The sequence below is a fragment of the Brucella intermedia LMG 3301 genome (genome assembly GCF_000182645.1).
Taxonomy (GTDB): Bacteria; Pseudomonadota; Alphaproteobacteria; order Rhizobiales; family Rhizobiaceae; genus Brucella; species Brucella intermedia.
On record NZ_ACQA01000001.1, the window covers coordinates 1,945,272 to 2,001,263 of the forward strand.

Below are 55,992 nucleotides of genomic sequence, written 5' to 3' on the forward strand. Positions count from 1 at the left end.
CGGAATGCGCACGGACGGATAACGCTTGTAGACATTGCGGAAATTTTCAAAAATCTCCGGCCCCTTGAACATCTGGGCATATTGATAGACGGCCCAGGTTTCATGGATTTTCTTCCAGAAGACCGCCGTGCCGACACCGGCAACAACAACCAATGCGACCAGAACGTATAAAGTATAACGATACAATCGTTTCATTAGCCTCCCCTCAAACAACAAGATTGAGCCGAATATATTTTCTATAAGCACATGAATGAATACTTATATTCACTCCTCCAATCTATTATGAGCATGATAGCTCCCCGGAAGAATATCCCTATTATTCAGATTTATTCAGATTTATGTGTACTATAAATGAACCGCTGCAATGCACTGCGGAGAATACCGGGTAAAGCGCTTTTGCAGCGCAGCCCTCACCTTGCAAGGCACGCGCCCGAACGGTTCAAGTGGGGCGACTGGCGGGGGCGATCTGGCGGGGCGTTTAAGCCTGAAAGATTCAGCCCGAACGATCAGGCGGAATCGCAGCCGCTTCATTTCCTGTTTTCTGAAGTGTTCCGCCTGAAAGGCGGCAATGGGCAAGCCCGCTCAGGCGACGGTTCGCCCACCATCGCGGCGCGCTGCGGCCTTCGCGGTCATGGCGCTGATTGCCTCCATCGGCACCGGCATGCCGAGCAGATAGCCCTGGACGAGATCGGCGCCCGCCGCCACGCGGATCAGCGCAAGCTGTTCCTCGGTTTCGACACCTTCGACCGTCACGCCGAGCCCCAGCTCGTGCGAAAGCTGGGTGACGCCGCGAAGCAGCATCAGCGACCGCCGGTCGGTGGTGATGTCGCGCACGAAGGAGCGGTCGACCTTCACCTTGGTCAGGGGCAATGTATTGAGATAGCTGAGACTGGAATAGCCGGTTCCGAAATCGTCGAGCGCGATATTGATCCCGGCATTCTTGAGCCGCTGCAACACCATCGACGTCTTGTTGCGGTCCGAAATGATGGCGCTTTCCGTCACTTCCACCTCGAGCCGATGCGCCGGAAGCCCGGATTTCTGCAAGGCATTGGCGATATCGCGGGCAATGTCGTTGCTTTTCAGGTCGATGGCCGACAGGTTGACGGAAACGCCGATGCGGTCGCCCCATGACAGGCAGTCGGCGCAGGCCTGCTCCAGCATGAAGCGGGTTATGTCGGTGATGATGCCCATTTCCTCGGCAAGCGGAATGAATTCGGCAGGCGGCACGAAGCCAAGCTCCGGGTGCTCCCACCGCGCCAGCGCCTCACATGCGACAACGCGCAGGGACTGCGCGCTGACGATGGGCTGGTAGACGACCTTGATCTCGCCGTGATTGATGGCGAGCCGCAGATCCGCCTTGAGTTTCTGGCGTCCGCGATATTTGGTGTCCATCGCATCGACGAAGACCGACCAGGATTTTTCTTCCGTGCTCTTGGCTTCGTAAAGCGCCAGGTCGGCATTGATATGCATGCTGCCGACATCGGACCTTTCGACATTTTCTATCGCCACGCCCGCGCTGATATCGATCTGGACCTGATCGCCGTCGAGATCGTAAACCCCGGTCGCCACCGCCATGATGTGGTCCATCACCCCGGCAATATCGGCCTCGCCGCGCAGGTTGAAGACAAACACCACGAACTCGTCGCCGCCGAAGCGCGATGCAACGAAGCGCTGCGGATCGAGCGAGTTCAGCCTTTCGGCGAACAGGCGCAACAGCACATCGCCCGTATGATGCCCCAGCGTGTCGTTGACATGCTTGAAATGGTTGATGTCGATGACGATGAGCGCAACCTGCGTTCCCTTCTTCTGATGGGGACGCAGCGACCGCACCATGGTCTCGAAATAATTGCGGTTCGGCAGGCCGGTCAGGCCGTCATAGCGCGCCATATGCTGGATGCGCGCTTCCGCTTCCACGCGCTGCGTCACATCCTCGAACATCAGGACCGCCCCTTCATTGAGGGTCTGGTTGCCGATGCATTCGATATAACGCTGGTTTGAAAGCTGGAAAATGTCGCGGGCGCGCTTGCCGATCAGGAGGTCCTGCATGCGCACATGCACGCTTTTCAGGTCGGTCTGCGGAAACAGCCCCTTCTTGGCGCAATAGCGCAGAAGGACATCGAGCTTGCGGCCATGCAGCTTGGTATGCTCGGCAATCTGCAGCATCGCCTTGGCCTTGTTGTTGATGACGGCGATGCGCTGCTGGCTGTCGAACATCAAGAGGCCCTGCGGCATGTTGTTGAGCGCCGCATCGAAACGCCCGGCCACGATGGACAGGCGGCGCTTGCCCATGACCGCCGCGAAGAGAAATTCGCGCAACCCGTTGGCCATCTGGATGTTGGACAGGAAATACGGGATCAGCAGCAGGCCGATGATGACGTGAAACGGCGTCCCCGCCAGAATGAGTCCGGCCAGAACGGGAAGGAGCGTGCAGGCCGACATCAGGATGACGGCCTTTGCCGAAGCATAGTTGCGGCCCACGATGGAAACGACCGAGGCAAGCAGCACGGTCAGGCTGGCAAGTTCGGCGAAGGAATCCCGCAGCACGAAGCTTGAGAAGAAACATAACATGCCGAGCGTCAGGCACACGGCGGATGCGCCGATCAGATAGCGCGTCTCCCACCGGTCGAGATCGGCATGGGAAAGCGGCTGCTGCCTTGCCTGATCGAACTTGTGCATGTCGAAGATGCGGCCGACCGCCACGATGGCGAAGACGCCGGCAAACATCAGATAGCGCCAGTCGTCGGTTTTCACATAGATGACGACACAGGCTACAACGTGCGCGAGCAAGCCGAACCAGAGCGTCGTACGATTACCATACAGCGCTCTGAGAAAAGATAGCCGCACATCTGCAGGTATCTCAGGTTTACGGCTTTGCCACATTCGATGCATTTAATCCCTTGTATGGGGCAGCAATATCGCACCAATGACTTAAAAATATCTTTCGGGATATTAAACCACAAGCTGTCATGCCGACCACCATAAGATGTATTCAGATGTTTTTTAAGGAAAACCATAGACGCACAACCCCCGTCCGGCAATTACAACCAGAGGCATGTATTGTTTTAGTTGTCCTAATATTACTGAAACAGCCATAATTGGAGAACAGCGCAGGTTAGTTGTCGCGTTGCGGAGAATTAATCCAGATTAGTCACGATGGATATTCTGCCGCCAGAGTCCCGCCTTTTAGAGAAAAATCCTGCCATCCAAGGTCTCGCGGCGGGAAATAACCGCAAGAAGCTTCCCAACTCTGTCAGAGTTGGTGCCCCCCATCGACGGTGATGATCGAACCGGTCATATAGCGGCTGGCGTCGGAGGCCAGCATCAGCACAACCCCGTCCAGATCCTGCGGCTCGCCAAGGCGCCGCATCGGGTTTCGCCCTTTGAAGTAGCCCCCTGCCGGTCCCTGCAACTGTTCTTCATTGATTCGCGTTGGAAACCAGCCCGGCGAAATCGCGTTGACGCGAATATCGTGCGCGGCCCATTCCAGCGCCAGCGCCCGCGTCATCTGCGTCACGCAGGCCTTGGACATGGAATAGGCGGCAGCGCCCTTCTGCGGACGCTCGCCCAGAATGCTGGTCGTGTTGACGATGGAGCCGCCCTCGCCATGCCGGATCATGCGGCGCGCCGCTTCCTGCGCCACGAAAAAGGCACCGGCGACATTCACCTCGAAAATATGTTCGAGCATGTCGCGCGTCGTATCGAGCGCGCGCGCCATATGCGCAACGCCGGCATTGTTGAAAAGCGCCGTAATCGGTCCGAAACGCGCTTCCGCTTCATCGAAAGCACGGACGATTTCATCCGGATGGGTCACATCCGCCATGATTTCCAGCACTTCGCCGCCCGACGGGCAAATACTTTCCCCTGCATGGGTGCGCGAGATCGAAATCACATGCGCACCGTGCCCTGCCAGCACATGGACCATCCTGAGGCCCAACCCTGAAGAACCACCCGTCACGGCAATGACCTTGCCCCTGACGGAGAAAAGCTGATCGTCAGTCATTCATCCCCTCAACTGCCAATCCGTCTTTATTCATTCCTAGATTATCGGAAGCAGCATTTGAACCATCTTCGACCGTAAAAATCAGTCCAAATCAACACAATACACAGAAGGCACAATCAAAAGACCTATCGTAGAGCCGCAGGACGACACCTGTTCGTGATTGCGCGCGCCATTGCGGAGAAGTAAGGAACAGAGCAAACAGGGCATTTCCAGTTCGAGCTGGACCGCTGGGAATGCCCTTTATCTTTGTTTCTAGGCATTACCTCACGCAAAGCCGCTTCATATTCCGAATGGTGGAAACGAACCCTATGCCCAAGACTTCTCGCCCTCTCGTCGCCGTACCGACTGATGTGAAGCCATTTGAAAACTACACCTGGCACGCCGCGCCGGAACAATATCTGGCAGCCGCCATCGATGTTGCGGGTGTGACCCCGCTTCTGGTGCCGAGCTTCGGCGACCGGATGGACCTCGACGCCATTCTGGATGCGGTGGACGGCCTTCTCGTCACCGGTTCCAAATCGAACGTTCACCCTGCCCTTTACGGCGTGGAGCCGAATCCGGCCTTCGAGCCTTATGACAATGCCCGCGACGCGACATCGCTGCCGCTGATCCGCGCCGCCATTGAAAAGGGCGTTCCGGTTCTGGCCATCTGCCGCGGCATACAGGAACTGAACGTCGCGCTGGGCGGCACGCTCGCCACCGAAATCCAGGAGCTGGAAGGCCGGATGGACCACCGCGCGCCGGAATCGGAAAGCCAGGCGGAGCGTTTCGCCATCCAGCATCCGATCAAGCTGAACCCCAACTCATGCCTCGCGGAAATCCTGAAGGAAGACAGCGTGCGGGTGAACTCCGTCCACCGGCAGGCGATCGACAGGCTTGCGCCGCAGCTTGAGGTCGAAGCCGTTGCGGAAGACGGAACCATCGAAGCCGTCTCGGTAAAGAATGCGAAGGGATTTGTGGTCGGCGTCCAGTGGCACCCGGAATACTGGGTGCATTCCGATGCCCCTTCCCGCAAGATCTTCGAGGCGTTCGGCGATGCAGTGCGCCGACGCAGATTAGGGGAATAGGGGAATAGGGGAATAGGGGAATAGGGGAATAGGGGAATAGGGGAATAGGCTAGTCAGGCTGAAACGTCTGTTCAAGTGCCTCCTTTACCTACTCCCCTACTGCCTTACTCCCTTACTCCCTTAACGTGACCCGTCTCCGGCACGGGCGTCAGCGCCTCACCAGTGTCGAACCACGCGATGAGATTGTCGATCACCAGATTGGCCATGTCGCGGCGGGTCCGGACCGAGGCGGAGCCGATATGCGGCAGGAGAACCGTGTTCGGCGCATCGAGCAATGCCTGCGGCACATGCGGCTCGTTTGCGAAGACGTCGAGACCGGCAGCGGCAATCGTTCCGTTCTGCAGCGCTTCGGCAAGCGCTTCTTCATCCACCACCGAACCGCGTCCGATATTGACGAGCACGCCTTCCGGTCCGAGCGCCTTCAGCACGTCCGCATTGACGGCCTTGGCCGTTTCCGCGCCGCCCGGCGCTACCAGAATGAGCGTGTCGACGGCTTCGGCCAGTTCCTTGAGGCTCGGATGATATTCGTAGGCGACATCCGGCGACTTGCGGCGATTGTGATAGGCAACCGGCAGGCCGAATGCCTCGATGCGCCGGGCGACCGCCTTGCCGATGCGGCCAAGGCCGAAAATGCCGACCTTGCGCCCACGCAGCGAAAGCCGGGACAGCGGATAGCGGCCTTCCTTCACCCAGTTGCCGGCGCGCAGGAATTCCTGCGACTTCGACAATTCGCGCACCGTGTCGATCAGGAGGCCGATGGTCGTATCCGCCACTTCCTCGGTCAGCACGTCCGGCGTGTTGGTGACCATGACATTGTTCGCACCGGCATGTTTCGCATCCACCGCGTCATAGCCGACGCCGAAATTGCCGATGATTTCGAGATTGGGCAAGGCGTCGATCAGCGCCGCATCGACGGTCGACATGCTGGCGATGCCCTTCACGTCTTTCGCCCAGGCGGCATCGAGAAGCGCCGTGTCGCCGCGCGCGATACGCTGGACATTGAACTCGCCCGAAAGCCTCTGCACGGCATAGTCGTCGAAATTGCCGAGCACCAGAATTGTCGCGTCGCGTTTTGTCATGGCATTCCTCATGCGTAGAGCATTTCCAGCAAAAGTGCGCTGCGGTTTTGCTTAGGATAATGCGTAAAGAAAACCGACCCCTGAAAGACAGCCGGTGCGGGGGAAATCAGCCGTGTTTCGGCTTGGACGTCGATTGCCGGATATGCAGTTCCGGCTTGATGAGTTCCTGCATCGAGGACACCTCGACGCCGTTCAACTGGTCGAGCAGCGCGCGCGCCGCACGGCGCCCCACCTCACGCTGGCCGTTCCAGACGGTCGTCAGCGCTGGCGTCGCAATGGCGGCTTCCTCCAGATCGTCATAGCCGGTCACGGAAATGTCCTCGCCCGGCACCAGCCCGGCGCGGGCAATGCCGTTCATCAGGCCGATGGCCGTCAGGTCGTTCCAGCAGACCGCCGCCGTCGGCTTGTCCTTCAGCGCCAGAAATTGCGGCGCGACCTCAAAGCCGCCCTGCTTCGTGCGCGGCCCGGCGATGCGCCAGTCGGGACGAACCTCAAGCCCGGCCTTTTCCATGGCCTGCACATAGCCGCGATAGCGGTCGCGGCCCGTCGAGGTCTGGTCGGTGCCGCCGATCATGGCGATGCGCGTGTGCCCGAGCGAAATCAGGTGATTGGTGGCAAGGCCGATGCCATAGGCGTCGTCGCCCCGGAAAACCGGCGCATGAACACCCTCGACGCTGCGCGCGATCAGCACGACCGGCAGGCCGTTATCTTCGGCAAGCTGGATATCTTCCGGCGGGGTGCCGATGGCGGGCGACATGATGACCCCGTCCGCGCCGAGCTGCAAAAGCGTATCCATGAAGGTGCGCTGCTTTTCCAGCTGGTCGTAATGGTTGGACAGGATGAAGGTCTGCCGCGACCGGTCCAGTTCCGTTTCGATGGATTTGAGGATTTCCGCGAAGAACGGGTTCATGATGTCATGCACCACGACGCCGACAATGCCGGAACGCGAGGTGCGCAGGCTCGCAGCGCGACGGTTATAGATATAACCGATGGCGCGGGCATGTTCCTTGATCTTCTCGCGGGTCTGGTCGGCAACGAGGGGGCTGTCGCGCAAAGCGAGCGAAACTGTGGCTGTCGAAACACCAAGCGCGTCAGCGATGGTCGATAGCTTTATTTTCTGGGCCAAGTCGCCTCCCCCAATTGGTCCGTGCCGCAGTCGGAGACGCAGCCGCAACCTGACAAGGCAGGACGCGACCGTTCGTCCTGCGAACGGTTATGCCATTGCCATCCTTGAATTGGAAGCATTTTCGATAGCACGCAACCTGAAAAGTGTTTCACGGTTTCCCGCCAAGATGCGCGTCAAAACAAATAGTTAGAGCTGGAGAAAGGGCGGACTTATTCCACCTCGTCCTCTTCCAGCGCTTCCGTTTCCGCTTCTTCCGCAAGGCGCACGACGCCACGAAGCGCAAGATTGCTCTCCATCCGGCTCAGCATCTTGAGGAAGGTCTTGCGATCCTTCTTGTCGAGGCCTTTCAGCATGTCCTTCTCGGTCTTGCGAATGGACTTCTCGATTGCCTTGATGGTCTCCAGACCAGCCTGCGTGAGATAGATATGCGACTGGCGCTGATCGGTTTCCGAGGCGCGCTTGGCGACGAAACCCTGGCTTTGCAGGCGTGCGATGGTTTTGGTGATGGTGGGCGGACGCACACCCAGGCGCTGCGCCAGAACGCCGGGCGTCAGCCCGTCCTCGGCCGCCAGTTGCAGCATGACCGCATCCTGCCCCGCATAGAGACCCTGCTCCAGAAGCCGCGTGGCCAGCACCGTCCGCGACAGCCTTGCCACGGATTGCAGCCGGTAAAGTACAACCGCCTTATTGTCCTTGCTCATCGCCACCTCGCCCTTGTTTCTTTGGAGCACATCCCCGAAAAGCGAAACGGTTTCGGACGAGGTGCCTGTTCAAAATAAACTATTTCCTGTCGCCTGATCGATAGTCCCGTCCATTCATATATCGTAAAATATTGTCCGACTTATGAAACAACAAGGCCCGGTTGCTGTCATGGCTAACGAGCGTTAGGGTCTCAGGCTCGAAGAAAAGAATAAAGCGAGGAAAACATGACCGATCTGCGCGAGCAAAACAGCGACATGATTGTCGTCCTGCCCCTTGGCGCTCACGAACAGCATGGGCCTCACCTGCCGTTTGAAACGGATACGATCATCGCCGAAGGCATTGTCGCGCGCGTCAGCGATGCGCTGCCCGCCGACCTCAACGTCAATTTCCTGCCCGCCCAGCCGGTCGGCTATTCCATCGAGCACATGGACACGGAAGGAACCCAGAGCCTCGCCTATGCCGAGGCCGTGAACCAGTGGATCGGCATCGGTGAAAACCTTCACGCGGGCGGCATCCGCAAACTGGTCATGCTGAACGCGCATGGCGGAAATTCGCCCCTGATGACGATTGTCGCCACAGAGCTGCGCACACGGCTCGACATGCTTGCCGTTGCCACGAGCTGGACCCGCTTCGGCCTGCCGGAAGGCCTGATCACGCCAGAGGAGAAAGCGCTCGACATTCACGGCGGCTTCATCGAGACATCGGTGATGCTGGCCCTGCGCCCCGATCTGGTGGACATGTCGAAGGCGCGCAATTTCTCCAATGCCCAGTCACGCTATGCCGAGGAGTTCAGGTTCCTGCGCGCCTATGGCCCGCATGCCTTCGGCTGGAAGATGCACGATCTCAACCCGGAAGGCGTTGCCGGCAACGCCGCCGCCGCAACCGCGGAAGCCGGGGAAAAGCTGATCGCCAACGCGGTCGCCGGTTTCATCGACCTGCTGCGCGATGTCGACAGGTTCGATCTCGCCCGGTTCAAATCGCAACGTCTCGCCAGTCAGGCGAGCTGAGCCCGGATATATCGGGATGGGCACGCTCGTCGCACGAAGAGAACATGCCGAGGCATGGGCGCAATTGCGCCATGCGCTCTGGCCCGATACCAGCCTTGAGCAGCATCTGCAGGAGATTTACGAGACGCTCGATCAGGATGACCCCGATGCCGTAACATTCATCGCGGAAAGCGCTGGCGGTCAGATCGCAGGCTTCGCGGAGGCAGCGTTGCGGCGCGACTATGTCAACGGCTGCGAGACATCGCCTGTCCTGTTCCTCGAGGGAATCTACGTGTCTCCCGAATATCGCCAGCGTGGCACCGCGCGCTTGCTTTGCGAGGCAATCGCAAACTGGGGCCGGGAGAAAGGCTGCACCGAATTTGCCTCCGACGTTCTGCTTGAAAACCGGGACAGCCAGAGCTTTCACACGGCGCTGGGTTTTGATGAAACGGAGCGGGTGATCTTCTATCGGAAACTTCTTTAAAGGGGTGAGATCTGACGTCTGCATACGGCAAGCTTCGGGAAAAGCCACTGCCATCATCGTGAACGACGAGAATGTAATATTATAGCATTGCATATGGCATTCACGCCGCCCTTCCCTTATATGAATTGTCCTATCCGGGGTTTTGGTGCCGTGCCGCTTCGCGCTGGCTGCCCTTGACCCCGACTTCACAAGGCCACAACTTCAAGAGGCATGACCATGAGCCAGGCTGAAGCCCAAACCGAAGCTCCGTCTGAAACCAAGACGACCACTGAAGCTGGCCGCATCCCCGTGACCGTCCTGACGGGTTATCTGGGTTCGGGCAAGACCACCCTTCTCAACCGCATCCTGACCGAGAACCACGGCAAGCGTTATGCCGTCATCGTCAATGAATTCGGCGAGATCGGCATCGACAACGACCTGATCGTCGAGTCGGACGAAGAAATCTACGAAATGAACAATGGCTGCATCTGCTGCACCGTGCGCGGCGACCTGATCCGCGTGGTGGAAGGCCTGATGCGCCGCCCGGGCCGTTTCGACGCCATCATCGTCGAAACCACCGGCCTTGCCGACCCGGTTCCGGTCGCGCAAACCTTCTTCATGGATGACGACGTGCGCGCCAAGACCGGCCTTGATGCGGTTGTCGCCCTTGTCGATGCCAAGCACCTGCCGCTGCGCCTGAAGGACAGCCGCGAGGCGGAAGACCAGATCGCCTTTGCCGACGTGGTGCTCATCAACAAGACCGACCTTGTCACGCCGCAGGAACTGGCCGCCATCGAGGCGACCGTGCGCGCCATCAACCCGCACGCCATCATCCACCGCACCGAGCGCGCCTCCATCCCGCTCGACCGGGTGCTGGATCGCGGCGCATTCGACCTCAAGCGCGTTCTGGACAACGATCCGCATTTCCTCGACCACGACCATCCCGACCACGTATGCGGGCCCGACTGCGATCACGATCACCATGATCATGACCATCATGGACACCATCACCATGCGCATGATCACGACCATGATCATCACCACGACCACGACCATGTATGCGGCCCTGATTGCGATCATGACCATCATCACCACCACGATCACGCCTCGCCGATCCATGATGTGACGGTGAAGTCGGTATCGCTGAGGGCGGGTGAAATCGACCCGGCGAAATTCTTCCCGTGGATACAGAATATCACCCAGACGCAGGGACCGAACATCCTGCGCCTCAAGGGCATCATCGCTTTCAAGGACGACCCGGACCGCTATGTGGTGCAGGGCGTGCACATGATCATCGAAGGCGATCACCAGCGCGCCTGGAAGGAAGACGAAAAGCGTGAAAGCCGCCTCGTCTTCATCGGACGCGAACTCGACCCCGCCGCCCTGAAGGCCGGTTTCGAGAACAGCCAGGCGAAATAAGCCTCCGGTTCGGACCGAACCGGGAGCGCCTCCTGTTTCATCTTGCGCATTTCCAGTAACCGCTCCAAAGCTTTGCTGGAAATGCCCTCATCAATAAACAATACCGGAAGCCGATGCCTACAGTAGCTCCGCTCGACCTTGAAGGTCATTGTCTTTATGCGCGCTTTGTCGGCGGCATTCCCTTCTTCGCCATGGCCGATGGCGCGATCCATCAGCTCAACAATGGAAGCAGGACCTCTGCCGCCCATGACGGACTGTTGAGCGCGACCGTTTCCGTTGATGGAAAGTCGCTCATCACCGGCGGCGAAGACGGTCGCGTGTGCCGTACCGACGTCGATGGAACGGTGAGCGAACTTGCAAAGGTTCCGCGCAAATGGATGACCGCTGTCGCAGCAGGCCCCGGCGGAACTGTCGGTTTTGCGTCCGGCCGCACAGCGTGGGTGCGCACGTCCGACGGCAAGGTGCAGGAATTTGCGCAGGAACGCAGCGTCGAAGCCATCGCCTTTGCGCCGAAGGGCCAGCGGCTGGCGATTGCACGCTATAACGGCGCAACGCTGATCTGGACCGGCACGGCGGCAAAGCCCGTCGAACTGGAATGGAAAGGCGCGCATATCGGCGTGATCTTCTCGCCCGATGGCCGCTTCCTCATCACCTCGATGCAGGAAAATGCGCTGCATGGCTGGCGTCTCGAAGATACCAAGCACATGCGCATGACCGGCTATCCGGCCAAGGTGAAGGACTGGTCGTGGAGCGCCAAGGCCAAGTGGCTCGCCACTTCCGGCGCGCCTGCGGCAATCGTCTGGCCTTTTGCGGGCAAGGACGGCCCGATGGGCAAGGCTCCGCTGGAGCTTGGCCTTCGCGGCGACAGCATGGTGACATCGGTTGCCTGCCACCCGGTCGAGGACATTGTGGCCATTGGCTATAATGACGGCATGATCCTGATCGCACGTTTCGCCGACAGCAAGGAAGTCCTCCTGCGCCGCCCCGGCAAGGGCGCAATCACCAGCATGGGCTGGGACGAGCACGGCCACCGCCTCGTCTTCGGCTCGGAGGCCGGGGATTGCGGTGTGGTTTCGATAGCCGATTAGGGCAGTAGGGCAGTAGGGCAGTAGGGCAGTAGGGCAGTAGGGCAGTAGGGCAGTAGGGCAGTAGGGCAGTAGGGCAGTAGGGCAGTAGGGCAGAGAAGGCTATGTGCGTTGCGGTCGTCCGCAAGCCAAACATACTCCCCTACTCCCTTATTCCCCTACTCCCTTAACATACTGCCTTATTGCCCTACTGCCTTTTCATGGAGACCGCCGGTGCGCCATCCGGTCCGAGCGACGCGACCCATTGGCTGATGGCCGCGACATCCTTTTCGCCCAGCATATGATCCGCATCGATGGTGCGGGCGTCGACGCGCGCGCCGCCGGAGCGCAGAAGCGCTGAAAGCGCCGGCGCGAAGGGCGAATAGAGCTTGTCATCCTCGCCCGTAATGGTGAGAACGCGCGCCTTGCTCAGATTGGCGGCGGGCGCATTGTCTAGAACCGGCATCGAGCGCATGAGGACAGCGCGTTTCACCAGATCGGGGTGGAGCATCATCGTCGCCGCCAGAAGATTGGCGCCGTTCGAATAGCCCACGAAAGTTGCGTGGGTAAGGTCGAGTTCCTTGTCGTCGGCCAGTCGCGTGAGGAAGGTCACGAAGGCATTGGCTTCGAGCTTGATGTCCTTCTGGTCGAATTTTACGGGCGTGATGCGCTTGTACCAGCGCGTGCCGCCATCCTGCATCACGCGGCCACGAATGCCGAGCAGCGTGGCCCGCGGCCAGATTTTGGATGCCATCGGCACGAGGCTGGTTTCGTTTCCGCCCGAACCGTGCAGCAGGATCACCAGTTCACTGGAGGCGTTTTCCGGCTTGTAGAAGCGATGGATGAACTGCCTGCTGCGCGAAAAATTCTGTTCCGGCGTCGTTTCCGTGTCCATCTTCTTCTCGCGCATTGTCACGCCTTCACCCAGCTTGGGAGCGCCCTGCTCTTCTTTCATCGATGCGGCGATGGCGCTCAGGGCCTTGCCCTGACCATTGGTCGAAACGGGCTGTCCCTCAGCCAGAGCCGAGCCAGCCGCCACCGTGAATGCAGCTGCCGCCAAAGCGGCCATAAACATCTTCTTTACCATGATCTCAACATAGCCAATGAGACGTTAACGAAGGTTTGAAGGCAGCTCTTCCCGGGTGCGTCCCCACCCCTGCCGGCGATAGCGAATTTAGTCCGAAGTCGCTCGTTCGGTTGCGCTAATGTAATGCGGTTAACAGCAGAGTTTTAGCGAGAATATGGCAGAACGCACGAAAAGTTACATCGTGTTACAATTCTGTTACGCACTCACGCGGCTTCAACAATGCGTGACCACCGCGCTGGCCGCAGATTATCCATGCTTTTGACGCCTTTACGTGGAATCATGTCTGCAACTTGAGGGTCAATCATTTTGGAAGTGGGAACGACAATGAGCAGCTTCAAACCGGGGCGTTTTTCATCCGCCCGCCTCACTTATGATGCGGTGACGCCCAAAAGCCTCTATCTCAACCGCCGCGCCTTCATGGTCGGCGCCGGTGCTCTCGCTGCCGCTGGCATTGCCTCTTCGGCTTTTGCCGAACCGCTGAAGGCCAAGGCTTCCACCTATAAGGTGGACGAGAAGCTGACGCCGCAGGATGCCGTAACGACCTACAATAATTTCTACGAGTTCGGCACGGACAAGAGCGACCCTTCCGCCAATTCCGGCAATTACAAGCCGCTGCCCTGGAAGCTCACCGTCGACGGTCTTGTCAAGCAGCCGAAGGAATTCGACATTCAGGACCTGATTGCCCGGATGCCGCTTGAAGAGCGCATCTATCGGATGCGCTGCGTCGAGGCCTGGTCGATGGTCATTCCGTGGATCGGATTTCCGCTCGCAAGCCTGCTGGCGCAGGTGGAACCCCTCGGTTCGGCCAAGTACATCGCCTTTACCGGCCTCGTGCGACCGGAGGAAATGCCGGGCCAAACCGGTCTCTTTCAGGTGCTCGACTGGCCCTATATCGAGGGCCTGCGTCTCGATGAGGCCATGCATCCGCTGACCATCCTCTCGGTCGGCCTTTACGGCGAGACATTGCCCAATGCGAACGGCGCGCCGATCCGGCTCGTGGTGCCGTGGAAATACGGCTTCAAGGGGATCAAGGCGATCACCAAAATCAGCTTCGTCGAAAAGCAGCCGCCAACCTCGTGGCAGCAGCAGGCCGCCAACGAGTATGGTTTCTACGCCAACGTGAACCCGGAGGTCGACCATCCGCGCTGGAGCCAGGCGACCGAACGGCGCATCGGCGAAGGCGGCTTTCTGGGCTCGGGCCGACGCCCGACATTGCCGTTCAACGGCTATGGCGAGGAAGTCGCATCGCTTTATGCGGGCATGGACCTGAAGGTGAATTACTGACATGGCGGCAGCGACCCGGACAGAGCGGAAGAAAACAACCCGGCCCGGTGAATGGAAAATCTGGCTGCTTTACGCGGTCGGTTTCGTCCCGGCTGTCTGGACCTTCTATCTGGGCGCAAGCGGCAATCTCGGCGCCGATCCGGTCAAGACTTTTGAACACACGCTCGGCCTGTGGGCGCTGCGCTTCCTCATTCTCACCCTCATGGTCACGCCGATCCGCGACCTGACCGGCATTGCGCTGCTGCGCTACCGCCGGGCGCTCGGTCTCCTCGCCTTCTATTATGCGCTGATGCACTTCGCCACCTACATGCTGCTGGATCAGGGCCTGAACATCTCCGCCATCGTCACCGATATCGTGCGGCGGCCCTTCATCACCATCGGCATGATCAGCCTTGTGCTGCTGGTGCCGCTGGCGCTGACTTCCAACAACTGGTCGATCCGCAAGCTCGGGCGGCGCTGGAACAGCCTCCATAAGCTGGTCTATGTGGCAATCGCAGGCGGCGCGATCCATTTCATCATGTCGGTGAAAAGCTGGCCCGCCGAACCGGTCATCTATGCCGGGATCGTCGGCGCGCTGCTGCTGTGGCGTCTGGTGCGTCCGCACGCCCCGAAACCGCAAGCCTGTTTCCCGCCCGCGTGGCGAAGCAATCGCGGCAAAGAAATAAGCCGCCAGCGAGAGCCTTTTTGCAAGAATTCTAATATAGAATCTAAATTTCGTGTTCCCACACTTACCCCCATGACATGACGATGCAAATCATGTCAGTATCGCCGCGATTTCCGCACACGGAATAGTTCCCGGCGGCGGCAACTGACGAATACGGAATGCATATGTCTTCTCTCCTGAAATCGGCTCCCGTCCGCATCGCAGGCAAATTCGTCTTCATTCTATTCACCCTTGTCTTTGCGATCTGGGCCAGCTTCGCCATGTGGTTCCAGCTGCCCTTCGGCGATGCCGTGCGCGGCTCCGTCATCGCCATCTGGCTACTGATCGCCCTTGCGGTGATTATAGGCGAAAGACATTACAGCTGTTGGCGCAGGCGGCTCTTCTTCTGCCTTCTTGCGCTGGCGATGCTGGCGGCCTGGTCCACGGTGCGCCCGTCCCTCAATCGCATCTGGGCGCCCGATGTTGCCCGCACGGTGACCGGGCAGGTCAATGGCGATCTCGTCACCCTATCCAATGTCCGCGATTTCATCTGGCGGACGACGGAGGATTTCACGCCCAACTGGAAGGAAGAAACCTACGATCTCAGCAAGATCACATCGGTCGACGTCTTTCTTTCCTACTGGTCGAGCCCGGCTATCGCCCACACACTTCTGTCGTTCGGCTTCGAGGATGGCCGTCATGTGGTGTTTTCAGGCGAAATCCGCCGCGAGCATCACGAGGTCTTTTCCGCCATTGCCGGGTTCTTCCGCCAGTTCGAGCTGGCGATGATCGCGGCGGAAGAACGCGACATCATTTATCTGCGCACCAATGTCCGCAAGGAAAACGTCTATCGCTATCGCGTCAACCTGCCGCCCGCAGGCGCGCGCGAACTCTTCCTCTCCTATGTCACGCTGGGCAATCAACTGGCCGAGCAGCCGAAATTCTACAATACGCTGACCGCGAACTGCACCACGATCATCTTCCACATGGCGCGGGTGCTGGACCCGAACTTCCCCTTCGATTACCGCATTCTTCTGTCAGGCTTCCTGCCCGGCTATCTGTACGATCACGGCTGGCTGGAGAATGGCGGCACGCTGGAGGAACTGCGCCAGCGCGCATCGATCGATGCAAGGGCGCTCGCAGGCGGACGCGACGGCTTTTCGGAGCGCATACGCGAATAAGGCATTTCCGGCAAAAGTGCGAAGGGTCTGGGCGGCACTGCCGACGGGAACCGCTCATGAAAAACCCCGCCGAAGCCGCAACTTCGACGGGGTAATCTTTTATGGGCCAGATTACACCGCGGCGGTGATGATGATCTCGACCTTGTAGTCAGGCGTTGCCAGCGCTGCCTCGCCGGTGGCGCGTGCAGGCGTGTGAGCCGGATCGACCCATGCATCCCAGACGGCGTTCATTTCGGCAAAGTCCTTCATGTCGGCGAGCCAGATGATGGCCTGAAGGATCTTGGTCTTGTCGGAGCCCGCTTCCTTGAGAAGACGGTCCACCTCGGCCAGAACGGCCTTGGTCTGGTCTGTGACGCTGGCGCCAGGATTTCCCACCTGACCGGCGAGATAAACGGTGTTGCCGTGAATGACGGCCTGGCTCATGCGCGGGCCGACTCCGATGCGACGGATGCTCATGGTGGACTCCTCTCGATACTGCTCTTCCGCGGGCATGGCCCGCATGTGAAAATGTTGCGTATCCTTATTAAAGCCCTGATCCGCTTTGGCAATGCCAATGCCAGCCTGAATGATGCTATTTCAGTGAAAACAGCATTTCCCGCAAAAGCATGGAGCGTCCACGCGGGGAAATCCGTTCACTGGACTGATTTCTATCCGGCTGCGATGCGCATTATAATGCGACGAAACAAATAGCCGGCGCGGCTCCGGCAAGCTCGTTCTGGCCGAACCGCTCTCCAGGAGGAGGAAAGCATGGCGCAACCGCTCGCCGAGATTTACCGCGACTATATCGCATGCCTGAACCGGCAGGACTGGGACGACCTCGGACTTTATGTGCATGAAGAGGCCGTGCACAATGGCAGGGCATTGGGCCTTGATGGCTATCGCAGGATGCTGGAACAGGATTTCGAGGCCATCCCCGACCTGCGCTTCAACATAGAGCTTCTTGTCAGCGAGCCGCCCCGCATCGCCAGCCGCCTGCAATTCGACTGCACGCCGAAGGCGATGCTGTTCGGGTTGCCGGTCAACGGCAGGCGGGTGCGGTTCGCCGAAAATGTTTTCTACGAGTTCGAGACTACGCTGATAAGACGGGTCTGGTCGGTCATCGACAAGGCGGCGATTGAAGCGCAGCTGTGATCATGTGGCGATGGCGGCCGATGGCAGCCCATGACAGCCCATGACAGCCCATGATGACGGCCCATGATGACGGCCCATGATGACGGCATTGACTCTTTCCCGCCCTCACCCTATAAGCCGCGTCACGTTCGCCCGCGCGGTTTTACGGATGGTTTTGTGCTGTCCATCGCAAGGGAAAGAACCAGCTCCTGTTCAATAGAGCATGACCCCGAAAGTGAATAACGGTTTCGGACAAGGTCATGTTCAACGGAAAAACAGAATCAAGAAGGGCCGCACACCGCGGTATTAAATAAATGAAGCGCACTTACCAGCCATCCAAGATCGTCCGCAAGCGTCGTCACGGTTTCCGTGCACGCATGGCAACCACCGGCGGCCGCAAGGTTCTCGCCGCTCGCCGTTCGCGCGGCCGTAAGCGGCTTTCCGCTTAATCTTTTCCCGCGCTGTCGCGCGGTGACTAAAGAAATGAACAAGCCGAAACAAATACTCCGCCTTCGCAAGAGAGCGGAGTTTTTGGCTTTGAGGAATGGTGAAAAGCGACGTGGTCCCCTGTTTCTTCTTGAAGTCCGGGAACGGACCGAAGAGGAATCGCAAGCCGCCAGGATCGGCGACAAACCCCGTGCAGGTTTCACCGTAACGAAGAAGAACGGCAACGCCGTGATACGAAACCGCATCCGCCGCAGGCTCAGAGAAGCGGTTCGTTGTCACGCAGGGCGTGACATGGCGCCTTCGACCGACTATGTGATCGTAGCGCGCGAGCAAGCCCTCACTGCGCCCTTTTCGCGACTGACCGAAGAACTCTCCCGCCGCATCAAGGCGAAGGGTGAACGGCGGGGCGATGGGAAACGCCGAACGGAAAGACCGGAATCAGGACCCGTCAATGGAAAATAATCGTAATTTCTTCATCACCATTGCCCTGTCCATCCTCGTGCTGACGCTGTGGCAAGTGTTTTATCTGGGTCCGAAATCGGAAGCCCAGCGGGAGCAGGCACGCATTGAGGAGCAGCAGCAGCAAAAACAACAGGCGACGCAGCAGCAGGCGCAAGGTAGCCAGAACGGCGACACGCCGCAGATGCCCGCCGCCTCCGGGAACGTTCCCGGTCACAGCGATGTTGCAGCCGGCGGCGGCACGCTGACCCGCGAGGCAGCCGTTGCCCAGACGCAGCGCATCGAAATCGACACGCCTTCGCTGCGCGGTTCGATCAACCTGACCGGCGCCCGCCTCGATGACATCTTCCTGAAGAACTATCACGAGACCGTCGACAACAATTCGCCGAACATCGAACTGCTCGCGCCGTCGCCGCTGCAGCAGGGCTATTTTGTCGAACTGGGCTTCACCGGCAACGAGACCACCGGCCCCGTTCCCGGACCGAACACGGTCTGGACCGTGGAAGGCAACAACAGGCTGACGCAGACCGCGCCCGTTACGCTGACCTATACCAACGAGAAGAACATCACCTTCAAGCGCATCATCTCGGTCGACGAATCCTACATGTTCTCGGTCGAGGACACGATCGTGAACAATTCCGGTGCGCCGATCTCGCTTGCCTCCTATGGCCGCGTGACCCGCTTCAACCAGCCCGAACATGCCAGCGCCACCTATGTGCTGCATGAAGGCCTGATCGGCGTCATGGGTCAGGACGGCCTGCAGGAAATCAAATATTCCAAGATCGAGGACAACAAGGACATCTCGTTCAAGGATGTCCAGGGCGGCTGGCTCGGCATCACCGACAAGTACTGGGCGGCGACGCTCATTCCGCCGCAGGACGAAAAGTTCACTGGCCGTTTCTCGCATTTCACCAATGACCGTCCGCGCTATCAGGCCGATTTCCTCGGCGCGCCGATGACCATTGCGCCGGGCCAGACCCAGACGGTGAAGAACCATGTCTTCGCAGGCGCGAAAGTGGTTTCCCTCATCAAGAACTACGAGGAAACGCTCGGCATCAAGCAGTTTGAACTGCTGATCGACTGGGGCTGGTTCTACTTCATCACCAAGCCGATGTTCTATCTCATCGACTGGATCTACAAGTTCTCCGGCAATTTCGGCGTCGCCATTCTGGTCGTCACCGTTCTGCTCAAGGGCCTGTTCTTCCCGCTTGCCAACAAGTCGTACAAGTCGATGGCACGCATGAAGCTGGTGCAGCCGAAGCTCACTGAAATCCGCGAGAAATATGCGGATGACAAGATGCGGCAGCAGCAGGAGATGATGAAGCTCTACAAGGAAGAGAAGATCAATCCTCTGGCCGGTTGCTGGCCGGTGCTGGTGCAGATTCCGGTGTTCTTCGCGCTTTACAAGGTGCTCTATGTCACCATCGAAATGCGCCACGCGCCGTTCTTCGGCTGGATTCAGGACCTTGCAGCGCCCGATCCGACCTCGCTCTTCAACCTGTTCGGCCTGCTGCCTTTCGCCGTGCCGCACTTCCTGATGATCGGCGTCTGGCCGCTTCTGATGGGCATCACCATGTTCCTGCAGATGCGCATGAACCCGACGCCTCCGGACCCGACGCAGGCTGCCATCTTCACCTGGATGCCGGTGATCTTCACCTTCATGCTGGCTTCGTTCCCGGCTGGTCTGGTGATCTACTGGGCATGGAACAACCTGCTCTCCATCACCCAGCAGGGCATCATCATGAAGCGTCAGGGCGTGAAGATCGAGCTCTTCGACAATCTCAAGAGCCTCTTCAAGCGAAAGCCGAAAGAGGCGAAGAAATAGACTTGAAAGAACCCCGCTTCGGCGGGGTTTTTTGTACCCTCATGTTGACAATGCGGCCCATAACATTGATGCGTGTACGCAAGAGAACACACCGACCGGGACAGAACCATTGAGCGAGCAGGATAAGAAGCAGGCGGCGATCAGGGCCGCTCAGGCAGCGGCGGATGCAGTCCGGGAGGCCCAGGCGGCACTTGTCGAGGAAGGACGCCTGCTTTTCAAGAAATCATGGATTTTCATCCGTGGCGTGCCGTCGATGAAATTCCTGCCGCCGGAAGGCCCGGTGGAGATCGCCTTTGCGGGCCGCTCCAATGTCGGCAAGTCGTCGCTGATCAATGCGCTCGTCAACAAGAAGGGCCTCGCGCGCACATCCAACACGCCGGGCCGCACGCAGGAACTGAACTATTTCGTGCCGGACGGCTATTCGGGCGAAAATGGCGACCTGCCGCCGCTGGCCCTGGTCGACATGCCGGGCTACGGTTTCGCCGAAGCGCCGAAAGCGCAGGTCGATGCCTGGACGCGCCTTGTGTTCGATTACCTGCGCGGACGCACCACGCTGAAGCGCGTCTATGTGCTGATCGACGCCCGCCACGGCATCAAGAAGAACGATGCGGAAGTGCTCGACCTTCTCGACAAGGCGGCGGTGTCCTACCAGATCGTGCTGACCAAGATCGACAAGATCAAGCCTGCGGGCGTTCCGCGCCTGCTGGAAGAAACGCACAAGCTCACCTACAAGCGCGCGGCCTGCTTCCCCGGGATCATCGCCACATCGTCGGAAAAGGGTGTGGGTCTCGACGAGCTGCGAGCGGCAATCGCGCGGCTTATCAAGGAAGCCCGATAGTCAGCCAGGGCAGCTTGCAGGCTGCCCGTCCAGCCCTTCCTTGAGGCGCTCGAAACGGGCGCTTGAATGCCCCTCGCTGCGCTGGATATGCAGCACATAGATGCTGTCGAAATCATCACCACGCCATTTGGGCACCGCAGCTTTATCTCCGCCATTGTCCCTGAGCAGATTTCTCGCCAGCTTGTAGAGCTGCTTGTGCTCCCAGCCGATCAGTATCGTGGCACTGGCATATTGCGGCTGTTCAAGTGCGGCTTGCAGCTTTTCGATCTCGTCATAACCGAAGCGCGTATCGACCGGCATTCCGAAGCGGATCGCCGTCGGCTCCACCGTCGCCAGCGGGCGGATATAGGCGTAGGAAACGCCGCCATCCATCTTCTCCTTTGCGGGATCTGGCGCGAAAATGGCGTCCGGCTTGCCAAAATCCTTTGCAATGACGGCGGGCAGTTTCAGGGAACGGTTAAGACCCCGGCAGCTCAACTGCCCCATGCCGCCTTCCGGCTTCTCGCCATGGCGGACAAGGATGATCGTCTCGGTGGCTTGCGGGGGCGCGGCATGGGACGCGGTTGCGCCAATCAGGGATGCGAGGGCGGTAAGGAAAATCTTGCGCATGAAACCGTTCTCATAAAATCATTCGGCTCAAAAAATCATTCGGCTCGAAAAATCCCGTCAGGCTTTCTATTCGACAGGTTTCCGGCTGCAAATTCAAATAATCGCGAAGGGTGAAGCGAAAAATACGCTGCAGCCGATTCCAATTGCCACAAAACCAGTCTAGAAAAACCTGTTTCTCCCTGCCCTGTCGCCTGCCATGGAGCCCGCGATGACGACACTTGAAAATCCCGAAATGCAAGCGCAACTCCTGTCCGCAGCCCTGCCCTATATGCAGCGCTACGAGAACAAGCATGTCGTCGTGAAATATGGCGGCCACGCCATGGGCAATCCGGAGCTGGGCAAGGCTTTCGCACGGGATATCGCGCTTTTGAAGCAGTCGGGTGTAAACCCGATCGTCGTACATGGCGGCGGCCCGCAGATTCAGGCCATGCTGACCAAGCTCGGCATCGAATCCCGCTTCGAAGGCGGCCTGCGCGTCACCGATGAAAAGACCGTCGAGATCGTGGAAATGGTTCTGGCCGGTTCCATCAACAAGGAGATCGTCGCGCTCATCAATGCCGAAGGCGAATGGGCCATCGGGCTTTGCGGCAAGGACGGCAACATGGTCTTTGCGCGGAAGGCGCACAAGACCGTCATCGACCCGGATTCCAATATCGAGAAGGTGCTGGACCTCGGCTTCGTCGGCGAACCGGCGGAAGTGGACCGCACCCTGCTCGACCTTCTGGCCCGTTCCGAGATGATCCCGGTCATTGCGCCGGTGGCGCCGGGCCGCGACGGCCACACCTACAACATCAATGCCGACACTTTTGCGGGCGCGATTGCCGGTGCGCTGGCCGCAACGCGCCTCCTGTTCCTGACCGATGTTCCGGGCGTGCTGGACAAGGACAAGAACCTCATCAAGGAACTGTCGGTTGCCGATGCGCAGGCGCTCATCAAGGACGGCACGATTTCCGGCGGCATGATCCCCAAGGTGGAAACCTGCATCGATGCCATCCGCCGCGGCGTGGAAGGCGTCGTCATCCTTAACGGCAAGACCCCGCACTCCGTGCTGCTTGAGCTTTTCACCGAGCACGGTGCCGGCACGTTGATCGTGCCTTAAAAAAAGAAGCACGTTGATCGTGCCGTAAGGAAAAAACTATGACCGATATTCCGGACAGAGCTGCCTTCGCCCACGTCACGGACTGGGTGTTCGACCTCGACAATACGCTCTACCCACACGCCGCCAATCTGTTCTCGCAGATCGACGTGAAGATGACGAGCTATGTCGAGGCGCTGCTGAACCTGCCGCGCGACGAGGCGCGCAAGATTCAAAAGCAGTTCTATCTGGAATATGGCACCACGCTGAAAGGCCTGATGGAGTGCCATCAGATCGACCCGGACGACTTTCTGCAAAAGGTTCATGACATCGACTATACGTGGCTGAAGCCCGATCCCGGCTCTGGGCGACGCCATCAAGGCGCTGCCGGGCCGTCGCTTCATCTTCACCAATGGGGATCGCGGCCATGCCGAACGCGCGGCGCGCCAGCTCGGAATCCTCGATGATTTCGACGATATCTTCGACATCGTGGCGGCAGGGCTGACGCCGAAACCGGAACGGGTCACCTATGACCGTTTCCTCGGCTCCTTCGGCATCGATGCGGGCAAGGCCGTGATGTTCGAGGATCTGGCGCGCAATCTGGTCGTCCCCAAAGCGCTCGGCATGAAAACCGTGCTGGTGGTGCCGAACAATTTTGAGCCTACTTTTTCCGAAATATGGGAAAGCGATCCCGAGTTCACCGATCAGGTGGACTATGTGACCGACAACCTGACCCGGTTTCTGGAAGAAATTGTTGCGCCCAAATAGGCATTTCACCGGCCTTGAAAAATGGCTGGACGCGGCAGCGCATCGTGTTCTCGATGCCCTGCCCCGCCATCCCGTCTCCGACGCCCTGATCGAATTTCTGGTTTTCGGGCTGAAACAGGCATGGGCCTGCCTTTTCGGCGGCGCCATGCTGGCGCTCATCATCATCACCCGCTGGTTCTGGCCGGATGGCGGCGCGGGGTTCGTCACCCGCTATGATTTCCTGTTCCTCGCCGCGCTTGCGATCCAGCTCGCCATGCTGGTCTTCAAGCTGGAAGCGTGGGAGGAAGCCAAGGTCATCCTCATCTTCCATGTGGTCGGCACAGCGATGGAGGTGTTCAAGACCCATGCCGGTTCCTGGGTCTATCCGGAAGAAAACTTCTTCCGCATCGGCGGCGTTCCGCTCTTTTCCGGCTTCATGTATGCGGCTGTCGGCTCCTATATGGCCCGCATCAACCGCATTTTCGATATCAGGCTGAACCACTATCCACCGCTCTGGACGACCGTGGTTCTGGCTGCGGCGATCTACATCAATTTCTTCGCCCACCACTTCATCCAGGACATGCGCTGGCTGCTGTTTGCCGCGACCTTCGCGCTTTTCTGGCGCACCTCCATGCATTACCGCGTCTTCCGCTTCCGGCACAAAATGCCGCTGCTGATCGCCTTCCTGCTGACCTCGCTCTTCATCTGGATTGCCGAAAACATCGGCACTTGGTCGAGGGCCTGGCTTTACCCCAACCAGCGCAATGGCTGGGAGTTCGTATCGATGAGCAAGCTCGGCTCGTGGTATCTGCTGATGATCATCTCGGTGGTGCTGGTGACGCTCGTTCACCGTCCTCGTCCCTATCGAGCAGAAGATGAGCTGCAAAAAGAAACGCCCGAATAGATGCGCGTACAAACAAAGAGACAGAGCGGTCCCAATGACTCCGTTTTAACCGGAACCGCTCTGGCCGGGCGCATCGCACAGAATATCCGGGACGATCAGAGCTTGTAGAAATCCCTGATCTGCCCCCAGGCTTCGTCGGCGGTTTCCACGAAATTGAGCAGTTCGATATCGGCAGGCGAAATCGTGCCCTGCTCGGCCAGAAACTCGATATTGATCGCCTTGGTCCAGAACTCCTTGCCGAAAAGGATCAGCGGCAGGCGCTCCATCCGGTTGGTCTGGATCAGCGTCATCGCCTCGAAAAGCTCGTCCATCGTGCCGAAACCGCCGGGGAAGACGCAGATCGCCTTGGCCCGCATGAGGAAGTGCATCTTGCGGATCGCGAAATAATGGAAATTGAAGCAGAGGTCGGGCGTGACATAGGCGTTTGGCGCCTGTTCATGCGGCAGCACGATGTTGAGCCCGATGGTCGGCGCGCCGACATCGGCGGCACCGCGATTGCCCGCTTCCATGACGCCGGGGCCGCCGCCCGTCACCACGATGAACTCGCGATAATAGGTGGTGGCGGAATATTCCGAGCAAAGCCGCGCGAATTTGCGCGCTTCCTCGTAATATTGCGCGTTGGCTTCGAGGTTCTTCTTCTGGACCTCGTTCTTGGCCGCCCAGGCCTCGCCGCCGGGTTCGGGAATGCGCGCGCCGCCGAACATGACCACGGTGGACTTGATGCCCCGGTCGGCCAGAATCATTTCCGGCTTCAGCAATTCCAGCTGCAGACGCACCGGGCGCAGGTCGCGCCGGGTCATGAACTCGTCGTCCGTGAATGCAAGGCGATAGGCCGAAGCTTCGGTCTGCGGCGTCTGCGGTACGGTTCGCGCCTGCTTGACAGCTTCCTCTGAATTGGGGAACGGCGTCCAGCCGGACTTCTCCATCGGGTTCATGCTACTCACCTGCTCCTTCATTCCGCCATGCAAAGAATTGAACATTCATTCTGGCGCTAATTGCTTAATCTGTCTCAAACGTGGCGCCGCAATCGGATCACGAACGCGATTGACCCATATGGCGCCATCGCTTAATCAATTTCCCAGCAAACGGGCTGGACCTTTCCCGCCTGCCTTCCGCCGCCCCATTCATGGAGACCGCACCTTATGACCAAGCCAGACCTCGCCTCCCTTGAGAAGACAATCGACAAGGCTTTCGACGAGCGCGACGGCATCAATACGGCAACGCGCGGCGAAGTGCGCGATGCCGTCGAACAATCGCTCATTCTGCTCGACCGCGGTGAAGCCCGTGTCGCAGAAAAACAGGCGGACGGCAACTGGCATGTCAACCAATGGCTGAAGAAAGCGGTTCTGCTCTCCTTCCGCCTCAACCCGATGGAAGTCATCAAGGGCGGCCCCGGCCAGTCGTCATGGTGGGACAAGGTTCCCTCCAAGTTCGACGGATGGACAGCCAATGAATTCGAAAAGGCGGGCTTCCGCGCCGTGCCGAACTGCGTCGTGCGCCACTCGGCCTATATCGCGCCGAATGCTATCCTGATGCCGTCCTTCGTCAATCTCGGCGCCTATGTCGATGAAGGAACGATGGTCGACACCTGGGCGACGGTCGGTTCCTGCGCACAGATCGGCAAGAATGTTCATCTTTCCGGCGGCGTCGGTATCGGCGGCGTGCTGGAGCCGATGCAGGCCGGCCCAACCATCATTGAGGACAATTGTTTCATCGGCGCCCGCTCGGAAGTCGTTGAAGGCTGCATCGTGCGTGAAGGTTCCGTGCTCGGCATGGGCGTCTTCATCGGCAAGTCCACCAAGATCGTGGACCGCGCGACGGGCGAAGTCTTCTACGGCGAAGTGCCGCCCTATTCCGTCGTCGTCGCCGGCACCATGCCGGGCAAGAACGTTCCCGGCGAAAACTGGGGCCCGAGCCTCTATTGCGCGGTCATCGTCAAGCGCGTCGATGAAAAGACCCGCTCCAAGACCTCGATCAACGAATTGCTGCGGGACTAGAATGCATCGTCCATTTGAGCGGATCGCCGAAACCGGCCCGCACTTTCGGGATGCGCTTTGAGACGCAGGCATATCAAGGAAAAAGGCGACGCCGCTGGCGTCGCCTTTTTCATAACTGGTCGCCCCTTCGGATGGCGCAATGCCTCTGATCCGGGCAATCCGGGGAGACACTGACGCCATCCTCCGGGGAGATAGTTTTAAAGCTTTCCGGTTGCCCTGCATGGCTGATGCGTGAGGGGGACGAACGCAGAGCCACGCAGGACGACCGGGAGTCTCAACTATCAGAACCGATTAGTTCTGGTAGCTGGACGGGGAAGCGTCGCCGAAGCGGTGAGCCGAACCATCCTGGCTGACCGGCGCAGACTGGCGAATGGCAGCCGGAGCCGTATAGTCGATGTTGCTGCGGGTCGAAGCGACCGGGGTTTCGCCGGGGAGCACGAAGGCCTTGTCCTGGGCAGCCATTTCAGCAGGCTGGCCGACAAACGGGTTTTCGGCATAAGCGGCACCGGCGCTGAGAGCGACAGCAAGGGCGGCAAGAGCAAACTTTTTCATATCTCTATTCCTTTTCCATAGCGTCCCCCGACATCGGCTTTCACCGGTCGAACCTCAATTTCGGGCTCGTGTTCGGGCTCATGGGGGACATTCGGTTACTTGGTGGGTAACTGGCGGTTATCTGGCGGTTGTCTAATGGCAATCCGCCGGTTGGCTGGGCCTTCGTGGCCCGCCCTACGGTGTCAGGCACATCTGGGAGGAAATGCCCCGACACCTTCGGGATGACATGCAATGTGGGTATTCATGCCCGGCCCGTCGGGACCGGAAAGACCAAAAGTCCGGAAGGACTCTTAGTTCTGGTAAGAGGAAGGCGATGCATCACCGAAGCGGTGAGCCGAACCATCCTGATAGACCGTTGCCTTGTTGATAGAGGCAGGAGCCGTGTAGTCGAGCTTCTGGGCAGCGACCGGGGTGCGGTCGTTTGCATAAAGATCGGCAGGTTCGCCAACATGCGGGTTTTCTGCGAAGGCGGCACCGGCGGTAAGAGCAAGAGCAGCGGCAGCAAGAACAATCTTCTTCATTTTCCTATCTCCTTGGAAAGTGGAGCGGCGTTTGTTCGTCGTTCCGATGCAGCTGAAATGGGTGACAGTGAGCAAAAGTTCCAGTCACGAAAATGTTTTCTTGATCACACATTTGTGCGCCCAATTTTTTGAATTTGAGCCAAACTGATTTTAAAAATCAAATAAAAACAATAGATTGATTGATATACCAGCAATCACACGACTGTTACAAAGGTGTCTTTGTTCAAGAAGCGCGAACAGTCTGTCCGGATATATTGTCCAATGAGAGTGAACAATTGGGCGGTTTTCGCGCTCCATCCCCTGATCGCGCAACCCGTGAAAACAAAAAGCCGCATCGAAATGCGGCTTGATGATATTCAAACGGCCTCGCAGCGTTCGGCGTTGAACGCTGTACGCCCGGTCAGTTGTTCGCGACGGCGACCGACCGCCCGGCGATGGAAACCCACTGGCCGGAATTGGCTGGCGACTGCATCTTGATATAGCGGTAGGACGTCTTCTCGACGGGCAACACTTCGTCGCGCAGATTGTCGAGGATATAATCGCCGTGATCCGTGCGGGCAGTCAGGATGACATGCGGCTCGCTGCCCTGCACCATGGTGATGAGCAGCAATGACGGGCTGATGCCCCGCGCCATGAGCTGCGCCCGCTTCATCAGCACATAGTCTTCGCAATCGCCCTTGCCGTTGACGGGAAGCGTCCAGTAGTCGCGCTTGCCGTAATTCTCCTGATCGGAGACCGGCTTGATACGGTGATTGACGGAGCTGCTGACCGATTGCAGCAGCTTCATGCGCTGCGGGGTCAGCTTCATGGGCGGCAGGACGCGATGCGCGCCGCAATCGCGCTTGTTGCGATCGCAATAATCCTTGTGCCCGTAAGGAATGCTCGTAAGCCCGCCTGCTTCACTCCATTGCGCGGCCTTGGCCGGTATCGCCGCCGCCCCGAAGAGCACCATCATGCCTGCTATCGCAGAAGTGACAAAACGCATGCGCAGTTTCCCATTTTTAAAAGAGTCCCCGTTGACCGGCCCTTTGCGGGTCTCGTTATCAACTTATTTTTAACTAACGATGACAGGGGCCCTCCGGTCAAGGAAATTTCGTTCCCAAATTGAAACCGGTTGAGAAAAACAAGTGAAAGGCGAAACATCATCGCCATGCACAACCGCCGCCCTTCACACGCATCCTGGTCCGAAAACCGCTTCGCACTTTTCGGGATGCGACTTTGTTTTCTCGCGCATCTTGGTCCGAAAACCGCTTCGCACTTTTCGGGATGCCACTTTGTTTTCTCGCGCATCCTGATCCGAAAACCGCTTCGCACTTTTCGGGATGCGACTTTGTTTTCTCGCGCATCTTGGTCCGAAAACCGCTTCGCACTTTTCGGGATGCGACTTTGTTTTCTCGCGCATCTTGGTCCGAAAACCGCTTCGCACTTTTCGGGATGCGACTTTGTTTTCTCGCGCATCTTGGTCCGAAAACCGCTTCGCACTTTTCGGGATGCGCGATAATCTCGCCATCAGACGATTCCCTTTTCAAAAAGTCCCGATCACATGAGCTTAGCCGTCAATCCCGCCGAAAATCTCGCCGCCCTCATCCGCTGCCCATCCGTGACGCCCGCCGAAGGCGGCGCGCTGACGGCACTGGAAGCGATGCTGAAGCCGATGGGGTTTTCGGTGGAGCGGCCCGTCTTCCGCGATGAAGGCACGCCCGACATCGAAAACCTCTATGCGCGCAAGTCGGGCAACGGCCCGCACCTGATGTTCGCGGGCCATACCGACGTCGTGCCGCCCGGCAATGAAGGTGACTGGAAACACCCGCCCTTTTCCGCCGCCATCGAAGACGGCGTGATGTACGGTCGCGGCGCGGTGGACATGAAGGGCGGCGTCGCCTGCTTCGTCGCAGCCGTTGCCCGCCACATCGAAAAGCACGGTAGCCTCAAGGGCAGCGTTTCCTTCCTCATCACCGGCGACGAGGAAGGCCCGGCCATCAATGGCACGGTCAAGCTTCTCGACTGGGCCAAGCAGCGCGGCGAAAGCTGGGATGCATCAATCGTCGGCGAGCCGACCAATCCCAATGCGCTCGGCGACATGATCAAGATCGGGCGGCGCGGGTCGCTGTCAGGCATCATCACCGTCCACGGCGTGCAAGGTCATGCGGCCTATCCGCATCTGGCCGAAAATCCGGTGCGCGGCATCACAACGCTGGTCGACAGCCTGCTTTACCCGGCTTTCGACGCAGGCACCGCCGATTTCCAGGCCAGCAATCTGGAAGTCACCACCATCGATGTGGGCAACACGGCCACCAATGTCATTGCGAACAAGGCAACCGCCTCGTTCAACATCCGCTTCAACGACACATGGACCGCGGAGAGCCTGCAAGCGGAAATCGTGGCGCGCCTCGAAAAGGCCGCCCGCGACAATCGCCTGCGCCCGGGCCGTGAAACGCCGATCAATTATGAGCTGACCTGGCGCGAGCATCCGAGCCATGTGTTCCTGACCCGCGACGAAAAGCTGATCGGCACGCTGACCGCATCGGTGGAGGCCGTCACCGGCAAGCGCCCTGAACTATCGACTTCCGGCGGCACGTCCGATGCGCGCTTCATCAAGGATTACTGCCCGGTGGTCGAGTTCGGCCTCGTCGGGCAGACCATGCACATGGTCGATGAACGCGTGGCCCTTGCCGACCTTGAAGGCCTGACACAGATTTATGAACGCTTCATTGCCGATTTCTTTGGGTAGAGCATAGCCCCGGACAGTCGCATGACGTGTCCGCCCGGATTATGCGAAAAATTGGGAATCTCATGCCAAGCCTGGACGATATTTTCAGATATTTCTGGGGCGTCTGGAAAATGATGCTCGGGCGCAAGGACGGACTGGATCACCTCGACATTTCCGCCGAGGGCTTCTGGTCGTCCTTCTATGCGATAGCCATTGCGCTGCCGCCGATGTTCGCAGGCTGGGTAGCTTATGCGGCGAACCTGACGGCAGGACGCGAGGAGGCGGGCCTGCGCTTCGCCATCGTTACCCGCGCTGCCTTCGTCGACATAGCGGCATGGATCGTGCCGCTCGTCGTCATCGGGCTTATCGCCAAGCGCATCGGCATCGCCAAGCGTTATGCTGCGTTCGTGATTGCCACCAATTGGGGCAGCGCGCTGATCTCATGGATCTTCGCGCCGATCACACTGCTGCAACTTTTCTTCCCCGGACGCACCGATGTGGCGACATTGTTCGCCTTCATCATGTTCGGCATATCCATCGTGCTGAGCTACCGGCTGACTTTCATCGCGCTGCAGCGCCCGCATGCCTATGCAGCACCGTTCTTCGCCTGCATCTTCTTCGGTTCGCTGTTCCTGACCGTCCTGTTGCAGAATTTACTCGGAATCGGCTTCGAACCCCACGCTTACTAGCAAGATAGCCGTTATATCGGCATGGGATGATTGGGGGCACCAGCAATCTCGGCCATGACGGCGCGCAGAGCCGGGACGGCCTTCATGTCGGAGTGAACAACCATCCAAACCTCACGCAGAAGCGGAGCATGATCCGGCAGCGCTGGCACGAGATGCTCCTGTGTTTCAGCCATGAAATCCGGCAGCATGGCGATGCCTGCGTTCTCGCTCACGAGCGCAAGCTGCATCTCCAGCGTGTTGGCGCGCAAGGCAATTGGCCGGGTGCCAGCCAGGGCAAGCAAGTAAGCCTGCTGCGGCGCGTCCTCCAAACTTTCATCATAGGCAATGAAGTGCCATTCTTCTGGGCGGGTTCGCGCCAGATAGTGTCGACTTGCGTAAGGGCGAAAGGCTTCCTCGCCAAGCCTGCGAATGGTGAGGTCGCCGGTCGTCGGACGTGTCAGGCGTATCGCTATATCCGCTTCCCGACGGTTCAGGGAACTGAAGCGCGCCTCCCCCATCACACGCATATGGATACCCGGATACTGCGCCGATATTGCAGCAAGCGGCCTGGCTAGTCTCGCAACCGCGTAAGAGGGCGGCGCCGTGAGTGTGACGGTAGCGCTTATACCAGTATCGCGGACTGCGCCCAGCCGACTGATAGCCTGCGCCTCGTCTTGCATCTTGCGGGCAATTGCAGCGATCCGTTCCCCGTCTTCCGTCAGCAGAAAACGTCGTCCCCGACGGTCAACCAACTTCAAACTGGTTTCGCTTTCCAGGGCAGCCACACGTCGCGCTATCGTCGCATGCTCTACATTCAGCATCCGCGCCGCGCCCGACAGAGTGCCGGTATCGGCCAAAGCTACAAAGTAACGTACGCTCTCCCAGTTCACCATTGTGAAATTTTTCCCATACGTTGCGATCAAAACAGCAATTTTTTCCCGTTTCTCTATCCCCGATACTGCCCCGGATTGCAACGGAGGCTAAACTGATGGACCACGAGATCATTCTGAACGAGACCGGTGAAGCAGGGCTGCTTCGGACAGCCCCGCAGACGCCCCGAAGCCCCGGTGCGGGCGAGATACGCATCCGCCACGAGGCAATCGGCGTGAATTTCGTCGACATCTACCACCGTACCGGCCTTTATCCGCTGCCGTCCTTTCCGGCTGTGCTCGGCGTCGAAGGCGCAGGCATTGTGGAAGCCGTCGGATCGAGCGTAACTGATCTCAAACCGGGTGACCGGGTGGCCTATGCAGGCCTCCCTGTGGGTGCCTATGCCTCGACCCGGCTTTTACCCGCCCAACGGGCCCTGATGCTGCCCAATACAATTTCCGCGCAGACGGCGGCAGCCACAATGCTGCGCGGTCTTACCACCCATATGCTCCTGACCGATACATTCCCCGTTGGCCCGGATACGATCATGCTGGTGCATGCAGCCGCAGGCGGACTGGGTACTCTGTTGACCCGCTGGGGCAAGGCTCTCGGCGCAACGGTAATTGGCACAGTCAGTTCGGAAGAAAAGGCCGAAACGGCGCGCGAGAACGGCGCGGATCATGTACTCGTCGGACGCGATTGTGATTTTATCACCGCTACCAGACGCCTTACGAACGGACAGGGGGTTCACGTCGCCTATGATGGCATCGGTGGAGAAACTCTGCCCAGGACCGCGCAATGCGTGCGCCATCTCGGAAGTCTGGCGAGCATTGGTCAGGCCGGTGGAAAAATCTCCCAGACCGTCATTGATGCACTTGGCAATCAAGCAGATCTTTCTTTCGTCCGGCCAAGCGTGATCGCTTACATCAACGATCTGGACAACTACCGAAACTCCGCTTCCAAGCTTTTCGGCATCATGGAAAAGGGACTGACTGGAACGATTGGGGCAACCTATCCGCTGAGCGAGGCAGCACAGGCCCATCGTGCACTGGAGACGGGAAAATCATCCGGAAGTTTGCTTTTGATCCCCTAGAGCGCGCTTCGGATCTCAGTACGGAAAGGCGTAGTCCACACCAATCAGATAAAGCCCATAGGGCGGGGCAACCTGCCCGCAGGCCTTGCGATCACGCGCTTCCAGAGCAGCTTGCAGATCATCCGCCGTCCAGCGGCCGACGCCCACTTCCATCAGGCTGCCGGCAAAGGAGCGCACCTGATTGTGCAGGAAGGACCGCGCTGAAACGCGCATCTCTATCATGTCGCCATTGCGCGTCACATCGAGGCGATCAAGCGTCTTGACCGGGCTCTTGGCCTGGCATTGCGTGGCGCGGAACGTCGTGAAATCGTGCTCGCCCAGAAGCCGCTTCGCCGCTTCATGCATTGCATCGGCATCGAGCCGCTTCTGCACCCACCATGCACGCTGGTAGTCGATCGCCAGAGGCGCACGACGATTATGGATGCGGTAGAGATAATGCCTGCTGCGCGCCGAAAAACGCGCGTCGAACGTGTCCGTTGTCTTCTCGACGTTCAATATGCTGACGCGCTCATCGGCCATGACCAGATGCGCATTCACCGCGTCACGCACCTTGCCCGCGTCCCAATCCTTGGTGAGATCGACATGGGCAACCTGCGCCCGTCGCATGAACGCCCGCATCGGTGCGGCCCGCAGCGCTTAACGTGAGGTCTTCGCCGCAGAACTTCTTGAACGCCAGTTCGATTGCATTCTGCACCGCATGGCCGTTTTCCTGCCGCTGCCAGCCGACATAGGGCGTGCCGTCATATTCGACAGTGAGCTTGTAGCGCGGCACCGCCTACAGAACCTTCGTGACCTGTGCGCCACGCAGAAACTCCTGCGCAGGCAATGGCTTGCCGCCGGAACGCTGCAGCGTGACGAGCCGAACGGCACCCTCGCCGCAGGCGACCGTCAGGCGATCATCCAGCACCGCGCCCGGTTCGCCCCTGCCCTCGCCCAAGGTGGAGCGCTGCAATTTCACGCGCTCGACAGCGCCATTGATTTCCATTTCACACCAAGCACCCGGAAAGGGCGACAGGCCGCGAATGGTGTTGTGGGCGTCCTTCGCAGGCTTCGACCAGTCGATGCGCGCCTCGGCCTTGTCGATCTTGGCGGCATAGGTCACGCCTTCCTCCGCCTGCGGCTGCAAGGCAAGGCTTTCACGCTCAAGCGCACCCAGCGCACGGATCATCAGGTCGGCACCGATCATGCTCAGACGATCATGCAACTCGCCTGCCGTCATGTCAGGCGTGATGGCAACCTTTTCAGCCATTGCAACGGGACCGGTATCGAGTCCCGCATCCATCTTCATGATCATCATGCCGGTTTCCGCATCGCCTGCCATGATAGCGCGCTGGATGGGAGCAGCACCGCGCCAGCGCGGCAAAAGCGATGCATGGCCGTTATAGCAACCGAGGCGCGGCGCATCCAGAATGGCTTGCGGCAGCAGCAGGCCATAGGCCACGACAATCGCGACATCAGCCTCAAGGCTTGCAAAAACGTCCTGCTCTTCCGCGCTTCTGAGGCTCTTCGGCGTGAACACCGGAATGCCGAACTGCTCGGCTTTTTCATGCACCGGCGACTTGGTCAGCTCCAGCCCGCGACGGCCCGCCGGGCGCGGCGGCTGCGTATAGACCGCAACAACCTCATAACCGTGACCGATGATGGCGGTGAGGATCGGCACGGAAAATTCCGGCGTCCCCATGAAAACGACACGCATTAAAGAACCTTCTTAGGCGCGCTCTGGCTGGCGAGCTTCTTGAATTTCTTGATGACCATATCGCGCTTCAGCTTGGAAATATGATCGATGAAGAGCACGCCGTTCAGATGGTCGATTTCATGCTGCAGGCAGGTGGCCATCAGCCCGTCGGCTTCCATTGCATGCGGCTTGCCGTCAGCATCGAAATAATTGACCTTGATGGCGGCTGGCCGTTCAACTTCCGCATAATAATCCGGGATCGAAAGGCAGCCTTCCTCATAGGTGCTGGCTTCATCCGTCACGCCGACGATTTCGGGATTGATGAAGACATGCGGCGCTTTCGGTTCACCTTCCTTGGCGAGGTCGATGACGAGCATGCGGATCGGCTCGCCCACCTGAATGGCGGCAAGGCCAATGCCCGGCGCATCATACATGGTGTCGAACATGTCGCCGGCAAATTTGCGCAGCTGGTCGTCAAAGCGCTCCACAGGCTTGGAAACCTGGCGCAGGACGGGATCGGGAAGGATGAGAAGCGGTTTTACAGACATGGGCTTTCACGTAATGGCTCGCGTGAGAATCGTCAATTACACTTTGCAAAATGTTCTCGTTTTGATCTCATCAAGGCGACACGAATCAGTTAAGCTCACTTCATGGAAAACCAGAATCTCTTGAATGAGCCGCTTCTGCAGCTCGGCGCCACATCCTTCACGCTCGGCAATATCCTGCTGGCGGGTATCGTCGTGCTGGTGCTGTGTCTTGCCATTTTTCTGATCGCGGCAGCGCGCTCCGCCCGGCTTCGCGCAGTTGCGGAAGCGCAGGCCGAGGACCGTGCCCGCGATGCGGAATATCGCATGGCGGAAATCCTCAAGGCGCAGGCCGAGATGCAGGGCCGGATGCAGACCATGGCGGAAGTGTTCGGCTCAAGGCAGGCCGAGCTTAACCAGTCGATCCGCGAGCGGCTCGACGGCATGACGCATCGCATCGGCCAGACCATGACCGAGCAGACCCGCTCGACGCATGAAAACCTCGCCAAATTGCAGGAGCGTCTCGCGGTCATCGACACGGCGCAGAACAATATCCAGTCGCTCGCCGGACAGGTGGTGCAGTTGCAGGCGATCCTCGCCAACAAGCAGACACGCGGCGCTTTCGGCCAGTCGCGCATGGAGGCGATCATCGCCGATGGCCTGCCGCAAGGCGCCTACGAATTTCAGGCAACGCTTTCCAACAGCACCCGTCCCGATTGCCTTGTGCGCATGCCGAACAATGCGCCCTCGCTGGTGATCGACGCGAAATTTCCGCTCGAAGCCTGGAATTCGATGCGTGAGACGGAACAGCCGGAGGCGCGCAAGGCAGCAGTCGCCCAGTTCCGCCGCGACATGGAAATTCATATCAAGGACGTGTCCGACAAATATCTGATCCCCGGCGAAACGCAGGACACGGCTTTCCTGTTCGTGCCCTCGGAATCGATCTTTGCGGATATTCACGAACATTTCGAGGCGCTGATCCAGCGTGCGCACCGGGCACGGGTCGTCATCGTCTCGCCGTCGCTGCTGATGCTGTCGATTCAGGTCATTCAGGCCATCCTGAAGGATGCCCGCATGCGCGAGCAGGCGCATGTCATTCAGGGCGAGGTGATCCGCCTGATGGAAGATGTCGGCCGTCTGGATGAGCGCGTGCGCAAGCTGCAAACCCATTTCGTGCAGGCCAACAAGGATATTGACGATATTCTTGTGTCGTCAGCCAAGGTCACGAAACGCGGCGCGAAGATCGAGGCGCTGGAATTCGGCGAAAAGCCTGCCGAGGAAACACCTCGCTCGCAGGCAAGATCGGCGGACGGTTCGACCAGCCAGCTACGCCTGCGCGTGGTGGACGAGGATTGACCCTGTTTTTCCCTCGTCCTTCGATCCTTCGATCCTTCGAGACGGTGCTGCGCACCTCCTCAGGATGAGGGAAGCGCGTATCCGCTCTCGTTCAAAAAGTCGGTACCCTTCTTGATCAGCTGCATCGATATCTAACTTCGATGGCCTCCCATCATCAAGCTCGCTGCCGCCCCTCATCCTGAGGTGCGGAGCGAAGCGTAGCCTCGAAGGATCAGGGGTAAGAAGCCCCTCACGAATTCGCTGGCCGGTCCGAATGACCGAGATCGCGCTCCGGCCAGACCAGATCACGCACGCGCTGCTTCAACACTTTGGCTTCAGGAAATCCGCCATCGCGCTTGCGCTCCCAGATGAGTTCTTCGCTGCCGTCTGGCATATGAACGCGGATTTCAAAAACCCCGCCTGTGCCCGGATGAAGCGCCACTTCCGCCAAATCCTGCCCGAAAGTCTGCAACAGTTCCTGCGCCATCCACGCAGCGCGTAACAGCCAGTTGCATTGCGTGCAGTAGGTGATGGAAATGCGGGGATTTGCGGACACGGTTCTCACCTCGCAGGACATGAGCAATCTTAAGGTCGATTGCCGCACCTTGTTAAGCAGGCAAACTTGCATCAACATCTATCTTCCAACGACCAGCGGGGGCAAGTCATGGAAGCAACAGTCTACATTCTGCGTTGCGCGGATGGGTCTTATTATACCGGGCTTACCAAGCAGAACATCGAAGCCCGGTTATGGGAACACAACGAAGGTATCTACGATAGCTATACGAAGAAGCGCCGACCGGTCGAGCTTGTCTTCACCGAGACCTATGACCGGATCGTCGATGCCATTGCGCGAGAACGACAGATCAAAGGTTGGTCGCGGGCAAAGAAAGAAGCATTGATAGCGCTGAACTACGAAGGCCTGCCGGAACTGTCGCGACGCAAGCTATAAACCCTGAACACGCTGGCACCATTAATGTCGCCTGCACCACTCCTCATCCTGAGGAGCCACCGAAGGTGGCGTCTCGAAGGGCGAGGAGTGATTGCGCCGTGTCTGGTGTCGCCCCGTCCTTCGAGACGCCTCCTTCGCAAGCTCAGGAGGCTCCTCAGGATGAGGGCGACACACAAGCCTTGGAGCAAAAAAGGGCACCGAAGTGCCCCTTACCAAAATGCCGTAATGCCAGCTTAGAACAACGTGTCTAACGCAACGCCATCCAGTTCAGCGGATCAAATCAACAATGGATCAATCATCGCCCATCTTGAGCGCCTGAATAAAGGCCTCCTGCGGGATTTCGACCTTGCCGAACTGGCGCATGCGCTTCTTGCCTTCCTTCTGCTTTTCCAGAAGCTTGCGCTTGCGCGTCACGTCGCCGCCGTAGCACTTGGCCGTCACGTCCTTGCGCAGCGCCGAGATCGTCTCGCGCGCCACGATGCGGCCGCCGATCGCCGCCTGGATCGGGATCTTGAACATGTGCTGCGGGATCAGCTCTTTCAGCTTTTCGCACAGTGCGCGGCCACGCTTTTCAGCTGCCGTCCGGTGCACCAGCATCGACAGCGCATCGACCGGCTCTTCATTGACGAGGATCGACATCTTGACCAGATCGCCCTCGCGGTAATCCGAAAGATTGTAATCGAACGAGGCATAACCCTTCGAGATCGACTTCAGGCGGTCGTAGAAATCGAACACCACTTCGTTGAGCGGCAGATCATAGGTGATCATGGCGCGCGGGCCGACATAGGTCAGGTCGATCTGGATGCCGCGGCGTTCCTGGCAAAGCTTCATGATAGCGCCCAGATAGTCATCCGGCGTCATGATGGTTGCCTTGATCCATGGCTCTTCAATCGCGTTGATCTTCACGATATCCGGCATATCGGCCGGATTGTGCAGTTCCTTCTGCGAACCGTCCTGCATGTTGAGGCGGTAGACGACCGAAGGCGCGGTCGTGATAAGGTCGAGATTGAACTCGCGCTCAAGACGCTCCTGAATGATTTCCAGATGCAGAAGGCCGAGGAAACCGCAGCGGAAGCCGAAACCAAGCGCGGCGGATGTTTCCATTTCGAACGAGAACGACGCATCGTTGAGGCGCAGCTTGCCCATGGCGGCGCGCAGGTCCTCGAAATCAGCCGCATCGACCGGGAACAGGCCGCAGAACACCACCGGCTGCGCGGGCTTGAAGCCGGACAGCATCTTTTCCGTCGGGCGGCGATCTTCGGTGATCGTATCGCCGACGCGGGTGTCGGCCACTTCTTTGATGGAAGCGGTGATGAAGCCAAGCTCGCCGGGGCCGAGTTCGTCCACCTGAACCATTTTGGGCGTGAAAACACCGGTGCGCTCCACCGGATATTTCGCGCCCGTACCCATCATGCGGATGGTCTGGCCCTTTTTCAACACGCCATCGATGATGCGCACCAGAACGATGACGCCGAGATAGCTGTCATACCAGCTGTCGACCAGCATGGCCTTGAGCGGCGCATTGCGGTCGCCTTCTTTCGGCGCGGGCAGCTGGGTGACGATGGCTTCCAGCACATCCTCGATGCCGAGGCCGGTCTTGGCGGAAATGTGCACGGCCTGCGCCGCGTCGATGCCGATCACTTCCTCGATCTGCTGCTTGACGCGCTCGGGCTCGGCGGCGGGCAGGTCGATCTTGTTCAGCACGACCACGATTTCATGGTTGTTGTCGATGGCCTGATAAACGTTCGCCAGCGTCTGCGCTTCCACGCCCTGGGAAGCGTCCACCACCAGAAGCGAACCTTCGCACGCGGCCAGCGAGCGCGAGACTTCATAGGCGAAGTCGACGTGTCCGGGCGTGTCGATCAGGTTCAGCACGTAATCCTCGCCGTTCTTCGCCTTGTAGGAGAGACGGACGGTCTGCGCCTTGATGGTGATGCCGCGCTCGCGCTCGATATCCATCGAGTCGAGAACCTGATCCTTCATCTCGCGCGTATCCAGCCCGCCGGTCAACTGGATGAGGCGGTCGGCCAGCGTCGATTTGCCGTGGTCGATATGGGCGACGATCGAAAAATTGCGAATATGGTCAAGTGGTGTGCTCATGCGCGCGATTTAACAGCAAGACGCCAAATTTCAAAGGAGTATTCGCGCCAAAAGGCGGGAAAACCGGCAGCTTTCGCAATCGTGACAACAAGTCCCCTTTGCCTTGTGGCAAAAAGGCGATAAATCACCGCTCGAATAGCGTGCTTTCATGCAGGAGTTTAGGATGAAGACCGAACCGAACGAAGTCCATAACAGGCCGAAACTGGTCACCGTTTTCGGCGGCTCAGGCTTTGTCGGGCGCGCAGTGGTTGCGGCTCTCACCAAGCGCGGCTACCGCGTGCGCGTTGCCGTGCGCAAGCCGGAAATTGCCTATTACATGGCGCCGCTCGGCAATGTCGGCCAGATCCAGATGGTGCAGGCCAATGTACGCCATCGCGGCTCCGTGGAACATGTCATCAAGGGTTCCGACCATGTGGTCAACCTCGTCGGCATTCTGTCCGAAAGCGGTCGCCAGCGTTTCAACACGGTCCAGGTGCTCGGCGCGAAGAACATTGCCGAAGCCGCCAAGGCCGCAGGCATCCGCATGACGCATGTGTCCTCGCTTGCAGCCGACGCCAATTCGCCGTCGGATTATGCGCGCACCAAGGCGGAAGGCGAAAAGGCCATTCTTTCCGTCCTGCCGGACAGCGTCATCCTGCGCCCGTCGATCATTTTCGGTCCTGAGGACCGCTTCTTCAACCGCTTCGCCAACATGGCGCGCTTTTCGCCATTCCTGCCTGCAATCGGCGGCGGCGAAACGAAGCTCCAGCCGGTCTATGTCGGCGACGTGGCGGAAGCCGTGGCGCGCGCCGTCGACGGCAAGCTGATGCCGGGCGGCGTCTATGAACTCGGCGGCCCCGATGTGCAGCCATTCAGGAACTGGATGACGGACATGCTCGGCGTGATCGCCCGCAAGCGCCTCATTGTTTCCATGCCCTGGTGGGTTGCCCGTTTGCAGGCATCGATCCTCGGCCTGCTGCCGAACCCGATGCTCACCAACGATCAGGTGACGCTGCTGAAATTCGACAATGTGGTTTCGGAAAAAGCCATCAAGGAAGGTCGCACTTTGCAGGGCATGGGCATCACGCCGGAAAGCGTCGACGCCGTGCTGCCATCCTATCTGTGGCGCTACCGTGTCGCCGGCCAGTACACCAAGACCGGCTTTGCTTGATCCACAGCCGCAGCGGAAATGAACAAGGGGCCGGAAGGCCCCTTTTTGCTGTCCGGCTCACGGGCTTTTTGTCCGCTGCGCGGACCGCACCTCATCCCCAGATCATCAGTGCCGCCATTCCGAGCGCACCGACGATCAGACGCCACCAGGCAAACAGCTTGAAGCCGTGGCGGGAGACGTAATCGAGCAGATAGCGCACGACGAAAACGCCGGAGATGAAGGCCATCACAAAGCCTACCCCGATCAGCGCCCCGTCGTTGAACGACAGGATATCGCGGCTCTTGTAGAGGTCATAGGCAAAAGCGCCCGCCATGGTGGGCATGGCGAGGAAGAACGAGAACTCGGCTGCCGAACGCTTGTCGGCGCCGAGCAGCAGCGAGCCGACAATGGTGGAACCGGAGCGCGACACGCCCGGTATCATCGCCAGGCACTGAATGAAGCCGATGGCGAGGCACATGGGCAGCGGATAATCCATCACATCATGATAGCGCGGACGCAGGTTGAGCTGGTCCACCCACAGCAGGACGAACCCGCCGATGATAAGCATGGCGCAGACCAGCATCGGCGTTTCGAACAGCACGCTCTTGATGAAGCCATGCGCGAGAGCGCCGATGACCGCCGCAGGCAGGAAGGCGACCAGAATGCCGAAAACGAAGCGCCGCGTGCGGGCATCGCGCGGGAAATCGGTGAGGATTTTAAGAAGTTTCGCCGAATAGACCGTCAGAATGGCCAGAATGGCGCCGAGCTGGATCAGCACCTCGAAGGTCTTTCCTGTGGATTCAAAGCCCAGAAAATGCCCGACCAGCAGCAAATGCCCGGTGGAGGAAACAGGGATAAATTCGGTCAGACCTTCGATGAGACCGAGAAATGCAGCTTCCAGTAGATTGAAAATATCCATGAAGTCAGTACCTTGGGATAGTGGGCACGGTGACGGGTTAAAAAGGCGGAACGGGATAGCGGGCCATCGGCTGAAAACACGCATTTCCAGCGATTGCTTGTCTCACGCAAACATAGCCCTTATAGACTTTATATTCCGTTGAGGCGGCGTCGAATCGCTTGATAGCAGGAAATAGCCTGCTGCATGCGCAAACGCCAGCCGCCGTGCAAACTCCGGACGTTCAATTCAAGCTTCAGTCGAGAGTCTCGCGTCGATCATGCTTACGCTTTTTCATCATCCCATGTCTTCGGGTTCGCGCTATGTGCGGCTCATCCTCGGCGAATATGGCGTTGAAGCGGAACTTATCGAGGAACGGCCGTGGTCGCGCCGCAAGGAATTCCTGGCGCTGAACCCGGCGGCAACCCTGCCCGTGCTCCTGGCCGAAAACGACCTTCCGGTCGTCGGCGCAACGGTGATCGCCGAATATCTGGACGAGACGCGCGGCGCATTGAAGCGCAGCCGCCGCCTCCTCCCGGAAAGCCCGATGGAGCGCGCAGAAGTGCGCCGCCTGGTCGACTGGTTCCTGCTGAAATTCGAAAATGAAGTGACGCGCCACATTGCCCGCGAACGTGTGTTCAAGTTGCAGATGGCGGCAGAGATGGGCGGCAGCGCGCCGGATTCGACCGCCATCCGCGCCGCCCGCACCAATATCCGCCAGCATATGAAATATATCGACTGGCTGGCCGCGACCCGCGACTGGCTCGGCGGCGCGCATCCAAGCTATGCCGACATGGCGGCGGCGGCTTCCATTTCCGTGCTCGACTATCTGGGCGAGATCGAATGGGGCGAAACCAAAGCGGCGCGTGACTGGTATGCACGCATGAAATCGCGCCCGGCTTTCCGCCCGTTGCTTTCCGACCGCGTGCGCGGGCTTGCCCCGGTGGCCCATTATGGCGACCTCGATTTCTGATAGCCGCCAACAGAAACTCAAGTGCTTCCTGATCGAAGAGGCGAAGGCGGCTGGTTTCGACGCGGTTGCCTTCACCACGCCCGATGCAATTCCGCAAGCGCCCGAACGGCTGCGCCAGTATATTGCCGACGGCCACCACGCCGATATGGACTGGATGGAGGAAACGGAAGCCCGCCGTGCCGATCCGAGCGTGCTCTGGCCGGAAGTCCGTTCCATCATGATGCTGGCCATGAATTACGGGCCGGACGCCAATCCGCTCGCCATTCTGGAAAAGCAGGATCGTGCGGCCATATCCGTCTATGCGCAGAACCGCGATTATCATGACATCATCAAGGGCAAGCTGAAGCACATTGCAAGCCGTTTTGCCGCGCGCGCCGGACAGGATGTCAAGGTCTTCGTCGATACCGCGCCCGTCATGGAAAAGCCGCTGGCGCAAGCTGCCGGTCTCGGCTGGCAGGGCAAGCATACCAATCTGGTCAGCCGCGAGCTTGGCTCATGGCTGTTCCTCGGCTCGATCTTCACCACGGCGGAAATTCCCCCCGACGAGCCCGAGCGGGACCATTGCGGCTCTTGCCGCGCCTGTCTCGACGCCTGCCCGACCAAGGCTTTCCCGGCGCCCTATCGCATCGATGCGCGACGCTGCATTTCCTATCTCACCATCGAGAACAAGGGACCGATCCCGCAAGAGTTCCGGAAAGCCATGGGCAACCGCATCTATGGCTGCGACGACTGCCTTTCCGTCTGCCCCTGGAACAAGTTCGCGCAGGCGACCAGCGAAATGAAGCTGAAAGCCCGTGAAGACCTGAAGGAACCGCGTCTCAACGATCTGCTGGCGCTGGATGACCCGGCTTTCCGCACGCTGTTTTCCGGCTCCCCGGTGAAACGGATCGGGCGCGATCGCTTCATCCGTAATGTGCTGATCGCCACCGGCAATTCCGGCGATGCGACGCTTCTGCCGGATGTCGAACGACTGCTGGAAGACGAAGCGCCGGTCGTGCGCGGCGCAGCGATATGGGCCTTGAAGCAACTGGCCAGCCCCGACCACGCAGCCAGTGTTCAGAAACGCCTGGCCTCATTGGAAGAGGATGCTACGGTGCAGGCAGAGTGGGATATGGAGGAAGTTTGATGCGCATATTTCTGTTCGGAGCAGGTTTCTCCGCCCAGGCCTTTGCACGCAGGATGACCGGCGAAGCGGAACGCATCGACGGGACCACGCGGCACGAGCAGAAATTCCCCCTCCTCGAACAGGCGGGCATAAAGCCGCTGCTTTTCGACGGCCAAACGCCCTCGCCCGAACTTCTGGATCGGCTTGCTCAATCCACCCATGTGCTCATTTCGATCTCTCCCGGCGAAAGCGGCGATCCCGCCGTCGCCATCGTCGAGGAAGCGCTTCGCCGTTCCGACAACACCATCCGCTGGATCGGCTATCTGTCGACGGTCGGCGTCTATGGCGACCATCAGGGCGCGTGGGTAGACGAAACCACAGCCTGCAAACCTTCCTCGCGCCGCAATCTGGAACGCGTCGAAGCCGAAAAGGCGTGGGGACAATTGAGCGAACGGCACGGAACGCCGCTCGCGATCTTAAGGCTTTCCGGCATTTATGGGCCGGGCCGCAATGCCTTCGTCAATCTGAAGCGCGGCACGGCGCGGCGCGTCATCAAGGAAAACCAGATTTTCAACCGCATCCATGTCGGTGACATTGCCGGTTCCTTGCGCTTTCTGGCAGGCACCGATACGGGCGGCATCTTCAATATCACCGACAATGAACCGAGCCCCCCGCAGGATGTCGTCACCTACGCCGCCGAACTGATGGGCGTGACGCCACCGCCGGAAGTCGCCTTCGAGGATGCCGATCTCACGCCGATGGCACGTTCCTTCTATGGCGAGAACAAACGTGTCTCCAACCGGCGCATCAGGGATCTGGGTTACGAATTTGCCTATCCCGACTACCGGACGGCGTTTTCGGCCATGTGGCGGGATGATCGCTGGCGCTGAAGCCGTGCTGCTGCTAAAAGCAAGCTCGTAACAGAACCGGGACAACACAGAATGAGCAGTACCGAACTCGCAACCAGATAAGCCGCAACAGCCTTTCCGACCTGTTGCGGCGTCTGCCCCGGACCAATTCCCCTTAAAACGCATCCCGAAGATGCGCGTTTATAAAAGGCAGATAGCCGCCCGATTTTTCTCGAGCGGATGCTTAGTCATGCCTTTTGATAACAAACAAACTCCACAGTGGAGCTATTCCCTGCCATTCGCGCTCGCGCTGATGGCTCCTTTCGACATTCTCGCCTCGCTGGCCATGGACATCTACCTGCCGGTCGTGCCGTTCATGCCCGCCATCCTGCAAACGACACCCGCCATGGTGCAACTGACCCTCAGCCTCTACATGGTGATGCTGGGCGTCGGGCAGTTGCTGTTCGGCCCGTTGTCGGACCGTTTCGGGCGCAGGCCCGTCCTGATCGGCGGCGGGCTGGTTTTCGCCCTTTCGTCCTTCGCCCTGGCGATTACCGACAATGCAGCGGTTTTCGTGGCTCTTCGTTTCGTACAGGCAACGGGCGCTTCGGCGGCGCTGGTCGCCACTTTCGCAACGGTCCGCGATGTTTATGCCGCCCGTCCGGAAGGTGCGACGATCTACGGCCTTTTCAGCGCCATGCTTTCCTTCGTCCCGGCGCTCGGGCCGATTGCCGGTGCGCTTGTCGCAAAGGGTTTTGGGTGGCGGGCGATCTTCGCCACGCTCGGCCTGCTGGGCCTCGCCGTGACGTTGCGCGCCTTGCGCCACTGGCAGGAGACGCGGCCAGCCGGCACTGCCCCAAGTGTCGGAAATCTCCGCCGGATCGTGCGCGACTTCAGCTTCTGGACCTATACGCTCGGCTTCGCGACGGCGATGGGCACGTTCTTCGTGTTCTTTTCCACCGCACCGCGCATTCTGATCGAACGCGGCGGCTTTGGTGAAACCGGCTTCAGCTTCGCCTTTGCAAGCGTTGCCCTCGTCATGATCGCCGCCACCCGCGTCCTGCCCCGCAAGACGCAGAAATGGGGCGCGCGCGCCAGCGTGGCGCTGGGCATGGCCACGCTTCTTGCCAGCGCCCTGCTTCTGGTTCTCGGCGAAACATTGCTGGCGCCTTCGTTCCTGAGCCTCATCGTCCCCATGTGGCTTGCCGCTGTCGGCATCGTTCTCACCGCGTCGATGACGGCAAACGGTGCGCTTGCGGCCTTTGACGACAGTGCGGGCATGGCGGTCGCGGTCTATTTCTGCATCCAGAGCCTGATCGTCAGCCTTGCAGGAACAGCACTCGTCATCTTCCTGCCCGGCGATACCGCATGGCCATTGATCACCTTCTGCACGGTGATGCCGTTGCTGGTTCTAGCCTTGCTGGCAAGGCTGCGGCAGCACTGACGAAATGCGGTCGGCAGCACAAACTGTCGACCGCCATTGAAGCCCTGCCGTTGACACAGCATAATGCCCGCAATCCGGCCGCCTTGATTCGCAGCCGCAGCCCCGGCAAAACATGGAATTGCCCCATGATCGCAAACAGATTGAAGAAGATCGTTCTCGCAGCTTCGCTTGCCGCGATGATCGCCCCCGACTTCGTGCCCATGGCCGTCGCGGAAGACATGCCCGCCAAACAGGCTTTTGGAGCGCAGGCGCTTCCTGTTCTGGCGCAAGACCCGCAATCCATCGGCTTTTATGCCAAGGGATGCCTCGCCGGAGCCGTGGCTCTGCCGACGGACGGACCGAACTGGCAGGTGATGCGGCTTTCACGCAATCGTCGCTGGGGCCATCCGCGCATGATCGGCCTTCTGGAAAAACTTTCCCGCGATGCGGCAAAGGACGGCTGGCCCGGCCTGCTCGTCGGCGACATTTCGCAGCCGCGCGGTGGCCCGATGCTGACCGGCCACGCCTCGCATCAGGTCGGCCTCGATGCCGATATCTGGCTGACGCCGATGCCCAAAAAGCGGTTTACCGATGCCGAACGTGAAAGCGTTTCCGCCGTTTCGATGCTGAAACCGGATTCGCTCTATGTCGATCCGAAGAAATGGACCCCTGCCCGCACGGCGCTTATCAAACATGCCGCAAGCTACCCCGGAAGTCGAGCGCATCTTCGTGCATCCCGGCATCAAGAAGGAGCTTTGCGACACGGTGAAGGGCGACAGGAGCTGGCTTGGCAAGGTTCGCCCCTATTGGGGTCACTTCTACCATTTCCATGTGCGCCTGACCTGTCAGCCCGGTTCGCCCCAGTGCAAGGGACAGCCGAAGGTGGCCGCCGGTGACGGTTGTGACAAGTCGCTCGCCTGGTGGTTTACGGATGAACCGTGGAAGCCGGCAAAGCCATCGACGGAACCGCCGAAAAAGCCGCGCCCGGTGATGGTTTCCGATCTGCCGAAGGCTTGCGCCGCCGTGCTCAACGGTCCTTCCCCGAATTCGGTCGCCGATGTCACCTACGGCGTGCAGTGAGGCTTTTAGCGCTTTTCAGGTCCTGGGCACTTCGCTATAGGTTTAAAACGATTTAGAATGCCAATGACAAGGTTATCAACTCGTAAGGTTGCTCATTCATGACGGAACGCCTGCGCATCGCATTGATCGCCCACGACCAGAAGAAGGACGACATGGTCGCCTTCGCAAAAGCGCATGAGCAGGCACTGTCCCGCTATGACATCGTGGCGACGGGAACGACTGGCGGCCTCATACTTGATGCCTGCCCTTCACTCCGCATTCAGCGCGTGAAAAGCGGGCCGCTCGGCGGCGACCAGCAGATCGGCGCCATGATTGCGGAAGGAACGGTGGAAGTGCTCATCTTCTTCATCGACCCGCTGTCTCCGCTTCCGCACGATGTCGATGTGAAGGCGCTGACGCGCCTCGGTAGCGTCTACGACATTCCGATGGCGCTCAATCGCGCAACCGCCGAAAAGCTGATCAAGGCGCTCGACTGAAACAAAACGCACTGATCCGCCGCGGGGTTTTTCTGCGGACGGATGACATGACCAGGGAGAGGACATGCCCGCGACGATCGCATGTCCCAAAAACGGGAACCGGTTCTGGGACAAAGACATGCATGAAAACAAAGAGATAGAGCGGGCCGAACAGGGTTTCCGGTTTCCGGTACTCGTCGGCGATATCGGCGGCACCAATGCCCGTTTTGCCATCCTGGTGGATTCCAATGCCGAGCCGAAGGAGTTTCCCGTTCTCCAGACGGCGGATTATGCAACCATCGATGAGGCCATACAGGACGCCGTTCTCGATCATACCTCGATCCGTCCGCGTTCCGCCATTCTGGCTGTAGCCGGTCCCGTCGACGGCGACGAGATCGACCTCACCAATTGCGACTGGGTCGTGCGCCCGAAGAAGATGATCGCCGATCTCGGCTTCGAGGATGTGACCGTGCTGAACGATTTCGAGGCGCAGGCGCTCGCCGTCGTGTCTCTGGGCAGCGAACATCTGGAACAGATCGGCGGCAGGCCCGAAGAAGTGATTGCTACCCGCGTCGTACTCGGGCCGGGCACCGGACTCGGCGTTGCCGGTCTTGTCCGCACGCGCCACGCATGGGTGCCGGTGCCGGGCGAAGGCGGCCATATCGACATCGGTCCGCGCAGCGAACGCGACTATCAGGTCTTCCCGCATATCGAGCGCATCGAGGGCCGCGTCGCTGGCGAACAGATTCTTTGCGGGCGCGGACTGCGCAATCTCTATCTGGCCATATGCGCCGCCGACGAGGTGACCCCGACGCTGGAAACCCCCGCCGACATCACCTCCGCCGGGCTCGACGGCAGCAATGCGCAGGCGGAAGAAACCCTGCATCTGTTCGTCACCTATCTCGGGCGGCTGGCAGGCGATCTGGCGCTGATTTTCAAGGCGCAAGGCGGCGTCTATCTTTCCGGCGGCATTCCGCAGCGCATTCTTTCCGCGCTCAAGGCGGGCGCGTTCCGCGAGGCGTTCGAGGACAAGGCTCCGCACAAGGCCATCATGCGCGACATTCCTGTCCGCGTGATCACCCATCAGCTTGCAGCCCTTGCCGGGCTTTCCGCCTTCGCACAGGCCCCAGCCCGTTTCGAAGTCTCGACCGAAGGGCGCCGCTGGCGGATCGACTGAGCGACAGGGCAAATATCAGAGTGGTGCCGACGGCCATTTTAACCTGAACCGTTCCAGCCGCTAAAGCTTGAGGATGGTCAAGCCGCGCGGATAACGTTATAGAAACGCTGCACCGAAATTGCCGAAAGCTTTTTCAGTGCAGCGTTTCCGTATGGAAGTCGTATTTTCAACGATAGCCGCCGGTCCAGCCGGAGGGCCAAGAGACAAAAAGCGCTTTTGCACGTGAGTCTATTCAAGAAGAAAAACAAGAAGATCGATACGGGCGAAGCCACCCGCGTAATCCGGCGCATGATGTCGGAAAACATCCGCGAATATAAGCAGAACTACGTCATAGCCATACTGGCATCGCTCATCGTCGGCGGATCGAACGGCGCGCTGGCCTATCTGATGAAGCCGATGATCGACAAGATTTTCTACGAGCAGAATCTCGGTCTGGTCTGGGTCATCTGCGGCGCATTGCTGGGCATTTTCATCTTGCGCGGCATTTCCGGCTACATACAGGCCGTGGAGCTTGCCAAGATCGGCAACAATCTGGTCGCGCGCTATCAGAAGCGCATTTTCGACCATCTGATGAAGCTCGGTCTCGATTTCTACAACGATACCCGTTCCGGCCATCTGGCGGCGCAGATCAATCAGAATGTTTCCGGCATCCGCGATCTCCTCAACATGACGATTTCGTCGATCGCGCGTGACCTTATCTCGCTGATCGGTCTCGTCGCCACCATGTTCTACATGGACCCGATCCTGTCCGTGGCGATCTTCCTGATCGGACCGCCGCTCATTCTGGCCGTTGCCTATATTTCGCGCCGCATTCGCTCCGTCACCCGCGATCTCGTGCATCTCAATTCCCATCTGCTGGGCGCGATGCAGGAATCGATTCAAGGCATTGCCATCGTCAAGGCCTTTACGATGGAAGACCAGTTGCGCGCCAAGATCGGCAAGCTGATCGACCAGTCCGAAGGCCGCAGCAACAAGATCGCCAAGGTGTCCGAGCGCACGACGCCCATTTCCGAAATGCTGGCCGGTTTTGCCGTGGCGGGCGTGCTGGCCTATAGCGGCTATCGCGCCATTCTCGAACAGCAGCCCCCCGGCGCAACCTTCGCCTTCATCACCGCGATGCTGCTCGCCTATGACCCGGCCCGCCGTCTTGCCCGCCTTCAGGTCGGGTTGGAAAAGGCGCTCGTCAACGCACGCATGATCTATGAAGTGCTGGATATAGAACCGCGCCAGCGCGATGTTGCGGACGCGGTGGAGCTGAAAGCCGGTCCCGGCGAAATCCGCTTCGAGGATATCTATTTCTCCTATAACGAGACCGCGCCGGTGCTGCACGGCGTCAGCTTCGTCGCCAGGGCGGGCGAAACCACCGCCGTGGTCGGCGCTTCGGGTGCCGGCAAGTCGACACTCATCAACCTTGTCCAGCGCTTCTACGATCTCGACCGCGGCCAGATCCTGTTCGATGGGCAGGACATTGCGCACGTCAGGAAGCAGTCGCTGCGCCATGCCATCGCCTATGTCTCGCAGCAGCCTTATCTGTTCGAAGGCACCATTGCCGACAACATCCGCTATGGCCGCCCGGACGCGACGGATGAGGAAATCATCGAGGCAGCCAAGCTTGCCCATGCGCATGAATTCATCCTGCAGCAGCCGCAGGGCTACGATACACCGGTCGGCGAAAACGGTGTCACGCTTTCCGGCGGCCAGCGCCAGCGCGTTTCCATCGCTCGCGCCATCGTTCGCAATGCACCGGTTCTCCTGCTCGACGAGGCGACTTCCGCCCTCGACAATGAATCGGAGAAGCGGGTCCAGCAGGCGCTGGAAGGCATCATGCAGAACCGCACCACGGTCGTGATTGCGCACCGTCTTTCCACCGTGGTCAATGCGGATCGCATCGTGGTGATGGAAGCCGGTCGGGTGGTGGAGGAAGGCCGTCACGACGACCTCATCGCCATCCCGAACGGCGTCTATGCCCGTTTCTATCAGTTGCAGAGCGGCAACGGCGATTTCATCACCGGAAAGACGACAGAAGAACTGCGGACAGGAGAACCACGATGAGCGGAGAAACGCAGAACAGCGAAATGGGCCTGGTCGTCGTCGGCGCTGGCGGACGCATGGGCCAGACCCTGATCCGCACCATCCAGACCATCGAAGGCGCGAAACTTGTCGGCGCCATCGAACGGTCCAGCTCTCCGCTTCTGGGCAGGGATGCGGGCGAAGTCACCGGCATCGGCCCGCTCGGCGTGAGCATAACCGACGATCCGCTGCCGGTCTTTGCCGGGGCGCACGGCGTCCTTGATTTCACAAGCCCGGCGGCAAGCGTCGAATTTGCGGGCCTCGCCGCACAGGCGCGCATCGTGCACGTCATCGGCACGACGGGCTGCTCGGCTGAGGATGAGGATAAGATCCGCGCCGCTGCCCGCCACGCAACCATCGTCAAGTCGGGTAATATGAGCCTCGGCGTCAATCTTCTGTCCGTTCTGGTGCAGAAGGCGGCGCAAGCGCTCGATCCGGCGGATTTCGACATCGAAATCCTCGAAATGCACCACAAGCACAAGGTCGATGCGCCATCCGGCACCGCCCTGCTTCTTGGCGAAGCGGCAGCGAAGGGACGCGACATTGCACTGGCGGAAAACAGCGTCCGCGTGCGCGACGGCTATACGGGACCGCGTGAAACCGGCTCCATCGGCTTCGCCACCTTGCGCGGCGGTTCGGTCATCGGCGAGCACTCGGTCATTCTTGCCGGGCCCGGTGAGCGCATTGTTCTCTCCCACCATGCCGAAGACCGCTCGATCTTTGCGCGCGGTGCGATCAAGGCCGCACTTTGGGCCTATGGCAAAAAGCCCGGCCTCTATTCGATGCTGGATGTTCTCGGGCTGAACGACTGATTTTTCCACCGGAGCACCGATCCTGTTCAGATCGGCGCTCCAGAGTTTTGTTTTATCGCGCATCCTATCCGAAAACCGCCTCACACTTTTCGGGATGCGCTCTCTAACGGAGCGTTGCATATGTCTCGTACTCTCGTCCTGGTCCGCCACGGTCAAAGCGAATGGAACCTCAAGAACCTGTTCACCGGCTGGCGCGATCCGGGCCTGACCGAACAGGGCCATGCCGAAGCCAAGGCCGCTGGCCAGCGCCTGAAGGCCGCCGGTCTCAAGTTCGATATCGCTTACACGTCCGCGCTGTCGCGCGCGCAGGTGACCTGCCAGCACATTCTCGATGAGCTTGGCCAGTCGAACCTCGAAACGATTCGCGACCAGGCCCTGAACGAACGCGACTATGGCGACCTGTCCGGCCTCAACAAGGACGATGCCCGCGCCAAATGGGGCGAGGAACAGGTCCATATCTGGCGCCGTTCCTATGACGTCCCGCCTCCGGGCGGCGAAAGCCTGAAGGATACCGGCGCGCGCGTATGGCCCTATTATCTGCACACGGTGCAGCCGCATGTGCTGCGCGGCGAGACGGTTTTGGTCGCCGCACACGGCAATTCTCTGCGGGCGCTCATCATGGCGCTGGACGGCCTGACCCCGGAACAGATTCTCAAGCAGGAACTCAACACCGGCGTTCCGGTCATTTACCGGCTCAATGCTGATTCGACCGTTGCTTCGAAGGAAATTCTCGAAGCCTGATAGCCGTTTGGCTGTGAATTTATCGGGCGCGCCCGCGCGCCCGACGACCTTTTCAACGCGAAAAAAGCATCGGCTGAAAAAAAGCTGGCTGAATGTCGAAAACGCGATTGACAGAGGCAGGTCGACCCCTTAGATGGGTCCTCGTCGCCCAGATGGCGGAATTGGTAGACGCACCAGCTTCAGGTGCTGGCGCTCGCAAGGGCGTGGAGGTTCGAGTCCTCTTCTGGGCACCATTTCCAAGTCTTCAGACCACTACCAAGGTCCAGAAGCACCCCAAAAAGCCCGCGCAAGCGGGCTTTTTTGTTTCTGGAGCATGGTCCGCCGTCTCACGCTTTGCGCTCAAGCATGTCGTACCTTATCGTATTCAGGCGACATGCTTCAGAGCATTTCCAGCAAAAGTGTGAAACGGTTTGGGAGACATGCTCTCGTTATTTCAACCTATATTTGGCAGTCGATGCAGTTTTCTCCTTCCGAACGCACCGCTTTCTTTGAATTGCTGAAATGGCGGCGGGATGTCCGTCACTTCAGCGACCGACCTGTGGACGATGGAATCATCGAGGCTTTGCAGGAAGCGATGGATTATGCCCCTTCCGTCGGCAATGCCCGCCCCTGGCGGGTGATTTCGGTTGAAACTGCTGGAAAACGCGCGGCGGTTCACGACATCTTCCTGGAGGCCAACCGGTCAGCCGCGCAGATCTATGACGGCGAGCGCGCACGGCACTACCGGGATCTGAAACTGGAAGGCATCAGCGTCGCCCCGGTGCAGCTTGCCATTTTCACCGAATCCGCGCCGACCGAAGGACATGGGCTCGGCAGGCAGTCCATGGCCGTCACCCTCGAGCACAGCACGGCAATGGCGGTCCAGAACCTCAATCTGGCGGCAAGATCGTTCGGGCTTGGCGTCGGCATGGTCTCGATTCTCGATCCGCAGGCCATGGAAAGGCTGTTTCAGGCCCAGCAGGGCTGGCGCTTCAGCCTTTACCTATGCGTCGGCTGGCCGCTGGCTGATGACGACACACCCTTGCTGCACAAAAACGGCTGGCAAGAAAACATGCCGACGGTCTGGCGGCGCGCCTGAGCGTTCTTCAACAGAACGTTGTCAACAGGGCAAGCGCCTCCCGGAATTGTGCCTATTGCGCTGATCTCGCAATTGGCGGCACAATCCCTTTGCTCAGATATAATAACGGGGAGCGAATATGCGCCGAAGAGGCTTGCTGGAATTCGCAGGAAACAGAACGCTCTATGGCCTGTTCCTGCTCTGCGCGATCTGCGCCATCGCGGGGAGCGTGATGAGCTATAATGGCGAGGTTTCAGGCTGGCGCTGGCTGCATTATCTGACCAAGCCAACCGCTACGCTGCTGCTGCTCGCAGCCGTCCTTTGCGCCGGGCGGCCCAAATCGAAATCCTATGGCTTTGCCGTGGCCTTCGGTCTGGCTTTCGCGGCACTGGGTGACTTTTTCCTGATGCTGCCCGGCGACTATTTCATGGCGGGCTTGATCTGTTTTCTCATCACCCATTGCGCCTATATCTATGCCCTTTGCCGCCATGCGCGCTTTGCGGCGCACAAAGGCGTTTTCGCCATTTTCGCCATCGCAGCCCTTGCCATCATAGCTGGCCTCTGGCCGTCGCTGCCGACCCCGCTGATAGTTCCGGTCATCATCTATGCCGCGGCCCTTGGCATCATGGCGGCACAGGCGATGAGCCGTGCGCTCGGCACCGAACCTGAAACGCCGCAACGCTACGCCGCATGGCTTGCCGCAGCGGGCGGTCTTTTCTTCATGGCAAGCGACACGCTGCTTGCCTATGGACGGTTCAGCCTCGACATTCCGCTGAATGGCCTCTGGGTGCTGGCAACCTATTATGCCGCGCAATTTCTCTTTGCACGCTCGACCGAGGATTTTGCCTATGGCGGCTGAAGAACAGATGTTGCAACTGCCGTTCGAGCGCCTGCGTCACGCATGGCTTGAGAGCCGTCCCGCCTGCGAGCAGCGTCTGGACGACCTGAAACGCCTGCGGGAGCGGCTTGAAGCAAGGCTGGATGAGATGGCGAAGGCCATCAGCGCGGATTTCGGCAATCGCTCGCTGCAAGAAACCCTGCTTGGCGAAGCCAGCGTCGTCTTTGCCGAAATCGACGATGCCCTGCACAACCTCAAGCGCTGGATGAAACCGAAACGCCGCAAGGCCGGCTGGAAAATGTGGCCGGCAAAAGCCGAAATCCGCTATGTTCCGCTCGGCGTGGTCGGGATCATCGCACCGTGGAACTATCCGGTCAATCTGGCGCTGGCACCGCTCGTCGCGGCAATCGCGGCTGGAAACCATGTCTTCCTGAAACCATCCGAACATACGCCGCGCACTGCGCAATTTCTGCAAAGCCTGCTTGGGGAAGTCTTCCCGGAGGACCGCGTTGCCGTTGCGCTTGGCGACGCAGCGCTTTCCGCGCAATTCGCATCGCTGCCATTCGACCATCTCTTTTTCACCGGCTCGACCACTGTCGGGCGCAAGATCATGGCGGCGGCGGCACCAAACCTGACGCCCGTGACGCTGGAACTCGGCGGCAAGTCGCCCGCCATCGTCAGCGAAAACGCCAATATCAAACGCGCCGCGCGCGCAATCGCGACGGGCAAGTTCTTCAATGCCGGGCAAACCTGCATCGCGCCCGATTACGTTCTGATCCACCACAGCCAGCGCGATGAATTCGTGAACCTCCTGCGCGCCGAAATGCAGGCGCGCTATAGTGGTTCACCAGCGGAAAAAGACCGCACCACGATCATCAATGAAGCGCAGGAGGCACGGCTCGCGAAGCTGCTGACCGATGCCGCCAGCAAGAGCGAATCCGTCATCGAGCTTCTCCCCGGTTCCGGTCAACCGCGATTGATGCCGCCCGCCCTCGTGCTCGAACCCGACCCCGATAGCGCCATCATGCAGGAGGAGATTTTCGGCCCGCTTCTGCCGATCATCAGTTACCGCCTGCTCGATGATGCGATCGGTTTCGTTCTGAAGCTTGATCGTCCGCTGGCGCTTTACTGTTTCAGCGACAACACCGCAGAAATTGAAATGATGTTGAGCCGCATCGTTGCGGGCGGCGTCTGTGTCAACGATACGCTCTACCATTTCGCCTGTAGCAACCTGCCATTCGGCGGCGTGGGTGCAAGCGGCATGGGCCAGTATCACGGCCATGACGGTTTCCTGACCTTTTCCAAGGCAATGCCCGTCCTGACCAAATATGCCCCGGCGCCGAGCGATCTCATCAAGCCGCCTTATACCGGCCTCACCGACCGCCTGATCCGTTTCATTGCAAGATGAGACCTGGAACCTTGAAGCATATCCCCGAGGGGTGAGTTTGATCAGGCACAAAACGCTTCAACGGGCAGTCGCGTGTAGCTCTCGTCGAATTGTGTAGGCAATTGCTATTCAAACAGATGTACAATCCGACTATATAGAGAGGGATGCGAGTTTATCTCACTGGCAGAAGTCATTGTCTTTCGGAACCGAATAGCTGACTGGTGAAAAACGGGTGCTGAAAAAGAAAGAACCAAACCGGATATCGAAGACCATTCTGACTGCGATCCGGAACAGGCCGGGCTACAGGCCGCTCAACGCCAACATTACCGGCGGGGATGTCGTCATTGCATCCTACAACGTCCACAAATGCATCGGCATCGACAAGCAGTTCAATCCGCAGCGCACGGCTGAAGTCATCAGCGAAATCGACGCGGACGTGATCGCCTTGCAGGAAGCCGACAGGCGTTTCGGCGAGCGTTCCGGCCTGCTTGATTTGGGCCTGCTCGAACGCCGCCACGGGCTCGTGCCGGTGCCGATAACCGCCACGATGCCCAAGGGTCACGGCTGGCACGGCAATGTGCTTCTGTTCCGCGAAGGCGTGGTGCGCAATGTGCAGCAGCTCAAGCTGCCCGGTGTCGAGCCGCGCGGCGCGCTGGTCGCGGACCTGCAATTCCCGGCGGGGCCATTGCGCGTCATCGCAGCCCATCTTGGCCTCCTGAAGCGCTCCCGCGAGCAGCAGGCCGAAAGCATCCTTACCGTCCTGCAGGAGGCCGACACGCTGCCGACCCTGCTGATCGGCGACCTCAACGAATGGCGCGTCGGCAAGCGTTCCTCGCTCGCGGCCCTCATGCCGACATTCAACCATGTCGCAACGGCAGTACCGAGCTTCCCGT

General features: G+C 59.4%; 54 protein-coding genes, 1 tRNA gene and 3 pseudogenes (2 of these 58 running past the window's edge). 38 read left to right on the forward strand and 20 right to left on the reverse strand.

Annotated features, from left to right (window positions below; genetic code table 11):
- The 3 genes from OINT_RS09295 to OINT_RS09305 all read right to left on the reverse strand — a co-directional run.
- Positions 1-195: the 5' portion of a serine hydrolase domain-containing protein gene (locus tag OINT_RS09295; RefSeq protein ID WP_006471192.1), read on the reverse strand. It extends 1,023 nt beyond the left edge of the window; the window shows 195 of its 1,218 coding nt (coding positions 1-195); its start codon is at positions 193-195; its stop codon lies off the left edge, out of view.
- Between the two features lie 387 nt (positions 196-582).
- Positions 583-2,880 carry a putative bifunctional diguanylate cyclase/phosphodiesterase gene (locus OINT_RS09300; protein WP_039852753.1) on the reverse strand — a complete coding sequence of 766 codons (2,298 nt, stop codon included), beginning with the start codon at positions 2,878-2,880 and terminating at the stop codon, positions 583-585.
- Positions 2,881-3,250: 370 nt separating this feature from the next.
- A complete protein-coding gene (locus tag OINT_RS09305) occupies positions 3,251-4,000 on the reverse strand; it encodes an SDR family NAD(P)-dependent oxidoreductase (RefSeq protein WP_006467551.1) in 750 nt (249 codons plus the stop codon).
- 308 nt (positions 4,001-4,308) lie between these two features.
- On the opposite strand from OINT_RS09305, the gene OINT_RS09310 reads away from it, so the two are divergent.
- Positions 4,309-5,067, forward strand: a complete 759-nt coding sequence (locus OINT_RS09310) for a gamma-glutamyl-gamma-aminobutyrate hydrolase family protein (protein WP_006471196.1) — start codon at positions 4,309-4,311, stop codon at positions 5,065-5,067.
- A 104-nt stretch (positions 5,068-5,171) separates the two neighbouring features.
- On the opposite strand, the gene OINT_RS09315 is transcribed toward OINT_RS09310, so the two are convergent.
- The 3 genes from OINT_RS09315 to OINT_RS09325 form a co-directional block, all read right to left on the reverse strand.
- Positions 5,172-6,146 (reverse strand): 2-hydroxyacid dehydrogenase, encoded by a 975-nt coding sequence (locus OINT_RS09315; RefSeq protein ID WP_006471198.1) that lies wholly within the window; start codon positions 6,144-6,146, stop codon positions 5,172-5,174.
- A 106-nt stretch (positions 6,147-6,252) separates the two neighbouring features.
- The gene (locus tag OINT_RS09320; RefSeq protein ID WP_006471199.1) at positions 6,253-7,272 is read right to left on the reverse strand and encodes a LacI family DNA-binding transcriptional regulator; all 1,020 of its coding nucleotides are present in this window, start codon (positions 7,270-7,272) and stop codon (positions 6,253-6,255) included.
- A gap of 209 nt (positions 7,273-7,481) precedes the next feature.
- A complete protein-coding gene (locus OINT_RS09325; RefSeq protein ID WP_006471200.1) occupies positions 7,482-7,973 on the reverse strand; it encodes a MarR family winged helix-turn-helix transcriptional regulator in 492 nt (163 codons plus the stop codon).
- A gap of 225 nt (positions 7,974-8,198) precedes the next feature.
- On the opposite strand from OINT_RS09325, the gene OINT_RS09330 reads away from it, so the two are divergent.
- From OINT_RS09330 to OINT_RS09345, 4 genes are all read left to right on the forward strand, one after another.
- Positions 8,199-8,981, forward strand: a complete 783-nt coding sequence (locus tag OINT_RS09330; protein ID WP_006467556.1) for a creatininase family protein — start codon at positions 8,199-8,201, stop codon at positions 8,979-8,981.
- Positions 8,982-8,997: 16 nt separating this feature from the next.
- Positions 8,998-9,444 carry an aminoglycoside 6'-N-acetyltransferase gene (gene aac(6'), locus OINT_RS09335; RefSeq protein ID WP_006471201.1) on the forward strand — a complete coding sequence of 149 codons (447 nt, stop codon included), beginning with the start codon at positions 8,998-9,000 and terminating at the stop codon, positions 9,442-9,444.
- A 216-nt stretch (positions 9,445-9,660) separates the two neighbouring features.
- On the forward strand, positions 9,661-10,842 hold the full coding sequence (locus OINT_RS09340; protein WP_031346844.1) for a CobW family GTP-binding protein: 1,182 nt from the start codon (positions 9,661-9,663) through the stop codon (positions 10,840-10,842).
- Between the two features lie 113 nt (positions 10,843-10,955).
- On the forward strand, positions 10,956-11,930 hold the full coding sequence (locus tag OINT_RS09345; protein WP_006467558.1) for a WD40 repeat domain-containing protein: 975 nt from the start codon (positions 10,956-10,958) through the stop codon (positions 11,928-11,930).
- Positions 11,931-12,114: 184 nt separating this feature from the next.
- On the opposite strand, the gene OINT_RS09350 is transcribed toward OINT_RS09345, so the two are convergent.
- A complete protein-coding gene (locus OINT_RS09350) occupies positions 12,115-12,993 on the reverse strand; it encodes an alpha/beta hydrolase (RefSeq protein ID WP_006467559.1) in 879 nt (292 codons plus the stop codon).
- A gap of 324 nt (positions 12,994-13,317) precedes the next feature.
- Here OINT_RS09350 and msrP point away from each other — a divergent pair, with 324 nt between their 5' ends.
- The 3 genes from msrP to OINT_RS09365 all read left to right on the forward strand — a co-directional run bounded on the left by msrP (position 13,318) and on the right by OINT_RS09365 (position 16,101).
- Positions 13,318-14,277, forward strand: a complete 960-nt coding sequence (gene msrP, locus OINT_RS09355; protein WP_006472302.1) for a protein-methionine-sulfoxide reductase catalytic subunit MsrP — start codon at positions 13,318-13,320, stop codon at positions 14,275-14,277.
- Between the two features lies 1 nt (position 14,278).
- Complete coding sequence (msrQ, locus tag OINT_RS09360; RefSeq protein WP_006467561.1) at positions 14,279-15,022, forward strand: protein-methionine-sulfoxide reductase heme-binding subunit MsrQ; 744 nt, start codon at positions 14,279-14,281, stop codon at positions 15,020-15,022.
- 77 nt (positions 15,023-15,099) lie between these two features.
- Positions 15,100-16,101, forward strand: coding sequence for an Lnb N-terminal periplasmic domain-containing protein (locus OINT_RS09365; protein WP_006467562.1), 1,002 nt, complete (start codon positions 15,100-15,102; stop codon positions 16,099-16,101).
- A 111-nt stretch (positions 16,102-16,212) separates the two neighbouring features.
- Here OINT_RS09365 and OINT_RS09370 read toward each other — a convergent pair whose 3' ends face one another.
- Positions 16,213-16,557 carry a RidA family protein gene (locus tag OINT_RS09370; RefSeq protein WP_006472300.1) on the reverse strand — a complete coding sequence of 115 codons (345 nt, stop codon included), beginning with the start codon at positions 16,555-16,557 and terminating at the stop codon, positions 16,213-16,215.
- A gap of 291 nt (positions 16,558-16,848) precedes the next feature.
- On the opposite strand from OINT_RS09370, the gene OINT_RS09375 reads away from it, so the two are divergent.
- The 5 genes from OINT_RS09375 to yihA all read left to right on the forward strand — a co-directional run bounded on the left by OINT_RS09375 (position 16,849) and on the right by yihA (position 20,780).
- Entirely contained in the window at positions 16,849-17,232 is a 384-nt protein-coding gene (locus OINT_RS09375) for an ester cyclase (RefSeq protein ID WP_006467564.1), read from the forward strand.
- Positions 17,233-17,525: 293 nt separating this feature from the next.
- On the forward strand, positions 17,526-17,660 hold the full coding sequence (gene rpmH / locus OINT_RS09380; protein ID WP_006467565.1) for a 50S ribosomal protein L34: 135 nt from the start codon (positions 17,526-17,528) through the stop codon (positions 17,658-17,660).
- Between the two features lie 34 nt (positions 17,661-17,694).
- On the forward strand, positions 17,695-18,120 hold the full coding sequence (rnpA, locus tag OINT_RS09385) for a ribonuclease P protein component (protein ID WP_036565519.1): 426 nt from the start codon (positions 17,695-17,697) through the stop codon (positions 18,118-18,120).
- On the forward strand, positions 18,110-19,942 hold the full coding sequence (yidC, locus tag OINT_RS09390; RefSeq protein WP_006472298.1) for a membrane protein insertase YidC: 1,833 nt from the start codon (positions 18,110-18,112) through the stop codon (positions 19,940-19,942). Before rnpA ends, yidC begins: the two co-directional genes overlap by 11 nt.
- 208 nt (positions 19,943-20,150) lie before the next feature.
- Complete coding sequence (gene yihA / locus OINT_RS09395; protein ID WP_036565526.1) at positions 20,151-20,780, forward strand: ribosome biogenesis GTP-binding protein YihA/YsxC; 630 nt, start codon at positions 20,151-20,153, stop codon at positions 20,778-20,780.
- On the opposite strand, the gene OINT_RS09400 is transcribed toward yihA, so the two are convergent.
- On the reverse strand, positions 20,781-21,389 hold the full coding sequence (locus tag OINT_RS09400; RefSeq protein WP_006467569.1) for a hypothetical protein: 609 nt from the start codon (positions 21,387-21,389) through the stop codon (positions 20,781-20,783).
- 208 nt (positions 21,390-21,597) lie between these two features.
- On the opposite strand from OINT_RS09400, the gene argB reads away from it, so the two are divergent.
- The 3 genes and pseudogenes from argB (at position 21,598) to OINT_RS09415 (ending at position 24,115) form a co-directional block, all read left to right on the forward strand.
- Positions 21,598-22,488 (forward strand): acetylglutamate kinase, encoded by an 891-nt coding sequence (argB, locus tag OINT_RS09405; RefSeq protein ID WP_006472297.1) that lies wholly within the window; start codon positions 21,598-21,600, stop codon positions 22,486-22,488.
- Between the two features lie 38 nt (positions 22,489-22,526).
- Positions 22,527-23,232 (forward strand): annotated as a pseudogene (locus OINT_RS09410) (pyrimidine 5'-nucleotidase).
- A complete protein-coding gene (locus OINT_RS09415) occupies positions 23,219-24,115 on the forward strand; it encodes a DUF817 domain-containing protein (protein ID WP_006472295.1) in 897 nt (298 codons plus the stop codon). Before OINT_RS09410 ends, OINT_RS09415 begins: the two are co-directional and overlap by 14 nt.
- 95 nt (positions 24,116-24,210) lie before the next feature.
- On the opposite strand, the gene OINT_RS09420 is transcribed toward OINT_RS09415, so the two are convergent.
- Entirely contained in the window at positions 24,211-25,050 is an 840-nt protein-coding gene (locus tag OINT_RS09420; protein WP_031346854.1) for an LOG family protein, read from the reverse strand.
- A gap of 207 nt (positions 25,051-25,257) precedes the next feature.
- Between OINT_RS09420 and dapD the strand changes: the two genes are divergently transcribed.
- Positions 25,258-26,112 carry a 2,3,4,5-tetrahydropyridine-2,6-dicarboxylate N-succinyltransferase gene (dapD, locus tag OINT_RS09425; RefSeq protein WP_006467573.1) on the forward strand — a complete coding sequence of 285 codons (855 nt, stop codon included), beginning with the start codon at positions 25,258-25,260 and terminating at the stop codon, positions 26,110-26,112.
- 291 nt (positions 26,113-26,403) lie between these two features.
- Here dapD and OINT_RS09430 read toward each other — a convergent pair whose 3' ends face one another.
- The 3 genes from OINT_RS09430 to OINT_RS09440 form a co-directional block, all read right to left on the reverse strand.
- Positions 26,404-26,664, reverse strand: a complete 261-nt coding sequence (locus OINT_RS09430) for a hypothetical protein (RefSeq protein WP_006467574.1) — start codon at positions 26,662-26,664, stop codon at positions 26,404-26,406.
- Between the two features lie 290 nt (positions 26,665-26,954).
- Positions 26,955-27,185 carry a hypothetical protein gene (locus OINT_RS09435; protein WP_006472293.1) on the reverse strand — a complete coding sequence of 77 codons (231 nt, stop codon included), beginning with the start codon at positions 27,183-27,185 and terminating at the stop codon, positions 26,955-26,957.
- Positions 27,186-27,585: 400 nt separating this feature from the next.
- On the reverse strand, positions 27,586-28,137 hold the full coding sequence (locus OINT_RS09440; RefSeq protein ID WP_006472292.1) for a transglutaminase-like cysteine peptidase: 552 nt from the start codon (positions 28,135-28,137) through the stop codon (positions 27,586-27,588).
- Between the two features lie 591 nt (positions 28,138-28,728).
- Here OINT_RS09440 and dapE point away from each other — a divergent pair.
- Positions 28,729-29,916 (forward strand): succinyl-diaminopimelate desuccinylase, encoded by a 1,188-nt coding sequence (dapE, locus tag OINT_RS09450; protein ID WP_006467581.1) that lies wholly within the window; start codon positions 28,729-28,731, stop codon positions 29,914-29,916.
- A 62-nt stretch (positions 29,917-29,978) separates the two neighbouring features.
- Complete coding sequence (locus OINT_RS09455; protein ID WP_006472291.1) at positions 29,979-30,584, forward strand: hypothetical protein; 606 nt, start codon at positions 29,979-29,981, stop codon at positions 30,582-30,584.
- An 11-nt stretch (positions 30,585-30,595) separates the two neighbouring features.
- On the opposite strand, the gene OINT_RS09460 is transcribed toward OINT_RS09455, so the two are convergent.
- The gene (locus tag OINT_RS09460; protein ID WP_006472290.1) at positions 30,596-31,456 is read right to left on the reverse strand and encodes a LysR family transcriptional regulator; all 861 of its coding nucleotides are present in this window, start codon (positions 31,454-31,456) and stop codon (positions 30,596-30,598) included.
- A 95-nt stretch (positions 31,457-31,551) separates the two neighbouring features.
- On the opposite strand from OINT_RS09460, the gene OINT_RS09465 reads away from it, so the two are divergent.
- Positions 31,552-32,526 carry a quinone oxidoreductase family protein gene (locus OINT_RS09465; protein ID WP_006472289.1) on the forward strand — a complete coding sequence of 325 codons (975 nt, stop codon included), beginning with the start codon at positions 31,552-31,554 and terminating at the stop codon, positions 32,524-32,526.
- Positions 32,527-32,541: 15 nt separating this feature from the next.
- Here OINT_RS09465 and truA read toward each other — a convergent pair.
- From truA to def, 3 genes and pseudogenes are all read right to left on the reverse strand, one after another.
- Positions 32,542-33,298 (reverse strand): annotated as a pseudogene (gene truA, locus OINT_RS09470) (tRNA pseudouridine(38-40) synthase TruA).
- Between the two features lie 3 nt (positions 33,299-33,301).
- The gene (gene fmt / locus OINT_RS09475) at positions 33,302-34,222 is read right to left on the reverse strand and encodes a methionyl-tRNA formyltransferase (RefSeq protein ID WP_006467587.1); all 921 of its coding nucleotides are present in this window, start codon (positions 34,220-34,222) and stop codon (positions 33,302-33,304) included.
- Positions 34,222-34,749: a peptide deformylase gene (gene def / locus OINT_RS09480; RefSeq protein ID WP_006467588.1), complete on the reverse strand. Its 528-nt coding sequence runs from the start codon at positions 34,747-34,749 to the stop codon at positions 34,222-34,224. Before def ends, fmt begins: the two co-directional genes overlap by 1 nt.
- Positions 34,750-34,851: 102 nt before the next feature.
- On the opposite strand from def, the gene OINT_RS09485 reads away from it, so the two are divergent.
- On the forward strand, positions 34,852-36,081 hold the full coding sequence (locus OINT_RS09485) for a DNA recombination protein RmuC (RefSeq protein WP_006467589.1): 1,230 nt from the start codon (positions 34,852-34,854) through the stop codon (positions 36,079-36,081).
- A gap of 229 nt (positions 36,082-36,310) precedes the next feature.
- Here the strand turns inward: OINT_RS09485 and OINT_RS09490 are convergent, their stop codons facing one another.
- Positions 36,311-36,616: an Rdx family protein gene (locus tag OINT_RS09490; RefSeq protein ID WP_006472287.1), complete on the reverse strand. Its 306-nt coding sequence runs from the start codon at positions 36,614-36,616 to the stop codon at positions 36,311-36,313.
- 108 nt (positions 36,617-36,724) lie between these two features.
- On the opposite strand from OINT_RS09490, the gene OINT_RS09495 reads away from it, so the two are divergent.
- The gene (locus OINT_RS09495) at positions 36,725-37,009 is read left to right on the forward strand and encodes a GIY-YIG nuclease family protein (protein ID WP_006472286.1); all 285 of its coding nucleotides are present in this window, start codon (positions 36,725-36,727) and stop codon (positions 37,007-37,009) included.
- A 291-nt stretch (positions 37,010-37,300) separates the two neighbouring features.
- Here OINT_RS09495 and lepA read toward each other — a convergent pair whose 3' ends face one another.
- The gene (gene lepA / locus OINT_RS09500) at positions 37,301-39,109 is read right to left on the reverse strand and encodes a translation elongation factor 4 (protein ID WP_006467592.1); all 1,809 of its coding nucleotides are present in this window, start codon (positions 39,107-39,109) and stop codon (positions 37,301-37,303) included.
- 163 nt (positions 39,110-39,272) lie between these two features.
- On the opposite strand from lepA, the gene OINT_RS09505 reads away from it, so the two are divergent.
- Positions 39,273-40,259: a complex I NDUFA9 subunit family protein gene (locus OINT_RS09505; RefSeq protein WP_006472285.1), complete on the forward strand. Its 987-nt coding sequence runs from the start codon at positions 39,273-39,275 to the stop codon at positions 40,257-40,259.
- A 91-nt stretch (positions 40,260-40,350) separates the two neighbouring features.
- On the opposite strand, the gene OINT_RS09510 is transcribed toward OINT_RS09505, so the two are convergent.
- Entirely contained in the window at positions 40,351-41,157 is an 807-nt protein-coding gene (locus OINT_RS09510) for an undecaprenyl-diphosphate phosphatase (RefSeq protein WP_006472284.1), read from the reverse strand.
- Positions 41,158-41,413: 256 nt separating this feature from the next.
- On the opposite strand from OINT_RS09510, the gene OINT_RS09515 reads away from it, so the two are divergent.
- From OINT_RS09515 to OINT_RS09585, 15 genes and pseudogenes are all read left to right on the forward strand, one after another.
- Positions 41,414-42,106: a glutathione S-transferase family protein gene (locus tag OINT_RS09515; protein WP_006467595.1), complete on the forward strand. Its 693-nt coding sequence runs from the start codon at positions 41,414-41,416 to the stop codon at positions 42,104-42,106.
- Complete coding sequence (gene queG, locus OINT_RS09520) at positions 42,087-43,232, forward strand: tRNA epoxyqueuosine(34) reductase QueG (protein WP_006472283.1); 1,146 nt, start codon at positions 42,087-42,089, stop codon at positions 43,230-43,232. The genes OINT_RS09515 and queG overlap by 20 nt, the downstream gene beginning before the upstream one ends.
- Complete coding sequence (locus OINT_RS09525) at positions 43,232-44,101, forward strand: SDR family oxidoreductase (protein ID WP_039852764.1); 870 nt, start codon at positions 43,232-43,234, stop codon at positions 44,099-44,101. Before queG ends, OINT_RS09525 begins: the two co-directional genes overlap by 1 nt.
- A 208-nt stretch (positions 44,102-44,309) precedes the next feature.
- Positions 44,310-45,503 (forward strand): CmlA/FloR family chloramphenicol efflux MFS transporter, encoded by a 1,194-nt coding sequence (cml, locus tag OINT_RS09530; protein WP_006472282.1) that lies wholly within the window; start codon positions 44,310-44,312, stop codon positions 45,501-45,503.
- Between the two features lie 125 nt (positions 45,504-45,628).
- Positions 45,629-46,562 (forward strand): annotated as a pseudogene (gene mepA, locus OINT_RS09535) (penicillin-insensitive murein endopeptidase).
- Positions 46,563-46,660: 98 nt separating this feature from the next.
- On the forward strand, positions 46,661-47,038 hold the full coding sequence (locus OINT_RS09540; RefSeq protein ID WP_006467600.1) for a methylglyoxal synthase: 378 nt from the start codon (positions 46,661-46,663) through the stop codon (positions 47,036-47,038).
- Positions 47,039-47,156: 118 nt separating this feature from the next.
- A complete protein-coding gene (locus OINT_RS09545) occupies positions 47,157-48,194 on the forward strand; it encodes a glucokinase (RefSeq protein ID WP_050791017.1) in 1,038 nt (345 codons plus the stop codon).
- A gap of 222 nt (positions 48,195-48,416) precedes the next feature.
- A complete protein-coding gene (locus tag OINT_RS09550) occupies positions 48,417-50,246 on the forward strand; it encodes an ABC transporter ATP-binding protein (RefSeq protein WP_006472280.1) in 1,830 nt (609 codons plus the stop codon).
- A complete protein-coding gene (gene dapB / locus OINT_RS09555) occupies positions 50,243-51,076 on the forward strand; it encodes a 4-hydroxy-tetrahydrodipicolinate reductase (RefSeq protein ID WP_006467603.1) in 834 nt (277 codons plus the stop codon). The genes OINT_RS09550 and dapB overlap by 4 nt, the downstream gene beginning before the upstream one ends.
- Before the next feature lie 120 nt (positions 51,077-51,196).
- The gene (locus tag OINT_RS09560) at positions 51,197-51,817 is read left to right on the forward strand and encodes a 2,3-bisphosphoglycerate-dependent phosphoglycerate mutase (protein ID WP_006472278.1); all 621 of its coding nucleotides are present in this window, start codon (positions 51,197-51,199) and stop codon (positions 51,815-51,817) included.
- A gap of 146 nt (positions 51,818-51,963) precedes the next feature.
- Positions 51,964-52,050, forward strand: a tRNA-Leu gene (locus tag OINT_RS09565).
- A 221-nt stretch (positions 52,051-52,271) separates the two neighbouring features.
- Positions 52,272-52,895 (forward strand): 5,6-dimethylbenzimidazole synthase, encoded by a 624-nt coding sequence (gene bluB, locus OINT_RS09570; RefSeq protein WP_039852981.1) that lies wholly within the window; start codon positions 52,272-52,274, stop codon positions 52,893-52,895.
- Between the two features lie 118 nt (positions 52,896-53,013).
- Positions 53,014-53,733 carry a lysoplasmalogenase gene (locus OINT_RS09575; RefSeq protein WP_025090786.1) on the forward strand — a complete coding sequence of 240 codons (720 nt, stop codon included), beginning with the start codon at positions 53,014-53,016 and terminating at the stop codon, positions 53,731-53,733.
- Positions 53,723-55,120: a coniferyl aldehyde dehydrogenase gene (locus OINT_RS09580; protein WP_006473218.1), complete on the forward strand. Its 1,398-nt coding sequence runs from the start codon at positions 53,723-53,725 to the stop codon at positions 55,118-55,120. The genes OINT_RS09575 and OINT_RS09580 overlap by 11 nt, the downstream gene beginning before the upstream one ends.
- 211 nt (positions 55,121-55,331) lie before the next feature.
- Positions 55,332-55,992, forward strand: partial view of an endonuclease/exonuclease/phosphatase family protein gene (locus OINT_RS09585; RefSeq protein WP_006467606.1) — the 5' portion only. The gene runs 197 nt beyond the window's last position; only the first 661 of its 858 coding nucleotides appear in the window; it begins with the start codon at positions 55,332-55,334; its stop codon lies off the right edge, out of view.

What these genes read in the sequence shown, in the direction of transcription:
- OINT_RS09350 (WP_006467559.1), bottom strand. Translation starts at nt 12,993, where the DNA reads ATGGTAAAGAAGATGTTTATGGCCGCTTTGGCGGCAGCTGCATTCACG.
- OINT_RS09440 (WP_006472292.1), bottom strand. Translation starts at nt 28,137, where the DNA reads ATGGTGCTCTTCGGGGCGGCGGCGATACCGGCCAAGGCCGCGCAATGG.
- OINT_RS09510 (WP_006472284.1), bottom strand. Translation starts at nt 41,157, where the DNA reads ATGGATATTTTCAATCTACTGGAAGCTGCATTTCTCGGTCTCATCGAA.
- lepA (WP_006467592.1), bottom strand. Translation starts at nt 39,109, where the DNA reads ATGAGCACACCACTTGACCATATTCGCAATTTTTCGATCGTCGCCCAT.
- OINT_RS09300 (WP_039852753.1), bottom strand. Translation starts at nt 2,880, where the DNA reads ATGTGGCAAAGCCGTAAACCTGAGATACCTGCAGATGTGCGGCTATCT.
- OINT_RS09460 (WP_006472290.1), bottom strand. Translation starts at nt 31,456, where the DNA reads ATGGTGAACTGGGAGAGCGTACGTTACTTTGTAGCTTTGGCCGATACC.
- OINT_RS09465 (WP_006472289.1), top strand. Translation starts at nt 31,552, where the DNA reads ATGGACCACGAGATCATTCTGAACGAGACCGGTGAAGCAGGGCTGCTT.
- OINT_RS09545 (WP_050791017.1), top strand. Translation starts at nt 47,157, where the DNA reads ATGCATGAAAACAAAGAGATAGAGCGGGCCGAACAGGGTTTCCGGTTT.
- OINT_RS09560 (WP_006472278.1), top strand. Translation starts at nt 51,197, where the DNA reads ATGTCTCGTACTCTCGTCCTGGTCCGCCACGGTCAAAGCGAATGGAAC.
- msrQ (WP_006467561.1), top strand. Translation starts at nt 14,279, where the DNA reads ATGGCGGCAGCGACCCGGACAGAGCGGAAGAAAACAACCCGGCCCGGT.
- bluB (WP_039852981.1), top strand. Translation starts at nt 52,272, where the DNA reads ATGCAGTTTTCTCCTTCCGAACGCACCGCTTTCTTTGAATTGCTGAAA.
- fmt (WP_006467587.1), bottom strand. Translation starts at nt 34,222, where the DNA reads ATGCGTGTCGTTTTCATGGGGACGCCGGAATTTTCCGTGCCGATCCTC.
- cml (WP_006472282.1), top strand. Translation starts at nt 44,310, where the DNA reads ATGCCTTTTGATAACAAACAAACTCCACAGTGGAGCTATTCCCTGCCA.
- yidC (WP_006472298.1), top strand. Translation starts at nt 18,110, where the DNA reads ATGGAAAATAATCGTAATTTCTTCATCACCATTGCCCTGTCCATCCTC.
- OINT_RS09400 (WP_006467569.1), bottom strand. Translation starts at nt 21,389, where the DNA reads ATGCGCAAGATTTTCCTTACCGCCCTCGCATCCCTGATTGGCGCAACC.
- dapD (WP_006467573.1), top strand. Translation starts at nt 25,258, where the DNA reads ATGACCAAGCCAGACCTCGCCTCCCTTGAGAAGACAATCGACAAGGCT.
- dapE (WP_006467581.1), top strand. Translation starts at nt 28,729, where the DNA reads ATGAGCTTAGCCGTCAATCCCGCCGAAAATCTCGCCGCCCTCATCCGC.
- OINT_RS09420 (WP_031346854.1), bottom strand. Translation starts at nt 25,050, where the DNA reads ATGAACCCGATGGAGAAGTCCGGCTGGACGCCGTTCCCCAATTCAGAG.
- OINT_RS09375 (WP_006467564.1), top strand. Translation starts at nt 16,849, where the DNA reads ATGGCGCAACCGCTCGCCGAGATTTACCGCGACTATATCGCATGCCTG.
- OINT_RS09340 (WP_031346844.1), top strand. Translation starts at nt 9,661, where the DNA reads ATGAGCCAGGCTGAAGCCCAAACCGAAGCTCCGTCTGAAACCAAGACG.
- OINT_RS09345 (WP_006467558.1), top strand. Translation starts at nt 10,956, where the DNA reads ATGCCTACAGTAGCTCCGCTCGACCTTGAAGGTCATTGTCTTTATGCG.
- queG (WP_006472283.1), top strand. Translation starts at nt 42,087, where the DNA reads ATGGCGACCTCGATTTCTGATAGCCGCCAACAGAAACTCAAGTGCTTC.
- OINT_RS09305 (WP_006467551.1), bottom strand. Translation starts at nt 4,000, where the DNA reads ATGACTGACGATCAGCTTTTCTCCGTCAGGGGCAAGGTCATTGCCGTG.
- def (WP_006467588.1), bottom strand. Translation starts at nt 34,749, where the DNA reads ATGTCTGTAAAACCGCTTCTCATCCTTCCCGATCCCGTCCTGCGCCAG.
- rpmH (WP_006467565.1), top strand. Translation starts at nt 17,526, where the DNA reads ATGAAGCGCACTTACCAGCCATCCAAGATCGTCCGCAAGCGTCGTCAC.
- OINT_RS09525 (WP_039852764.1), top strand. Translation starts at nt 43,232, where the DNA reads ATGCGCATATTTCTGTTCGGAGCAGGTTTCTCCGCCCAGGCCTTTGCA.
- OINT_RS09455 (WP_006472291.1), top strand. Translation starts at nt 29,979, where the DNA reads ATGCCAAGCCTGGACGATATTTTCAGATATTTCTGGGGCGTCTGGAAA.
- OINT_RS09580 (WP_006473218.1), top strand. Translation starts at nt 53,723, where the DNA reads ATGGCGGCTGAAGAACAGATGTTGCAACTGCCGTTCGAGCGCCTGCGT.
- OINT_RS09495 (WP_006472286.1), top strand. Translation starts at nt 36,725, where the DNA reads ATGGAAGCAACAGTCTACATTCTGCGTTGCGCGGATGGGTCTTATTAT.
- OINT_RS09515 (WP_006467595.1), top strand. Translation starts at nt 41,414, where the DNA reads ATGCTTACGCTTTTTCATCATCCCATGTCTTCGGGTTCGCGCTATGTG.
- OINT_RS09310 (WP_006471196.1), top strand. Translation starts at nt 4,309, where the DNA reads ATGCCCAAGACTTCTCGCCCTCTCGTCGCCGTACCGACTGATGTGAAG.
- OINT_RS09315 (WP_006471198.1), bottom strand. Translation starts at nt 6,146, where the DNA reads ATGACAAAACGCGACGCGACAATTCTGGTGCTCGGCAATTTCGACGAC.
- argB (WP_006472297.1), top strand. Translation starts at nt 21,598, where the DNA reads ATGACGACACTTGAAAATCCCGAAATGCAAGCGCAACTCCTGTCCGCA.
- OINT_RS09540 (WP_006467600.1), top strand. Translation starts at nt 46,661, where the DNA reads ATGACGGAACGCCTGCGCATCGCATTGATCGCCCACGACCAGAAGAAG.
- msrP (WP_006472302.1), top strand. Translation starts at nt 13,318, where the DNA reads ATGAGCAGCTTCAAACCGGGGCGTTTTTCATCCGCCCGCCTCACTTAT.
- OINT_RS09370 (WP_006472300.1), bottom strand. Translation starts at nt 16,557, where the DNA reads ATGAGCATCCGTCGCATCGGAGTCGGCCCGCGCATGAGCCAGGCCGTC.
- dapB (WP_006467603.1), top strand. Translation starts at nt 50,243, where the DNA reads ATGAGCGGAGAAACGCAGAACAGCGAAATGGGCCTGGTCGTCGTCGGC.
- OINT_RS09365 (WP_006467562.1), top strand. Translation starts at nt 15,100, where the DNA reads ATGCATATGTCTTCTCTCCTGAAATCGGCTCCCGTCCGCATCGCAGGC.
- OINT_RS09575 (WP_025090786.1), top strand. Translation starts at nt 53,014, where the DNA reads ATGCGCCGAAGAGGCTTGCTGGAATTCGCAGGAAACAGAACGCTCTAT.
- OINT_RS09430 (WP_006467574.1), bottom strand. Translation starts at nt 26,664, where the DNA reads ATGAAAAAGTTTGCTCTTGCCGCCCTTGCTGTCGCTCTCAGCGCCGGT.
- OINT_RS09505 (WP_006472285.1), top strand. Translation starts at nt 39,273, where the DNA reads ATGAAGACCGAACCGAACGAAGTCCATAACAGGCCGAAACTGGTCACC.
- OINT_RS09435 (WP_006472293.1), bottom strand. Translation starts at nt 27,185, where the DNA reads ATGAAGAAGATTGTTCTTGCTGCCGCTGCTCTTGCTCTTACCGCCGGT.
- OINT_RS09485 (WP_006467589.1), top strand. Translation starts at nt 34,852, where the DNA reads ATGGAAAACCAGAATCTCTTGAATGAGCCGCTTCTGCAGCTCGGCGCC.
- OINT_RS09325 (WP_006471200.1), bottom strand. Translation starts at nt 7,973, where the DNA reads ATGAGCAAGGACAATAAGGCGGTTGTACTTTACCGGCTGCAATCCGTG.
- rnpA (WP_036565519.1), top strand. Translation starts at nt 17,695, where the DNA reads ATGAACAAGCCGAAACAAATACTCCGCCTTCGCAAGAGAGCGGAGTTT.
- OINT_RS09330 (WP_006467556.1), top strand. Translation starts at nt 8,199, where the DNA reads ATGACCGATCTGCGCGAGCAAAACAGCGACATGATTGTCGTCCTGCCC.